The 52,502-nt window shown below is 67.3% G+C and carries 53 protein-coding genes and 3 pseudogenes; 22 read left to right on the top strand and 34 right to left on the bottom strand.

Annotated elements, in window-relative coordinates:
* Positions 1 to 303: 303 nt before the first annotated feature.
* The 12 genes from Q0Q02_RS15290 to Q0Q02_RS15235 all read right to left on the bottom strand — a co-directional run bounded on the left by Q0Q02_RS15290 (position 304) and on the right by Q0Q02_RS15235 (position 13,990).
* Positions 304 to 1,725: an FAD-dependent oxidoreductase gene (locus tag Q0Q02_RS15290; protein ID WP_293810604.1), complete on the bottom strand. Its 1,422-nt coding sequence runs from the start codon at positions 1,723 to 1,725 to the stop codon at positions 304 to 306.
* A complete protein-coding gene (locus Q0Q02_RS15285; protein WP_293810603.1) occupies positions 1,722 to 2,336 on the bottom strand; it encodes a cysteine hydrolase in 615 nt (204 codons plus the stop codon). Before Q0Q02_RS15285 ends, Q0Q02_RS15290 begins: the two co-directional genes overlap by 4 nt.
* A 2-nt stretch (positions 2,337 to 2,338) precedes the next feature.
* Positions 2,339 to 4,399 (bottom strand): hydantoinase/oxoprolinase family protein, encoded by a 2,061-nt coding sequence (locus tag Q0Q02_RS15280; protein ID WP_293810602.1) that lies wholly within the window; start codon positions 4,397 to 4,399, stop codon positions 2,339 to 2,341.
* A complete protein-coding gene (locus Q0Q02_RS15275; RefSeq protein WP_293810601.1) occupies positions 4,396 to 6,090 on the bottom strand; it encodes a hydantoinase B/oxoprolinase family protein in 1,695 nt (564 codons plus the stop codon). Before Q0Q02_RS15275 ends, Q0Q02_RS15280 begins: the two co-directional genes overlap by 4 nt.
* Entirely contained in the window at positions 6,087 to 6,956 is an 870-nt protein-coding gene (locus tag Q0Q02_RS15270; RefSeq protein ID WP_293810600.1) for an isocitrate lyase/PEP mutase family protein, read from the bottom strand. Before Q0Q02_RS15270 ends, Q0Q02_RS15275 begins: the two co-directional genes overlap by 4 nt.
* Positions 6,957 to 6,959: 3 nt before the next feature.
* The gene (locus Q0Q02_RS15265; protein WP_293810599.1) at positions 6,960 to 8,372 is read right to left on the bottom strand and encodes an MmgE/PrpD family protein; all 1,413 of its coding nucleotides are present in this window, start codon (positions 8,370 to 8,372) and stop codon (positions 6,960 to 6,962) included.
* Between the two features lie 7 nt (positions 8,373 to 8,379).
* Complete coding sequence (locus Q0Q02_RS15260) at positions 8,380 to 9,081, bottom strand: ABC transporter ATP-binding protein (RefSeq protein WP_293810598.1); 702 nt, start codon at positions 9,079 to 9,081, stop codon at positions 8,380 to 8,382.
* Positions 9,074 to 9,826, bottom strand: coding sequence for an ABC transporter ATP-binding protein (locus tag Q0Q02_RS15255; RefSeq protein WP_293810597.1), 753 nt, complete (start codon positions 9,824 to 9,826; stop codon positions 9,074 to 9,076). Before Q0Q02_RS15255 ends, Q0Q02_RS15260 begins: the two co-directional genes overlap by 8 nt.
* Positions 9,826 to 10,788 (bottom strand): branched-chain amino acid ABC transporter permease, encoded by a 963-nt coding sequence (locus tag Q0Q02_RS15250; RefSeq protein ID WP_293810596.1) that lies wholly within the window; start codon positions 10,786 to 10,788, stop codon positions 9,826 to 9,828. The genes Q0Q02_RS15255 and Q0Q02_RS15250 overlap by 1 nt, the downstream gene beginning before the upstream one ends.
* On the bottom strand, positions 10,785 to 11,657 hold the full coding sequence (locus Q0Q02_RS15245; RefSeq protein WP_293810595.1) for a branched-chain amino acid ABC transporter permease: 873 nt from the start codon (positions 11,655 to 11,657) through the stop codon (positions 10,785 to 10,787). Before Q0Q02_RS15245 ends, Q0Q02_RS15250 begins: the two co-directional genes overlap by 4 nt.
* A gap of 145 nt (positions 11,658 to 11,802) precedes the next feature.
* Positions 11,803 to 13,020, bottom strand: a complete 1,218-nt coding sequence (locus Q0Q02_RS15240) for an ABC transporter substrate-binding protein (protein ID WP_293810594.1) — start codon at positions 13,018 to 13,020, stop codon at positions 11,803 to 11,805.
* A gap of 145 nt (positions 13,021 to 13,165) precedes the next feature.
* Positions 13,166 to 13,990: a GntR family transcriptional regulator gene (locus tag Q0Q02_RS15235; RefSeq protein WP_293810593.1), complete on the bottom strand. Its 825-nt coding sequence runs from the start codon at positions 13,988 to 13,990 to the stop codon at positions 13,166 to 13,168.
* A 119-nt stretch (positions 13,991 to 14,109) separates the two neighbouring features.
* Here Q0Q02_RS15235 and leuC point away from each other — a divergent pair, with 119 nt between their 5' ends.
* The 3 genes from leuC to Q0Q02_RS15220 all read left to right on the top strand — a co-directional run bounded on the left by leuC (position 14,110) and on the right by Q0Q02_RS15220 (position 16,579).
* On the top strand, positions 14,110 to 15,546 hold the full coding sequence (gene leuC / locus Q0Q02_RS15230) for a 3-isopropylmalate dehydratase large subunit (RefSeq protein ID WP_293810592.1): 1,437 nt from the start codon (positions 14,110 to 14,112) through the stop codon (positions 15,544 to 15,546).
* Positions 15,543 to 16,163 carry a 3-isopropylmalate dehydratase small subunit gene (gene leuD / locus Q0Q02_RS15225; protein ID WP_293810591.1) on the top strand — a complete coding sequence of 207 codons (621 nt, stop codon included), beginning with the start codon at positions 15,543 to 15,545 and terminating at the stop codon, positions 16,161 to 16,163. The genes leuC and leuD overlap by 4 nt, the downstream gene beginning before the upstream one ends.
* Positions 16,164 to 16,333: 170 nt before the next feature.
* Entirely contained in the window at positions 16,334 to 16,579 is a 246-nt protein-coding gene (locus tag Q0Q02_RS15220) for a hypothetical protein (protein ID WP_293810590.1), read from the top strand.
* A 363-nt stretch (positions 16,580 to 16,942) separates the two neighbouring features.
* Here Q0Q02_RS15220 and Q0Q02_RS15215 read toward each other — a convergent pair whose 3' ends face one another.
* The 4 genes from Q0Q02_RS15215 to Q0Q02_RS15200 all read right to left on the bottom strand — a co-directional run bounded on the left by Q0Q02_RS15215 (position 16,943) and on the right by Q0Q02_RS15200 (position 21,108).
* The gene (locus Q0Q02_RS15215) at positions 16,943 to 17,278 is read right to left on the bottom strand and encodes a hypothetical protein (protein WP_293810589.1); all 336 of its coding nucleotides are present in this window, start codon (positions 17,276 to 17,278) and stop codon (positions 16,943 to 16,945) included.
* A 59-nt stretch (positions 17,279 to 17,337) separates the two neighbouring features.
* On the bottom strand, positions 17,338 to 18,681 hold the full coding sequence (gene hemN / locus Q0Q02_RS15210) for an oxygen-independent coproporphyrinogen III oxidase (protein ID WP_293810588.1): 1,344 nt from the start codon (positions 18,679 to 18,681) through the stop codon (positions 17,338 to 17,340).
* A gap of 301 nt (positions 18,682 to 18,982) precedes the next feature.
* On the bottom strand, positions 18,983 to 19,564 hold the full coding sequence (locus Q0Q02_RS15205; RefSeq protein ID WP_293810587.1) for a UbiX family flavin prenyltransferase: 582 nt from the start codon (positions 19,562 to 19,564) through the stop codon (positions 18,983 to 18,985).
* A complete protein-coding gene (locus Q0Q02_RS15200; RefSeq protein WP_293810586.1) occupies positions 19,561 to 21,108 on the bottom strand; it encodes a UbiD family decarboxylase in 1,548 nt (515 codons plus the stop codon). The genes Q0Q02_RS15205 and Q0Q02_RS15200 overlap by 4 nt, the downstream gene beginning before the upstream one ends.
* 83 nt (positions 21,109 to 21,191) lie before the next feature.
* On the opposite strand from Q0Q02_RS15200, the gene Q0Q02_RS15195 reads away from it, so the two are divergent.
* The 8 genes from Q0Q02_RS15195 to Q0Q02_RS15160 all read left to right on the top strand — a co-directional run bounded on the left by Q0Q02_RS15195 (position 21,192) and on the right by Q0Q02_RS15160 (position 27,163).
* A complete protein-coding gene (locus Q0Q02_RS15195; protein ID WP_293810585.1) occupies positions 21,192 to 21,740 on the top strand; it encodes an SCP2 sterol-binding domain-containing protein in 549 nt (182 codons plus the stop codon).
* On the top strand, positions 21,731 to 22,708 hold the full coding sequence (locus tag Q0Q02_RS15190; RefSeq protein ID WP_293810584.1) for a peptidase U32 family protein: 978 nt from the start codon (positions 21,731 to 21,733) through the stop codon (positions 22,706 to 22,708). Before Q0Q02_RS15195 ends, Q0Q02_RS15190 begins: the two co-directional genes overlap by 10 nt.
* A gap of 26 nt (positions 22,709 to 22,734) precedes the next feature.
* Entirely contained in the window at positions 22,735 to 23,652 is a 918-nt protein-coding gene (locus Q0Q02_RS15185) for a U32 family peptidase (RefSeq protein WP_293810583.1), read from the top strand.
* Positions 23,653 to 23,682: 30 nt separating this feature from the next.
* Positions 23,683 to 24,048, top strand: coding sequence for a hypothetical protein (locus Q0Q02_RS15180; protein WP_293810582.1), 366 nt, complete (start codon positions 23,683 to 23,685; stop codon positions 24,046 to 24,048).
* A gap of 114 nt (positions 24,049 to 24,162) precedes the next feature.
* Positions 24,163 to 24,609: a pseudoazurin gene (locus tag Q0Q02_RS15175; RefSeq protein ID WP_293810581.1), complete on the top strand. Its 447-nt coding sequence runs from the start codon at positions 24,163 to 24,165 to the stop codon at positions 24,607 to 24,609.
* A 61-nt stretch (positions 24,610 to 24,670) separates the two neighbouring features.
* A complete protein-coding gene (locus Q0Q02_RS15170; protein ID WP_293810580.1) occupies positions 24,671 to 25,876 on the top strand; it encodes an NnrS family protein in 1,206 nt (401 codons plus the stop codon).
* Between the two features lie 87 nt (positions 25,877 to 25,963).
* Positions 25,964 to 26,395, top strand: coding sequence for an Rrf2 family transcriptional regulator (locus Q0Q02_RS15165; RefSeq protein ID WP_293810579.1), 432 nt, complete (start codon positions 25,964 to 25,966; stop codon positions 26,393 to 26,395).
* A 129-nt stretch (positions 26,396 to 26,524) separates the two neighbouring features.
* Entirely contained in the window at positions 26,525 to 27,163 is a 639-nt protein-coding gene (locus Q0Q02_RS15160; protein WP_293810578.1) for a hypothetical protein, read from the top strand.
* Between the two features lie 124 nt (positions 27,164 to 27,287).
* On the opposite strand, the gene Q0Q02_RS15155 is transcribed toward Q0Q02_RS15160, so the two are convergent.
* The 14 genes from Q0Q02_RS15155 to Q0Q02_RS15090 form a co-directional block, all read right to left on the bottom strand.
* Positions 27,288 to 27,980 (bottom strand): Crp/Fnr family transcriptional regulator, encoded by a 693-nt coding sequence (locus tag Q0Q02_RS15155; protein WP_293810577.1) that lies wholly within the window; start codon positions 27,978 to 27,980, stop codon positions 27,288 to 27,290.
* 99 nt (positions 27,981 to 28,079) lie between these two features.
* Positions 28,080 to 28,343 carry a cytochrome C oxidase subunit IV family protein gene (locus Q0Q02_RS15150; protein WP_293810576.1) on the bottom strand — a complete coding sequence of 88 codons (264 nt, stop codon included), beginning with the start codon at positions 28,341 to 28,343 and terminating at the stop codon, positions 28,080 to 28,082.
* 7 nt (positions 28,344 to 28,350) lie between these two features.
* Positions 28,351 to 28,902 (bottom strand): cytochrome c oxidase subunit 3 family protein, encoded by a 552-nt coding sequence (locus tag Q0Q02_RS15145; protein WP_293810575.1) that lies wholly within the window; start codon positions 28,900 to 28,902, stop codon positions 28,351 to 28,353.
* Positions 28,899 to 29,786 carry an SUMF1/EgtB/PvdO family nonheme iron enzyme gene (locus Q0Q02_RS15140; RefSeq protein ID WP_293810574.1) on the bottom strand — a complete coding sequence of 296 codons (888 nt, stop codon included), beginning with the start codon at positions 29,784 to 29,786 and terminating at the stop codon, positions 28,899 to 28,901. Before Q0Q02_RS15140 ends, Q0Q02_RS15145 begins: the two co-directional genes overlap by 4 nt.
* A gap of 61 nt (positions 29,787 to 29,847) precedes the next feature.
* Positions 29,848 to 30,975 (bottom strand): copper-containing nitrite reductase, encoded by a 1,128-nt coding sequence (nirK, locus tag Q0Q02_RS15135; protein ID WP_293810605.1) that lies wholly within the window; start codon positions 30,973 to 30,975, stop codon positions 29,848 to 29,850.
* Between the two features lie 131 nt (positions 30,976 to 31,106).
* Entirely contained in the window at positions 31,107 to 31,391 is a 285-nt protein-coding gene (locus tag Q0Q02_RS15130; RefSeq protein WP_293810573.1) for an iron-sulfur cluster assembly protein, read from the bottom strand.
* Positions 31,388 to 31,930 (bottom strand): DUF2249 domain-containing protein, encoded by a 543-nt coding sequence (locus Q0Q02_RS15125; protein WP_293810572.1) that lies wholly within the window; start codon positions 31,928 to 31,930, stop codon positions 31,388 to 31,390. Before Q0Q02_RS15125 ends, Q0Q02_RS15130 begins: the two co-directional genes overlap by 4 nt.
* The gene (locus Q0Q02_RS15120) at positions 31,893 to 33,290 is read right to left on the bottom strand and encodes a hypothetical protein (RefSeq protein ID WP_293810571.1); all 1,398 of its coding nucleotides are present in this window, start codon (positions 33,288 to 33,290) and stop codon (positions 31,893 to 31,895) included. The genes Q0Q02_RS15125 and Q0Q02_RS15120 overlap by 38 nt, the downstream gene beginning before the upstream one ends.
* 27 nt (positions 33,291 to 33,317) lie before the next feature.
* Entirely contained in the window at positions 33,318 to 33,626 is a 309-nt protein-coding gene (locus tag Q0Q02_RS15115) for a DUF2249 domain-containing protein (RefSeq protein ID WP_293810570.1), read from the bottom strand.
* Between the two features lie 102 nt (positions 33,627 to 33,728).
* Positions 33,729 to 33,884: a hypothetical protein gene (locus tag Q0Q02_RS15110; RefSeq protein WP_293810569.1), complete on the bottom strand. Its 156-nt coding sequence runs from the start codon at positions 33,882 to 33,884 to the stop codon at positions 33,729 to 33,731.
* Positions 33,885 to 34,055: 171 nt separating this feature from the next.
* A complete protein-coding gene (locus Q0Q02_RS15105) occupies positions 34,056 to 35,948 on the bottom strand; it encodes a VWA domain-containing protein (protein ID WP_293810568.1) in 1,893 nt (630 codons plus the stop codon).
* Between the two features lie 9 nt (positions 35,949 to 35,957).
* Positions 35,958 to 36,782, bottom strand: a complete 825-nt coding sequence (locus tag Q0Q02_RS15100; RefSeq protein WP_293810567.1) for an AAA family ATPase — start codon at positions 36,780 to 36,782, stop codon at positions 35,958 to 35,960.
* Between the two features lie 62 nt (positions 36,783 to 36,844).
* Positions 36,845 to 38,209 carry a cbb3-type cytochrome c oxidase subunit I gene (locus Q0Q02_RS15095; protein WP_293810566.1) on the bottom strand — a complete coding sequence of 455 codons (1,365 nt, stop codon included), beginning with the start codon at positions 38,207 to 38,209 and terminating at the stop codon, positions 36,845 to 36,847.
* A 22-nt stretch (positions 38,210 to 38,231) separates the two neighbouring features.
* Positions 38,232 to 38,684 carry a cytochrome c gene (locus tag Q0Q02_RS15090; protein WP_293810565.1) on the bottom strand — a complete coding sequence of 151 codons (453 nt, stop codon included), beginning with the start codon at positions 38,682 to 38,684 and terminating at the stop codon, positions 38,232 to 38,234.
* A gap of 397 nt (positions 38,685 to 39,081) precedes the next feature.
* On the opposite strand from Q0Q02_RS15090, the gene ccoN reads away from it, so the two are divergent.
* From ccoN to ccoS, 8 genes are read left to right on the top strand one after another with little or no spacing between them, the layout of a single operon-like run.
* Positions 39,082 to 40,743 carry a cytochrome-c oxidase, cbb3-type subunit I gene (gene ccoN, locus Q0Q02_RS15085; protein ID WP_293810564.1) on the top strand — a complete coding sequence of 554 codons (1,662 nt, stop codon included), beginning with the start codon at positions 39,082 to 39,084 and terminating at the stop codon, positions 40,741 to 40,743.
* A gap of 4 nt (positions 40,744 to 40,747) precedes the next feature.
* A complete protein-coding gene (gene ccoO, locus Q0Q02_RS15080) occupies positions 40,748 to 41,482 on the top strand; it encodes a cytochrome-c oxidase, cbb3-type subunit II (protein WP_293810563.1) in 735 nt (244 codons plus the stop codon).
* A gap of 4 nt (positions 41,483 to 41,486) precedes the next feature.
* Positions 41,487 to 41,657, top strand: coding sequence for a cbb3-type cytochrome c oxidase subunit 3 (locus Q0Q02_RS15075; protein ID WP_293810562.1), 171 nt, complete (start codon positions 41,487 to 41,489; stop codon positions 41,655 to 41,657).
* A 3-nt stretch (positions 41,658 to 41,660) separates the two neighbouring features.
* Entirely contained in the window at positions 41,661 to 42,539 is an 879-nt protein-coding gene (gene ccoP / locus Q0Q02_RS15070; protein WP_293810561.1) for a cytochrome-c oxidase, cbb3-type subunit III, read from the top strand.
* Entirely contained in the window at positions 42,536 to 42,742 is a 207-nt protein-coding gene (locus Q0Q02_RS15065) for a hypothetical protein (protein WP_293810560.1), read from the top strand. The genes ccoP and Q0Q02_RS15065 overlap by 4 nt, the downstream gene beginning before the upstream one ends.
* Positions 42,743 to 42,756: 14 nt before the next feature.
* Positions 42,757 to 43,542, top strand: coding sequence for a DUF2189 domain-containing protein (locus tag Q0Q02_RS15060; protein ID WP_293810559.1), 786 nt, complete (start codon positions 42,757 to 42,759; stop codon positions 43,540 to 43,542).
* Positions 43,539 to 45,794, top strand: coding sequence for a cation-translocating P-type ATPase (locus tag Q0Q02_RS15055; protein ID WP_293810558.1), 2,256 nt, complete (start codon positions 43,539 to 43,541; stop codon positions 45,792 to 45,794). Before Q0Q02_RS15060 ends, Q0Q02_RS15055 begins: the two co-directional genes overlap by 4 nt.
* A complete protein-coding gene (gene ccoS, locus Q0Q02_RS15050) occupies positions 45,791 to 45,946 on the top strand; it encodes a cbb3-type cytochrome oxidase assembly protein CcoS (protein ID WP_293810557.1) in 156 nt (51 codons plus the stop codon). The genes Q0Q02_RS15055 and ccoS overlap by 4 nt, the downstream gene beginning before the upstream one ends.
* Positions 45,947 to 46,201: 255 nt before the next feature.
* Here the strand turns inward: ccoS and Q0Q02_RS15045 are convergent, their stop codons facing one another.
* Together Q0Q02_RS15045 and motA are read right to left on the bottom strand one after the other, a co-directional pair.
* Positions 46,202 to 47,074 (bottom strand): flagellar motor protein MotB, encoded by an 873-nt coding sequence (locus Q0Q02_RS15045; RefSeq protein WP_293810556.1) that lies wholly within the window; start codon positions 47,072 to 47,074, stop codon positions 46,202 to 46,204.
* Positions 47,075 to 47,102: 28 nt separating this feature from the next.
* Positions 47,103 to 47,960 carry a flagellar motor stator protein MotA gene (motA, locus tag Q0Q02_RS15040; RefSeq protein WP_293810555.1) on the bottom strand — a complete coding sequence of 286 codons (858 nt, stop codon included), beginning with the start codon at positions 47,958 to 47,960 and terminating at the stop codon, positions 47,103 to 47,105.
* Positions 47,961 to 48,608: 648 nt separating this feature from the next.
* Here motA and Q0Q02_RS15035 point away from each other — a divergent pair.
* Entirely contained in the window at positions 48,609 to 50,135 is a 1,527-nt protein-coding gene (locus Q0Q02_RS15035) for a globin-coupled sensor protein (RefSeq protein WP_293810554.1), read from the top strand.
* 131 nt (positions 50,136 to 50,266) lie between these two features.
* On the opposite strand, the gene Q0Q02_RS15030 is transcribed toward Q0Q02_RS15035, so the two are convergent.
* Together Q0Q02_RS15030 and Q0Q02_RS23825 are read right to left on the bottom strand one after the other, a co-directional pair.
* Positions 50,267 to 51,718, bottom strand: coding sequence for an NAD-dependent succinate-semialdehyde dehydrogenase (locus Q0Q02_RS15030; RefSeq protein WP_293810553.1), 1,452 nt, complete (start codon positions 51,716 to 51,718; stop codon positions 50,267 to 50,269).
* 26 nt (positions 51,719 to 51,744) lie between these two features.
* Positions 51,745 to 51,890 (bottom strand): annotated as a pseudogene (locus tag Q0Q02_RS23825) (4-aminobutyrate--2-oxoglutarate transaminase); the annotation flags it as partial.
* A gap of 84 nt (positions 51,891 to 51,974) precedes the next feature.
* Here Q0Q02_RS23825 and Q0Q02_RS15020 point away from each other — a divergent pair.
* Positions 51,975 to 52,148 (top strand): annotated as a pseudogene (locus tag Q0Q02_RS15020) (DNA polymerase LigD); the annotation flags it as partial.
* A 92-nt stretch (positions 52,149 to 52,240) separates the two neighbouring features.
* Positions 52,241 to 52,502 (top strand): annotated as a pseudogene (locus Q0Q02_RS15015) (hypothetical protein); the annotation flags it as partial.

Here is a 52,502-nt window from a genome sequence, read left to right as displayed (position 1 = left end):
GCCCTCAGCCCGGTCCGACCCCGCTCGCATGGGCCGGCATCCGAAACCCTTCACAACTGCAGACATCAGGGCATCGCCCGCAAGCGGACTCTCATCGGCTCAGGCGCCGTCAGGTGCAAGTGTCATTGCCTTTCCAAGCAGAAGCGAGGCCGACAAATCTTGTCGGCGGACAAATCCGGCATCCAACGTGCGATGTCCGGCTCTTCCAACCCGTGAATGTCAGCCCCAGATTGGTGGCGCGACAGCGCCGCCAATTGATCTTCGAACTGCATCATTTCGTTGCCTTCACCAGCCGGGCAGATCCTACGCTTGGTCTTGCGGTTGATCGGGCGAGGCCAGACGCGCCGCTTTTCGCCCTGCGATTTCGCCGAGGCCGATGGCGGTGAGCAGGCCGTTGCCCGAGAGATAGCCCGAGGCATGTTGGCCAGAGACACCGGCCGCCGCGCCGCCGCAGGCGAAGAGATTCGAAAGTGCCGAGCCGTCCGGCCGCAGCACGCGCGCTCGCGGGTCGATGCGCAGGCCGCCCTGGGTGTGAAAGAGCGCGCCGGTGACACGCACCGCGGAAAAAGGAGGGGCCAGCGGCGCGGCGCCGCGAAAGTCCCTGCCGAAGCGGTCGCTGCCCTCTCCGCGCTTCAGCGCCTCGACCTCGACGGAAGTGGCCGCGAGCGCCGCCGGCGGCAAGCCGAGCGCTTCCGCAAGCCCGGAGATATCCTGCGACTGCAGGATCGCGCCCTGCGCCTCGGCGTTGCGGAAGTCCTCGAACTGGCGAGCAATGGTAGCGATGCGGTCATCGAAGATTGTCCAGGCCTTGCCCTCGGGCTGGGCGAGCACGGTTGCGGCCTGTTCGGAATAGCCGTGGCTCTCGTCGGAAAAGCGCTCGCCCCGCGAATTGACCTGGAAGCCGCCCTCCATGATCGTCGCCCAGCTGATCAGGATGCCATGCGGCTGCGCGACCGAGCCATGCCCTTGATGGCCCGACATGTGGACGAGCTCGGCCCCCAGCGCCTCGCCCCAGAGAACGGCGTCGCCCTCGTTGCCGGAATGGCCGAACCAGAGCGCATTCGTCATCTGCGGAATGTGCTTCGCGACGAGATCGCGGTTGCCGCCATAGCCGTTGCAGGCCAGAACCAGCGCCTTGCAGCCGATCCGCTCCTCGCCGCCGCCGGGCCGCGCACCGGCAATGCCCGTGATGCGCCCGGTTTCCTCGGCGAAAAGCGTCGTGGTGCGGAATTCCGTCAGGATCGGGATGTCGCGCGCTTCGACGGCCTCGCGCAGCCGGTCGATCAGCTCGGAACCGGTACGCTTGGGCAGGCCATGCATGCGGCGCGCGGAATGGCCGGGATAGGAGAAATTCGTCACCACGTCGAAAGGCAGGCCGTGGCTGTCGGCGAGCCATTCGAGCACCGGGCCGATATGCTCGGTAAGTTGAACGACGACCGCCGGATCGGGCTCGCCCTCGGCCTTGGCCATGATGTCGGCCGCGAAGAGCTCCGCGCTGTCCTCGATGCCCGCCTCGCGCTGGAAGCGGGTCGCGGCAGCGGGGATCAGCCCCGCCGACAATGCGGTCGAGCCGCTGGGAACGGCGTCGCGCTCCACGACCACGACCTGCGCGCCTGCCTCGCTGGCGGCGAGAGCGGCGACGAGCCCGGCGGCGCCGGCGCCGATGATCAGGACGTCGGCCTCGGCCTCGAAGGTGACACCGGCGGCCGGAAGGACGGCGTTCATGGCGTGCCGACCTCCGCCAGCACCTCGGCGATCGTGGCGACGCGGGCGACGGGCTTCAGCGCCGCGATCGCCTCGGCATGCATCGTCGGCGTGGGAGCGGCGCAGCCATCCTCCAGCACGGTCACGTCGAGGTCGCGGACATGGGCGTCGCGCACCGTCGAGGCGACGCCGCCATTGGTGACGATGCCGGCGACGACGAGATGCGCGATGCCGAGCTTGCGCAGCACCCACTCCAGCCGCGTCTGGTAGAAGGCGGAGTAAGCGATCTTCTCGACGCTGACATCGATCGGCTGGAGCGTGTCGACGACGCGGTGGCCCCAGCCGCCAGGCAGGAAGTCGCCGCGCTTCAGGAACGGACGCATCTGCCTGAGATGCGGTGAGATCAGCGGCTCGCCGCCGCGGCCGGGCACCAGCGTGAACTGCGTCGCCGCAACAAGCCCGCCCCGCGCACGGAAACGCTCGACGAGCGGCAACAGCCGGCCGGGAAGCGCCTGTGCCTCCGGCGAGGCGGCGCCGCCCCGGGCATAGGCGCCGTCGGGGTGGATGAAGTCGTTCTGGAGATCGACGATCAGCAGGGCGGTCGTGGCAATGTCGGTGATCGGGCCGGCCATGATCAGCCTCTCAGGATGACGAGGTTGCCGAGAGCATCGACCTCGGCCGTCAGGTCGGGGTCGAGCAGGATGGTGGCGTCGGGTTGCTCGAAGATGGCCGGGCCTTCGACGCATGTGCCGACGGGCAGATCGAGCCGCGACCAGATCGCCGTCTCGCGCCAGGCCCCGTCGAGATAGACTTGGCGGGTGCCGCGGCGCGCGGTCTCGATATCGGCATGGGCCGGCGGAGCGAGCGCCGTCAGGTCGAAGGCCGGACGGCGGCCGATGGCGGCGGTGCGCAAGGTGACGATGCGGACCGGGATGCCGGGCAGAAGGCGGCTGAAGGCCGCGCCATAGGCGGCATCGAAGGCTTGCCGGATGATCGCGGCGCTGACCCCCGTGGTGCCTTCGCCCAGCGTGACCGGCAGCGGCACCGAGACCGTGTGCGTCTGCCCGAGATAGTGCATGTCGAGCTCGTAGAGCACATCGATGCGCTCGACCGAGAGGCCGGCATCGGCCACCACCGCGTGGGCCTCGCGCCCGGCTTCGACCATGCGGGCATCGAGCGCTGCGGCATCCAGCCCGTCGAGCATCAGGTTCACCGTCTGCACGCCGTCATGGCGGATATCGGCGATGACGCAACCCAGCGCCGAGGTGACGCCGGGGAAGCGCGGCACGAGCGCGCCCTTGAGGCCGACCTCGTGAATCAGCGCGCCGGCATGCAGCGCGCCGCCGCCGCCGAAAGGCATGGCCATGAACCTGGCCGGATCATGCCCGCGCTCGATCGAGACCAGGCGAATCGCGCCGGCCATGCGGGCATTGGCGATCTTCACGATGGCCTCGGCTGCTTCCATAACGTCGAGGCCGAGCGGCTCGGCGATCTCCTTGCGGATGGCGGCCTTGGCGGCGTCGAGGTCGAGCCGTTGCAGCGTCCCGAGCGGCTTCGAGCCGTCGATGCGTCCGAGCACGAGATTGGCGTCGGTGAGGGTTGGGCGCGTGTTGCCCTGGCCGTAGCAGACCGGGCCGGGACGGGAGCCCGCGCTTTCCGGGCCGACTTCGAGCAGGCCGCCGGCATCGACGCGGGCGATCGAGCCGCCGCCGGCACCGATCGTGGTGATCTCGATCATCGGCGTGCGGATCACCATGCCGAAATCGATCGTCGTCTGGGCGGCAAGCGCCGCCTCTCCGCCCGCGATCAGCGAGACGTCGAAGGAGGTGCCGCCGAGATCGCCGGTGATGATGTCGGGATAGCCGGCGGCGCGGGCGACCGCCGCTGCGGCGATCACCCCCGCAGCCGGACCGGAGAGCGCCGTGCGCACGGGCAGGCGCCGGGCGGTGGCGGTCGACATCACGCCGCCATTGCTCTGCACGATGTGGAAGCGGCCGGCGAAGCCGTCTGCCTCCAGCGCATCCTCGAGGCGGCCGAGATAGGAGCCGACCACAGGCTGGAGCGTGGCGTTGAGCGCGGTGGTCGAGGCGCGCTCGAATTCGCGGATCTCGGGCAGGATCGCCGAGGAACAGGCGATGTTGTCGTTCGGCCAGACGGCGCGCGCGGCGTCCAGCGCGTCGCGCTCATTCTGCGGGTTGGCATAGGCGTTGATGAAGATGATCGCCAGTGCCTCGCAGCCCTTGTCGCGCAACACGCGAGCGGCCTCGGCCATCGCCCCTCGGTCGACCGGAGTACGGATCGTGCCGTCGGCGAGCGTGCGCTCCGGTACTTCGAGCCGGCAGTCGCGGGACGCGGCCGGCTCGAAATCGCCCCACAGCCCCCAGGTCTGGCGCCGGTCGCGGCGGCGCATCTCCAGCACGTCGCGGAAGCCCGGGGTGGTGATGACGCCGATCTTCGCGCCCTTGCGCTCGAGCAGCGCGTTGGTGCCGACCGTCGTGCCGTGGACGATCGAAGCGAGCTCCGAGACTGGACCGAAGGTGGTCAGCCCCGCGATGAAGCCCTTCGCCTCGTCGCCGCGCTGGGAGGGGACCTTGGCGGTGCGGAAGCGCTTGGCCGCTTCGTCGAACCAGAACAGGTCGGTGAAGGTGCCGCCGACATCGACACCGACGACGGCCTTGGGAGAAGAAGTCGTCATCGGCCGATCTCGATGTCCAGCCCGTAGGTTTCGCGTGCCGCCTCGGGGCTGACATAGCCGTTGGCCACGTCGCGGCGCACCGCCGCGCGATCGCGCTTTTTAGGGTCGCCATAGCCACCGCCGCCGGGGCTTTCGAGGCGCACGCGCTGGCCCCTGGCGATGTGGATGTCGGCGATCTTGGTGACGAGCGGCGGCGAGGCCGGGCCATCCTGCGTGTCGTAGGTGAAGCGGTTCGTCGCGGCGGGCCCCCCACCGGCAACGCCGAAGGGCGGAAACTTGCCGCGCTCGCCGAGCAGGAAGACGTCGGCGCCGCTCTCGGCCAGAGCCTCGATCTCGTAGATCGCGCCGCAGCCGCCGCGATGGCGTCCCGCGCCGCCGGAGTCAGGCCGCAGCGCCCATTGTGTGAACATTACGGGATAGGCGGCTTCCAGGATCTCGGCCGGCGGGATCGTCGCGGTGGAGATCGGGTTGTTGCCGTGATTGAGGCCGTCGCCTTCCGGGTTGCCGCCGAGGCCACCGCCGAAGAAGGAAAACATCACGAAGCGCGAGCCATCGTCGCGATGGCCGGCAAGCGAGAGCGCGTTGATCGTCGCATAGGGTGAGCCGTTGGCGCGCTCGGGGGCGATCTGGGCGAAAACCCCGAAAACCGTGTCGATGACGCGCAGGATCGTCTCGGTATAGCCGCCAACGGGCTTGGGCGGCTTGACGCCGAGCAGCGTCGTTTCGGGGATTACGAAGGTGATCGGCTTCAGCACGCCGGCATTGGCCGGCACATGCGGGAAGATGTGCTTCAACGCGACATAGCAGCAGGCCACCGCGGTCGAATAGGCAATATTGAGTGGGCCGCGACAGGGCGGAGCGGAGCGCGAGAAATCCAGCGTCATCGCATCGCCCTCGACCGTGAGGTCGAGCGCGATCCGCAAAGGCTCGTCGCTGATCCCATCATTGTCGAGGAAGTCGTCGAAGCTGTAGCGCCCGTCCGGCAGGGCCGCGATCTCGGCCCGCATCAGCGCCTCGGCGCGGGCGGAGAAGGCATCGAGCGCGGCTTCGACCGTCTCGCTGCCATAGTCATCGAGCAAGGCGGAGAGCCGCTGTTCGCCGAGATCGAGTGCGTTGAGCTGGCCGTTAAGGTCGCCCCAATTCGATTGCGGCAGGCGCGAATTGGCGTTCAGGATCTCGACGATGTCGGCCTGGAACTCGCCCTTGCGAACGAGCTTGACTGGCGGGATGCGGAAGCCCTCCTGGAAGCTCTCGGTGGCCCTGGCGTTGAAATTGCCCGGCACGTTGCCGCCGACATCGAGCCAGTGGCCGACCGAGGCGAGCCAGCAGAACAGCCTGCCTTCGCGAAAGATCGGCCGCACGAGGCGCATGTCATTGAGGTGCGTGCCGCCCTCATAGGGGTCGTTGAAGAGCCAGGTGTCGCCCGGCTCGTTGGCTGCGCCCGCCTCGACGCGCGCGATCACCGCGCGCACGGCGAAGGCCATCGCGCCGACGAAGATCGGCAGGCCCGACGTGCCCTGCACCAGCGTGTCACCGGTCGTGGCATGGTAGAGGCCGTGGCAGGCGTCATGCGCCTCGGCGATGATCGGATTGAAGGCGGAGCGATAGAGCGTCGCATCCATCTCGTTGGCGATCTGCTCCAGCCGGCCCTTCAGGACGGCGAGCGTGACGGGGTCGAGCGGCGCGGTCACGGCTTGCCCTCATAGGCCTTGCCGACGGCGATCATCTCCGGCGTGCCGATCACGGCGTTGAGCTGATCGAAATCGAACATGCGTTCGCGGAAAGGGTCGGTGGTGCCGTTGGCCTTGAGACTGGCGTAGAAATCCTGCGCGGCGCGGGCGAGGGCGCGGACGATGCCGCCAGGAAAGATCACCAGCGAGAAGCCGAGCTCTTCCAAAGCTGTCGTGGACTTGATCGGCGTGCGGCCGCCCTCGACCATGTTGGCCATCAGCGGCAGCGTGCCCTTCAGCCCGGCGATGACGCGGGACAGTTCCTCGGCCGAGCCGGGGGCCTCGACGAAAAGCATGTCGGCCCCGGCCTCCGCATAGGCGTGTGCGCGCTCCAGGGCCCTGTCGAAACCCTCGACGGCGATGGCGTCGGTGCGGGCGATCACGAGCGTCTCTTCGGAGGCGCGGGCGTCGGTTGCCGCCTTGATCTTGCCGACCATCTCGGCGGCGGGGATCACGCCCTTGTCGGCGAGATGCCCGCAGCGCTTCGGGAAGCTCTGGTCCTCGATCTGCAGGGCGTTGGCGCCGGCGCGCTCGAAGAGCCGCATGGTGCGCTGCATGTTGAGCGCGTTGCCGTAGCCGGTGTCGGCGTCGACGATCAGCGGCGTCGCGACGCGGTCGCGGATCATGGTGATGGTCTCGGCGACTTCCGCCATCGAGACCAGCCCGATATCCGGCCGGCCGAGGCGCGTATAGGCGATCGAGGCGCCGGAAACGTAGAGCGCCTCGAAACCGGCGTCGCTGGCAAGCGAAGCCGTCAGCGCGTCGTAGACGCCGGGTGCGAGCACGATCTGGGGCCGGCGAAAGCGGGCCTTGAGTGAAGCTGTCATCGGTCAGGTCCTGGTGACGGGCGCAGAGGCCAGCAAGGCATCGAGCGCCGCGATATCGGCCGCGCCCGGCAGGGCATCGATGGCCGCGATAATCGCCTCGGCCCGGGGCTGGCCCCAGACCGGCACGGCGAGATCGAAGAATTTCTGGCGCACTTCCGCGGGCGTGTAGGGATCCTCCGTATCGCCGCGATTGGTCAGTGCCTGCGCTTCGAGCACACGGCCGTTCTTCAGCGTGACCGTTACGCGCGCCGGGCGCAGCGCGGGCAGCTTCGCCGTCGCCTCGGCATCCTCGCGGACGAAGACGCGCCTTGCCAGGCTGCGGATCGTCTCGTCGGTGCGGGCAACCTCCCGGAAGGCGGGCACGGTCGCCGCGCCATGGACGATCGTGGTGGCGATCGAGAAGGGCAGCGAGAACTTCGCCGCCAGCATGTTGTGCGGCTCCTGTCCGGCCAGCTGCGCCGCCCAGATATAGGTCGCGATATCGACGCGCTCGATCGCCGCGGGATCGATCCGGCCTCCTTCCTGCACGACGATCTCGGCCAGCGCGTCGAGCGCGCCGTGATTGTAGCGGCAGCAGGCATGGCGCTTGAAGTAGTTGCGCGCGATCTCCCAGCGCTCGCCGAGCTCCGCGACCATGTCTTCCGGGCGCCAGTCGTCGGCGATGACGGTGCCGTATACGGTGCCGAGCCCGTCCGCCTCGCCGGTGAAGCCGGCGGCGACGAGATCGGAAACCATCAGGCCGATCTGGTTGGAGAAACCGGCGAAGCTGTTCCGCACCGTGCCGCCCTCCAGCATGGTGCGGCGGCTGGTCGAGAGGCCGAGCGAAGAGGCGACATTGATCGTCTCGGCCATGCCGCTGGCGTCGCGCCGTTCCAGCCAGGCGATGGCGACTGCCGCACCGACCGTGCCCCAGGTGCCATGCGGGTGCATGGTGACGCGCAGCTTCGAGGCGATGCCGATCCGTGCGCCGATCTCGTAGCCGAGCGCGACCGCCGTCACCACGTCGCGCCCGCTCGCCCCGGTTCGCGCAGCGGCTGCGAGCACCGCCGGCACGACATGGATGCCGGGATGGCCGCGGCAGAACTGGTTGCCCTCGTCGAGTTCCAGCATGGTGCCGGCCGTACCGTTCAGGAATGCGGCGAGGCTTGGGGTCGTGCGGCGTCCGGCGCCGATGACGGCGGCGCCGGCTTCATCGGCGGTCGCGGTCATACGCCGGGCGAGCGCGATCGTCTCGGGCTCCTGCGCGCCGGCAGCGATCGCCGCGATGCAGTCGCCGATCACCTGAAGGGTACGGGCGACGACGGGCTCGGGCAGGTCCTCATAGCGCAGCCCGGCGCAGAACCGCGCGAGATCGTTCAGCCAGTCCGGGGTCTCGGGCCGGCGCATCACGGGAGCGGCTTCGACATGGACGGTCATCGGGACCTCACAATCCGAGATAGGCATGCTTGAGGGCCGGGTCGGCGGCGATTTCGGCGGCGGGGCCCGCGGCGACGATGCGGCCGTTCTCGAGGACATAGGCGCGGCTCGCCAGTTCGAGCGACTGCACCACGTTCTGTTCGACCAGCATGACGGCGAGCCCGTCGGCCGCGATGCGGGCGATCAACGTGAACATCTCCTCGACCAGCAGCGGCGACAGGCCGAGCGAAGGCTCGTCGAGGATGATCAGCCTGGGCTCGCCCATCAGGCCGCGGCCGATGGCGAGCATCTGCTGCTCGCCGCCCGAGAGCGTGCCGGCAGCCTGCGCCGAGCGCTCGCGCAGGCGCGGGAACAGGGCGAAGATGCGTTCCAGGTTGTTCTGGCGGGCGGGCTTGCCGCGCCGGTAGCTGCCGAGCACGAGATTGTCGCGCACGCTCATGTTCGGGAAGATGCGGCGGCCCTCGGGGACATGGATCAGCCCCGCGGAGACGATCGCGGCGGGTTTCCTCCCGCCGATCGCTTCGCCAAGGAAGCGGATGGTGCCGGCGCGTGGCGCAATCAGGCCCGACAGAGCGCGGTTGAGCGTGGTCTTGCCGACGCCGTTGGCGCCGAGCACGGCGACGATCTCGCCGGGCGCCACGTCGAGATCGATGCCACGCAGCACGTCCGTGCCGCCATAGCCGGCGATGAGCCCGCGAACCTCAAGCATGGGCGCCTCCGCTTGGGGCAGCCTGCAGGCGCTTGGCCGCGCCCTGGCCGAGATAGGCCTCGATGACGGCGGGGTGGGAGGCGATCTCGGCCGGCTTGCCCTGCGCGATCATCTTGCCTTGCGCCAGGACGTGAATGTGCTCGCACAGGCTCATGACCGCCTGCATGACATGCTCGACCATCAGGATGGCGACGCCGCGGTCCCGGATCTGGCGGATCACCGGCAGCATATCGCGGATCTCGGAGGGGTTGAGGCCGGCCAGCACCTCGTCGAGCAGCAGGAGCGTCGGCTCGGTCGCCAGCGCGCGGGCGAGCTCGAGGCGCTTGCGCCCGGCGACAGTCAAGGCGGCGGCCGACTGGTCCAGCATGCCATTCAAGCCAAGGAAATCCGCGACGGAGCGCGCTTTCGCCTGCGCATCCGCCCGGCGCGGATGGCGCAGATAGGCGCCGACCGCGATGTTCTCGACGACCGAGAGACCGGCGAAAGGCTGAACGATCTGGAAGGTGCGGGCAATGCCGCGCTCGGCGCGTCGATGGGCGGGCAGGGCGGTGATGTCCGTGCCGTCGAAGACGATCGTGCCGCTGCTCGGCTGCTCGAAGCCTGCGATCAGCGTGAACAGCGTGGTCTTGCCGGCTCCGTTGGGGCCGATCAGACCGGTGATCGAGCCCGGCGCGACAGCGAGGCTTGCGGAGTCGACCGCGACGAGGCCGCCGAAGCGCTTTGTGACGGAGGCGACGGAGAGCATCAGCGGGCCTCCTTCGTCTTGCGGCGGCCAAGCCGCATGAGCAGGCCCATCAGGCCGTCGGGCGCGAAGGCGATCGTGGCGACGAGCAGCAGGCCGTAGAGCACGAGGTCGATGCCCGGGACGCCGCCGGCGACAAGCTTGGCGGCCTCGCCGAAGACGTGAAGCGCAACGGCGCCGAGGACCGGTCCGAATGCGGTGCCTATGCCGCCGATGATCGGCGCGATGAGCGCCTCGATCGAGATCCAGGGGCCGTAGGCGATGCCCGCATCGAGATAGAGAAAATATTGCACATAAAGTGCTCCGGCAGCGCCGGTGATCGCCGCCGAGAGCGTGATCGCCTTGAGCTTGACCGCGAGCGTGTCGACGCCGAGGGCCCTCGCCGCATCCTCGTTCTCCCGCACGGCCGTCAGCCAGGCGCCGAAGCGCGCGCGCATGATCGCAATGGTCATGAGCAGCACCGCGCCCACGAGCGCGACCGCGATCCAGACGAAGGCGGCGCGGCTGACGAACTGGAAGTTCTCGGGCCGGACGTCGAGCTTTACCAGCGTCCCGGCCGCCCCTCCTGTAAAGGCGGAGGCGTTTGCGAGGATACGCAGCACCTCGGCGAAGGCCAGCGTCACCAGAGCGAAATAGGAGCCGCGCAAGCCCGAACGGAAGCTGAGGAAGCCGATCACCCAACCGATCGCCGCCGCGAGCACGATGCCGAGAGCGAAGGCGACCCATGCATTGACGCCGTAGCGGGTCTGGAGCAGCGCGGCGGCATAGGCGCCGGTGCCGAAAAAGGCGGCGTGGCCGAAGGAGAACTGGCCGGCAAGGCCGCCGAGCAGGTTCCAGCCCTGTGCGGCGAGCGCGATGATCAGCGCGAAGACGATGAAGTTGAGCACCGTGTTCGCCGAGACGGCGAAAGGCACGAGCGCGGCGAGCCCGATCAGGGCGAGTGCTGGGCCGTAGGCGCGGATCATGCCCGTGCCCCGAACAGGCCCGTCGGCTTCACCAGCAGGACGAGGATGAAGATCAGGAAGATGCCGATCTGGCCGAGGCTCTCGCCGAAGAACAGGCCGCACAGGCTCTCGACCACGCCGATGAAGAGGGCGCCGAGCAGCGCGCCGGGGATCGAGCCCATGCCGCCCAGCACGACGATGGTGAAGGCGACGAGCACGAAGGCGTTGCCGGCGCGCGGGGTGACGTAAAAGGTCGGCATCAGCAGGCAGGCGGCGATGGCGACGCAGGCCGCGCCGAGCCCGAAGGTGACGGCGTAGATATGCGCGACGTCGATGCCGGCCAGTGCAGCGCCGGTCTTCTCCTTGGCGACGGCGCGGATCGCCCGTCCGGTATCGGTCGTGGTCAGAAGCAGGCCGAGCAGCAGCGCGACGAGCAGGGCGACACCGAAGGCGGCGACACGCGGCAGGGCGAGGAAGGTGAATCCGAGATCGATCGATTCGAAGGCATAGGGCACATCGATCGAGCGCGTATCGGAGCGGAAGATCGAGAGCATGGCGTTCTCGATGACGATCGAGAGACCGAGCGTGACCAGCAGGATGTTGCGATCCTCGCCATGACTCGCCGGGCCGATGACGAAGCGCTGCACGCCGTAGCCGAGCACGAAGAAGAGCAGCGTGATCGGCACGAGCGCGACGTAAGGATCGATGGCCAGCATCGTCTGCGCGACATAGACGGCGAACATCGCTGCCGTCAGCGTCGCACCATGGGCGAAGTTGATGATGTGCAGGACGCCGTAGACGAGGGTCAGCCCGAGCGCGATCAGCGCATAGACCGAGCCGGTCATCAGGCCGTTCAGCACGGCGGCGAGGATGATGTCGGGTGCGAACATCACAGTCTTTTTGCTAGGTGATGCGGCCTTCGGCCCCGGCCTCATGCGCGGCGCCGTGCTGGGCATCCACGTCTCCGCTGCCGTTATTGTCGGCGAAGACGTGGATGGGCGGAGCAGGACCAACCACAACGGTTGGCGACAGGGCTCACGCCGGGCGCGGGAATACCGGCTTGGCGTCGGCGAAATCGGCGGGGAAGATCACCTTGATGTCGTTGCCCTGGACCTGGGTGTTGACCGGCGAGCCGCCCTGGTTCTGGCCATCGACGAATTTGGTCGCGCCGTAAGGCATGATGTGGCCGGCATAGGTGGAGTTCGCCAGCGCCTCGGTGACCTTGGCCTTGTCGGTGGAGCCCGCCCGCTCGATCGCATCCGCCAGCAGGCCGACGCAGGAGTAGTTGAGCGGGATGTTGTAGGTCCAGAACTTGCCGGAGGCCTCGACCTGCTTGCGCAGTGCTTCAGCGACGGGCTTGCGTGGGTCGTGCCAGTGGTTGCAGTCCATCACGAACTGCGCCGCCTCGTTGAACTCCTTGACGAAGCGGTAGTTCGAGGCGGCGCCGTTCAGCACGGCGTAGATGCCCTTCGGCCGGATGCGCTGCTGCTGCATGGTGCGTGCCAGCAGGGCGAACTCGCCATAATAGCTCGAGGGGATGACGAGGTCGGGATTCTTCGAGCGGATCTGCAGCGCGACGTTCGACATGTCGCGCGCCGGCGTGGGATGGGCGATCGTGTCGAGGATCTCGAAGCCGAGCTTGGGGAGCTCCGCCTGCATCAGCTTGGCCAGGCCGGAGCCGAAGAGCCCGTCCTCATGCACCAGCACGACGGTCTTGGCCGGCTTCCCGGCCCCCTCGTTCAGCTTGGCCAGATTGGCGAGCGCCGTCTTGGTGACCATGCCGAAGCCGGGGCCGAAACGGAATGTGTTCTTCAAGCCGCGGGTGACGATGGAATCGGCGACGCCGACATCGACGATATAAGGCAGGTCATAGCGCGCGGCGGCCTGGCTGGCGGCAAGGCAGATCGGCGAGGCGAAACCGCCGACGATACCGGCCACCCCCTCGGCCTGCATGCGCTCGACCTCCGCCGTGCCGCCCTCCGGCGTCGAGCGGGCATCGCCGAACACCATCTCGAGCTTGGCGCCGCCCATCGACTTGATGCCGCCGGCATCGTTGATCGCCTTGATGGCGGCCTCCGCACCGATTTGCCCCTGCTGGCCGTCATAGGCCAGAGCGCCGGTGATCGGCTGCAGGATGCCGATCTTTACCGGCGCACCCTGGGCGCGCAGCACGCCGGGCATGGCGAGCGCAGTCGTTCCGGCAGCGGCGCCCGCCAGCACGGTACGGCGGGAAATCTTGGTCTTCGCAGTCATGTCGTTCTCCTCTGTGATGGGCCCGGTCTTGCGCCGGGCTGGTCGTTTGGTCCGTCGGCCTTGGGTCACGCTTGCGGATCAGGCTGCCCCATCTCTCGCGCTCGGCATGGATGAAGTCGTCGCGTTGGCGGTCCCGTCACGGCGCTCAGCCTTCCGCCACGGTCGAAGGCGCCCAGGGGCAGGCCTCGCCGTCCCTCCCGGCGCCGCGGCTCGGCACCGGCGACCAGCGCCTGTCTCCATCGGCACCGGCGCGGTGCAATTCCATCTGGAAGGAGTAGCGATCCGGCCGGTACAGCGCATGGAGATGCTCGACGCCGCGCCCGTCCGGTCCGAAGACGACGCGTGTCAGCGAGAGCAGGGGCGAGCCGATCTCGAGCGCCAGCGCCTCTGCGACGTCCGGGCTGGCCAGGGTCGCGCTGATCGTCTGGCTGGCGCGGTCCACAGCCGCGCCGGAGCGCTCCAGCAAGGCGAGCAGCGGCACGCTGGCGAGGTCGCTCTCGGAATAGGTCAGGCCGATGCGCTCGGGCACATGCGTGGTGAGATAGGAGAAGGGCTGGCCGTCGATGAGACGCACGCGCACCGAGCGCTGCGTGCGCTCGCCGGCGGCGAGCCCGAGCGCCTGCGCCACCGCCTCCGGAGGCTGCGCATAGGCGAAGGAGATCAGCCGCACCCCGGTGCGGCGGCCCATCTCGACGAGATGGGTCAGCATATTGGCGAAATCGGCGACGATGGGCTTGGGCGCGTCGGCTTCGCGCACGAAGGTGCCGGCGCCGACACGGCGATCGATGAGCCCGTCCGCGGCCAGGCTGTCGAGCGCGCGGCGCACGGTGACGCGCGAGACACCGTGCTCCAGCGCCAGGGCGGGCTCGCTCGCCAGGCGCGAGCCCGGAGCGATTTCGCCGCTGGCGATGCGTTCGCGCAGCAGCAGCGCCAGCCGTCTCGCCTTCAATGGCTCTAGCGAAGCGTCCACTCGCAACCCTTGCAGTTCGCTTTCTGACTGACTCATCGGACAGCTAGTTGTCTAGCGTATAGAACAACTGGCTTGCGTCAAGCCGGCGGAACGCTATGTTTCGCTGAGTGGAGATTGCGATGACGGCATCAGCGGGCACGGCACAGGCAACACGGGCGCCGCGCGCCCTGTTCGACAAGCTCTGGGACGACCATGTCGTGGTGGAGCGGCCATCGGGCGACGCGCTGCTCTGGATCGACCGGCATTTCGTGCATGAGGGATCCTTCCACGCCTTCAGCCAGCTCGAGGCCCGCGGTGGTAACGTGGCGGAGCCGGGGCTGACCTTCGGCGTCGCCGACCATTACGTTCCGACGCGAGACCGCGACCATGTCGCCAATCCCGAGATCGCCCGGATGATCGACGATCTCGGCACCAACACGGCCCGGCACGGCATCGAGCTCTTCGGCATGCACGACCCGCGCCAGGGCATCGTGCATGTGGTCGGGCCCGAGCAGGGGCTGACCCTGCCGGGGCTGACGATGGTCTGTGGCGACAGCCACACCTCGACGCATGGCGCCTTCGGCGCCTATGCCTTCGGTATCGGGGCTTCGGAAGTCGCGCACGTTCTGATGACGCAGACGCTTTGGCAGAAGAAGCCGAAGCGCATGCGCATCACCATCGACGGCACGCCGATCGCCGGTGTCGGCGCCAAGGACTTCATCCTGTCCATCATCGCGACGATTGGTGCGGACGGAGCGCGCGGTCATGCGGTGGAATATGCCGGCGCCGCCGTGCGGGCGCTGCCGATGGCCGGGCGGATGACCATATGCAACATGTCGATCGAGGCCGGGGCGCGCTGCGGGCTGATCGCGCCGGACGAGACGACCTTCCGCTGGATCGAAGGACGGCCTTTCGCACCAAGAGGCGCCCTGTTCCAGCAGGCGGTCGAGAGCTGGTGGCGCCTGCCGAGCGAGGCCAATGCCGAATTCGATCGCGAGATCTCCCTGGATGCGAGCCGCATCGCTCCGGTCGTGACCTGGGGGACGAGCCCGGAAGACGCCCTGCCGATCGATGCCGCAGTGCCGGATCCGGCGCGCGAGGCCGATGAGGGGCGTGCTACGACGATGCGCGACGCGCTCGACTATATGGGCCTGCGGGCCGGGCAGAAGCTTGCCGAGATCCCGATCGACCGCGTCTTCATCGGATCCTGCACCAACGCACGTATCGAAGATCTGCGCGCGGCGGCAAGCGTCCTGGCCGGCCGCAAGGCCAAGGTGCCGGGGCTGGTCTCGCCAGGCTCGGCGCAAGTCAAGCAGCAGGCGGAGGAGGAGGGGCTCGACCGCATCTTCGTCGAGGCCGGGCTCGACTGGGTCGAATCCGGCTGCTCGATGTGCGTTGGCATGAACGGCGACAGCGTGCCGACCGGCGAGCGCTGCGCCTCCACCACCAACCGCAATTTTCGAGGCCGGCAGGGGCCGGGCGCACGCACCCATCTGATGTCGCCCGCCATGGTCGCGGCCGCTGCCGTGGCAGGCAGACTGGCGGATGTGCGCCCGATGCTGGAGGGCCGGTCGTGAAGCCTTTGACGCAGGTGCTCGGCCATGCCTGCCCACTCGGGCTCGCCAATGTCGATACGGATCAATTGATCCCGGCTCGGTTCATGAAGCGGCCGCGATCGGAAGGCTATGGCGGCTTCCTGCTGCACGATCTGCGCCGCGACGCGGCCGGAGCCGACAAGCCGGACTTCCCGCTCAATCGCGAGCCCGGGCGCAGCGCGCCGATCCTGGTCGCGCGTCGCAATTTCGGCTCCGGCTCCTCGCGCGAGGCCGCGGTCTATGCCCTGGCCGATCATGGAATCCGGATCATTCTGGCACCGACCTACGGCGACATCTTCGCCTCCAACGCCGTGAAGAACGGGCTGCTGCCGGCGGTGCTGGACGAGGCAGATGTCGAAGACCTTCTCGCGGCCCTGGCTGCGACGTCCGATCTGGCGGTCGGGGTCGATCTTGAGGCGCAGCGGGTGGCATGGGGCAACCGCTATGTCGCGTTCACGATCGATCCCGTCTGGCGCGAGCAGTTGCTCAATGGCTGGGACGATATTGACGTCACGCGCTCATTCTCGATCGAGATCGCTCGGTTCAGGGCGACAACCGAGTTGCGGCGCCCCTGGATGAAGCCCACCGCCTTCCGGTAGCAGGCCACAGTCATTCAGCCCAGAGCCAAGCTCATTGTCGTGAGTCGCGCCTGGCCTGCGCCAGAAGCGGAGCCTCGGTTAATTCCCGCAAGCTGACATGAGCGTATCGGACTGAATGTCGTATTCAGTCCGATACGCTAGCTCTTTGATTCTGCATCGGCTTCGGGGCGATGGCGGGAGCGCAGGGTGCCTTCCTCGCGAACCTGTTCCCGACGCGCTATCGCTTCTCGGGACTGGCCATGTCGCGGGAGCTGAACGGCGTGCTCATCGCCGGCCCCACTCCGCTCATCGCAGCCTCGCTGGTTGCCGCAGCGGACGGCAAGCCGACCTTTGTCGCGGCCTATCTCATGGCCTGTTGCGCCCTGACGATCCTCGCGATCCTGCTGATCAGGCATCGCTCGGTCCATGACGGGTGAGACTGGCCGGTCTCGCGGTTCTGCAATCCGCATCGAAAGCTCGGCGCCCTCGGTTCATTCGGCGGTCAGGGTTTGCCTCGCGGGCATTTGCAGAGCCGCGATCCCTCGCGATGAGGCGTTCGAGGATAGGCACAATCGAGCTCGATACAGCTTCCGCCACCGTCGAGCGGACGACCGGAAGCCTGCGAGCGCGCGTCGACAGAGCGCGGATGTTGGTCCTGGGTGGCTGGTGGAACGCATTGCCCGCATGCGGATCTTCCGAAGGTCGGGAGAGGGCCGGCTGTGGAAACTCTGAATCTGGCTGGGCTTGATCCGCGCGGCGTCGTCCGGCCAACCATGAAAGGTGGTTGGAGCGCGGCTAGCTCATCGGTCAGCGGGAAGGGGGAATGGGGCGCCACCCTTGTCAACGCCGAACGTCACGCCAGATGATGGCTTCGCAATATCCCAGTGAGGGGCAGCGGCAAGCCGCCACGCATGCTTCTGCTTCTCAGCAACCCAGCAAGCACGTTTGCGGCGTTTGCGCATCGCGGATATCGATGCGTTGATCATTTCCCGCGTCGGTGCTTCCGGGACGAGCTGCCAATGAGCGGCATCAACCCGGCTCAAAAGTGGGAAAGCTCTATCCCCGTTTTCTTCCCCGGATGAAGGATCGTCGACCTTTTCGACGCCTTCCAGGCTGCCCCGATCAATGAAGGTCATGCCGGCGCCGACGCGCGATCCTATTGCACTTTCTTACGGCATTCCGCGCCAAGCGACGCTCAGACGGCACGGCTGTACTGCCGCGGCGCCTGATCAAGATGAGCGTCGAAGGTCGAGGCGACCTTGCGGACGAACAGACGTGCGTCCTCCGGCAGCAGCACGCGGCTGCCGTCGAAATCCACCACACCCTCCTGCGCGAGACGTTCCAGCGCGCAGCGCGACGGCGCGAGCACGCCGGAATCGACGGTATGCCGGGCACAAACGGCATCGATGTCGACTGTGAGGTCGCACATCACGCGCTCGATCAGCTCCGCGCGCAGCCTGTCCTCCGGGGTCAGGCGATAGCCTCTCGCGGTCGGCAGCTTGCTGTCTGCGACCCGCTCGGCATAGCGGCCGATCACCACCTCGTTCTGCACATAGCCCTGGGGCAGGCGCCCGATCGCCGACGCGCCGAAGCCGATCAACGCCTCGCACGGATCGGTGGTGTAGCCCTGGAAATTGCGATGCAGCCGGCCCTGCGACAGCGCCCTGGCCATAGGGTCCTCCGGCCGCGCGAAGTGATCGAGCCCGATGCTGACATAGCCTGCGGCAACGAGACTGCGTGCCATTGCTTCCGCCTGCTCATGCCGCGCCTCGCCACCCGGCAGGTCCTCCGTCGCGATCCGGCGCTGGTGCTTCTTGAACTCCGGGACATGGGCGTAACCGAAGATCGAGAACCGGTCCGGCCGCATCGCCAGGCATTGCTCGACGGTGTCGACGCAGGATTGCACGGTCTGCTTCGGCAGGCCGTAGATCAGGTCGAAGCTCACAGAACCGATGCCCGCGCCGCGCAGCCCTGCAACCACGGCGGCGGTCTGCTCGACGCTCTGAATGCGGTTGATCGCCTTCTGCACGTCGGGATCGAAGCTCTGCACCCCGAGGCTCGCCCGGTTGACGCCGGCCGCCGCCAGCGCTGCCGTCATGGCGGGCGCGAGGCGGCGCGGGTCGATCTCGACCGCGATCTCGGCTTCGGGGTGAATCCCGAAATGCTGGCGCAGCAGCCCGACGAGCGCGACGAAATCCGCCGGTTCGAGGATCGTCGGCGTGCCCCCGCCGAAATGGATGTGCCGCACGTCGACAGGCGCCGACAGATGCTCCGCGACAAGCGCGATTTCGCCACGGAGCGCCGCGAGATAGTCGATGATCGGGCCGTTGCGCAGCGCCACCGTGGTGTGACAGCCGCAATACCAGCACATCGAACGGCAGAACGGCACATGCAGGTAGAGCGATGTCGTGGTCCCTGCTGCCAGCGCCTTCAGCCAGTTCGCATAGGATGGGCCGTCGACATCTGGCTGAAAGTGGGGGGCCGTCGGATAGCTCGTGTAGCGCGGAAGCCGTTCGTCTCGATATGGCGTGGCCCGCATGGCGCAGCTCCGGTCGATTGTTCAGGAGGCCCTTGCCTACTCCATCGGCCGATTGCCTTCTTTGACATGCTGCAAAGATGCGCCGCACAGCTCGATCGCAGAACGCGGAAAACAGGGGACCATGCTTCGTGGCCATGAACCAGCCGGCATCCCATGCCGACATGCGACATGCCGGGTTTCCGGGGCCTGCGCCATCACGCGACCGCCTGGCGTGAACAGCGTGGCCAGTGAGATTCCAAAATCGAGGCCGATGCGTGACATCCTGCTCATGCAGGCGGAGATGCCCGCTCTCCCACCCCGCTCAAACACCTTGCCATTCGCTGGGAGCTGCCGACCCGAGGTCCGGGTTCATCAGCCCAATGGCGCGCAAGGCAATCTGGTCGACGATCTCCGCGATATCGCACGGCTTCAGATAGAACGCCGGAACGGGCGGCGCGATGATCGCACCGTACTCCGTGACCTGCGCCATGGCGCGCAGGTGGCCGAGGTGCAGCGGGCTTTCCCGCACTACCAGCACCAGCCGGCGCCGCTCCTTGAGCTGGACATCGGCGGCGCGGGTCAGGAGGTCGCCGAGCTGGCCATAAGCGATCGCGCAGAGACTGCGCATCGAGCAGGGCGCGACGATCATCCCGGCCGTCCGGAACGAGCCGCTGGCGATGCTGGCACCGATATCGCGATGATCGTGGCACTGCGCCGCCAGCGCGCGTGCCCGTGCCGGAGCGTCCGGATCGATCTCGGTCGCGAGCGTCCGTTCCGCCGCGGGCGAGATCACCAGATGCGTCTCGATCGTGCCGGCCTCGGCCAGCCTTTCCAGCACCCTGAGCCCGATCGCGGCGCCCGAGGCGCCGCTGATCCCGACGATGACACGCTGCGGCCGGATCATCGCTTCACCTCCGATCCCGGCGCCAGTCCAAGCGAGGCCCAGAGCGCATCGATCCGGGCGCAGACGGCCGGGTCCATCGCCATCGGCCGGCCCCATTCCCGCTCTGTCTCGGGCGGCAGCTTGTTGGTGGCGTCGATGCCGAGCTTGCCGCCCAGTCCCGGCTTCGGCGAGGCGAAGTCGAGATAGTCGATCGGCGTGTCCGTGAGCGTGACGAGATCGCGGCCGGCATCGGCGCGGGTCGCGACCGCCCACATCACCTGCGCCCAGTCGCGCGGGTCGATATCGGCGTCCACGATGATGATGAGCTTGGTGTAGCTGAATTGCGGCAGCAGCGACCACAGGCCGAGCATCAACCGCCGCGCCTGGCCGGGGTAGCGCTTTGCGATGGCGACGACGGCGATCCGGTAGGAGCAGGCTTCCGGCGGCAGCCAGACATCCACGACCTCCGGGAACTGCCGCTGCAGCAATGGCAAGAACAGGACATTGAGCGCCTCGCCGATGCGCGAGGGCTCGTCCGGCGCCCGGCCGGTGAAGGTCGAGAGATAGAGCGGCGCCCGCCGCATCGTCACCGCGGTCACCCGCATCACCGGGAACGGCTCGACGGAGTTGTAATAGCCGGTGTGGTCGCCATAGGGGCCTTCCGGCGCGGTCTCGTCCGGTGAAACGAAGCCTTCGATCACGATCTCGGCCTCGGCCGGCACCAGCAGCGGAACGCTGACGCAAGGGACAAGTGCCGGCCGTTCGCCGCGCAGCAGGCCTGAGAAGCGTAGTTCCGGCAACGTCTCCGGCAAGGGCAGCACGGCGGAGAGGATCGTCGCCGGATCGGCGCCGATCACCACCGCGACCGGCATCTCGCGGCCAAGCCTACGCCATTGCGCGTGGTGGCGCGCTCCGCCGCGATGGGCGAGCCAGCGCAGGATGGCGCGGTCGCGCCCGAGCACCTGCATCCGGTAGACGCCGAGATTGCTCTCGTCTCCCGGCGCGGGCTCGGGCGGCACGGTCAGCACCAGCGGCCAGGTTATCAGCGGCGCGGGCTCGCCGGGCCAGCAGAGCTGCACCGGCAGCGCCGTCAGGTCGATTCCCTCGCCCCGGAAGACGAGGTCCTGCACCGGCGCCCGCCGGCATTCGCGCGGACGCATCGCGAGCGCCGCGCGGGCCAGCGGAAGCGCCTGCCAGGCTTCATTCAATCCGCGTGGCGGCCTCGGCTCGCGCAGTTCGGCGAGCTTGCCGCCGAGCGCCGGCAGGTTTCCCATCTCGACGCCGAGACCCCAGGCGACGCGCTCGACCGTGCCGAACAGGTTGGTGACGAGCGGCACGGAAGAAGCCGTTCCGTCCGGCAGCAGAGGCCGCTCGAACAGCAGCGCAGGGCCGTTATCGGCAATGACGCGGCGATGGATCTCGGTGATTTCGTGCACGACGCTGACCGGCTCGGCGATGCGTCGGACCTGCCCGTGGGCGTCGAGATGGGCGAGGAAGGCATTGAGGTGGCGGAAGCGGGGCAGGTCGCGGATCGGCAAGGGCAGGGGCTCCGGTTGCCGGACCATCGCCTGCCGCGATCGCTGCCGTCTTTGCGCGGGCGCAACGAGCGGTGCGGCTGCCGGCCTAATCTTGGGGCTGGAGGTAAGCGATGCCGGAACCGGAGACGACAGGATCGCGGGTGACACCGCCGCGATTGCCGCAATGGCTGTCGCGAGCGATGGAGCCGCTGCCGCTCGCGCCCCTGCAGCCGGTTCTGGCGTTGATGCTCGCCCGCATCGGCCGCGCCCATCCCGATCTCTACGACCGCCTCGGCGAACACGCCGAGAAGCGCTTCGGCCTCGATCCGACCGATCTGCCCTTCTCCTTCGTGCTGGAGCCGCGCCCCGGCCGGCCGCTGGTGCGCGCGGTCCGCGTGTTGCCGGGGGGGCTCGATGCCAGTATCCGCGGCCCGTTGGCCGGGTTGATCGGCATGGCCGAGGGCACACTCGATGGCGATGCCCTGTTTTTCTCGCGCGTGCTCTGGGTGGAAGGCGATGTCGCGGCGTCGCTCGCGCTGCGCAATGCCATCGACGACGCCCGCATCGATTTCGGCAAGGTTCTCCTTGGCGGCCTCGGGCCGGTCGGCGCTCGCCTGGCCGAGGTCGCGCGCGCGCGGATGCGAACCTTGCCAGGCGTCGGAGGCCAACCGTGGAATTGATCTGTCCAGCGGGGACGCCTGCAAGCCTCGAAGCAGCCGTCGAGGCGGGGGCCGATGCGGTCTATTGCGGCTTCCGCGACGAGACCAACGCGCGCAACTTTCCCGGCCTGAATTTCTCGCGCGAGGAGCTGCGGAAGAGCATCGCCTTTGCCCATCGCCGTGGCGTCAAGGTGCTGGTCGCGATCAACACCTTCGCGCGGGCCGGCTCCTTCGGGCTCTGGCAGGCGGCGATCGACGATGCCGTCGCGGCTGGTGCCGATGCCTTGATCCTGGCCGATCTCGCGACGCTCGACTATGCCGCGCGCCACCATCCGGCGCAGCGGCTGCATGTCTCGGTCCAGGCAGGGGCCGCCAATCCCGATGCGATCCGCTTCTATGTCGAGAGCTTCGGTGCCCGCCGCGTGGTGCTGCCGCGTGTGCTCAACGTCGCGGAGATTGCCTCGATCGTGCGTGAAAGCGCCTGCGAGACCGAGGTCTTCGTCTTCGGCGGTCTCTGCGTGATGGAGGAGGGGCGCTGTTCGCTCTCCTCCTATGCCACCGGCAAGTCGCCGAACATGAACGGTGTCTGCTCGCCGGCGAGCCATGTCGCCTATGCCGAGCGTGAGGGGCAGATCGTCTCGACCCTGGGCGGCTTCACCATCAACAGCTTCGGCAAGGACGAATCGGCGGGCTACCCGACCCTGTGCAAGGGCCGTTTCGTCACGCCGAAGAGCTCGGGCTACATATTCGAGGAACCGGTCAGCCTCGACGCGGCCGTGATGTTGCCGGCGCTGCGCGATGCCGGCGTTACCGCCTTCAAGATCGAAGGCCGCCAGCGCGGGCGGGCCTATATTGCCGAGGTCGTGCGTTCCTTCCGCAGGATTCTCGCGGAGATCGACCAGGGCCGCAGCGCTCCGCCCGCCGGTCTCGCGGCCATGGCCGAGGGACAGGCGAGCACGGTCGGAGCCTATCGCAAGAGCTGGCGCTAGCCGGCGCCCCGCAGAGGAACAAGGCGATGCAGCTTACCCTCGGGCCTGTGCTCTACCATTGGTCACCGGAGCGCTGGCGGGATTTCTATTACCGGATGGCGGACGAGGCGCAGATCGACGTCGTGGTGGTCGGCGAAACCGTCTGCTCCAAACGCGCGCCCTTCAAGCAGGACTACCTCCCCGCCGTGATCGAGCGGCTGGAGGGCGCAGGCAAGCGGGTGCTGCATGCGAGCCTGATCCTGGTCTCGCTGCCGCGCGAGCGCCGCCAGACCCGCGAGCTGATGCAGGTCGCCGAGGCGGAGGTCGAGATCAACGATCTGACCTGCCTGGCCTCGCTGGGCGAAAGGCCATTCGCCGTCGGCCCTTTCGTCAATGTCTATAACGAGGCCGCGGCGGGGTTTCTGGCCGCGCGCGGCGCCACGCGCATCTGCCTGCCGCCGGAGTTGCCGCTGCCTGCGGTTGCGGCCATCGCTGCCGCGGTGCCGCAGCTCGCGATCGAGGTCTTCGCCTTCGGCAAGGTGCCTCTGGCGATCTCGGCGCGCTGTTACCACGCGCGTGCACACAGACTGACCAAGGACAATTGTCGCTTCGTCTGCGAGAACGATCCCGATGGCATGTCCGTCAAGACGCTTGATGGCGCCGGATTTCTTTCGGTGAACGGAGTGCAGACCCTGTCGGATAGCTGCGCCAGCCTGCTGTGCGACCTGCCTGCGCTCGGCCGAGCCGGAGTGGCTTCGCTGCGCCTCTCCCCGCAATGCTGCGACATGGTGGCGGTCGCGCGGTTGTTCCGCGACGTCGTCGACGAGCGGATCGATCCTCGGGAGGCTGAAGGACGGCTTGGCGAGATCTATCCGGAGGTGCCGTTCTCGAACGGTTTCCTGCACGGTGCGCCGGGCCACAATCGGATCGACGCGGGCGGCGGCCGCCCGGGCGAGCTGCGCTGAGATTGCGCCGATAGCGGAAAGGAACCTGCCATGACAGCCTGGCACGATGGAGATCAAGGGTTCCAGACGGACGCCGCGACGAGTTCGGCGAGCCAGTTGATCGGGCGGCTGCAGCGGATTCTGGGGCCCGAAGCTCTGGATTGCGCTTGCCGGGAGACGCTGAATGGAGCACTTGCCCGCTTCGACGAGCAGGAACGCCGACGCGACATGCGTCGGCGGCTTGCCGCCGCGCGCGAGCACAAGGAGCGCATAGCCGCGATCCTGCATTTTCTGTCGGAGTTGGACGCGCTCACCGAAGCCGAAGCCGATCGAACCGTTTTCGAGGAGTTCGCGCTGCTGTTCGTCGAAATCACGCGCAGCGCGGATGCCGCCGTGTCGGCACTGCGCGGCCTGTAGATCCGTTCAAACCTCCCGCTATTTGCGTTAGCGCAACATGCCGCCAGCTCGCTCCTCCTAGTGTTGCGGTGCAGCGAGAAACCGATGAGTTCGCTGCGCTGATGGAGAAGTGAGATGTTCAGGACCGTTCTGACCGGCGCGCTGATGGCGCTGGCGATCACAGGCGCGAATGCCGCCGAAGTCGAGGTGAAGATGCTCAACAAGGGCGCCGCCGGCGCCATGGTGTTCGAGCCCGCGCTGGTAAAGATCGCGCCCGGCGATACCGTGAAATTCGTCCCCACCGACAAGAGCCATAACGCCGAGAGCATTCCCGAGATGATGCCGGCCGGTTCCGAGCCCTTCCTGGGCAAGATGAACGAGCAGGTCGACGTCACCTTCAAGGAGGCCGGCGTCTATGGCGTGAAGTGCAAGCCGCACTACGGCATGGGTATGGTCGCGCTGATCGTGGTCGGCGAGCCGACCAACCTGGAAGCCGCCGCGGCCGCCAAGCATCCCGGCAAGGCCAAGCAGGTTTTCGCCGATCTGGTCGCCAAGGCCAATCAGGTCGCCAAGGCGCAGTAGCTGGACACCCGGCAATCGGGCGCGGCCGGATTCTTGTCCGGCCGTCGGAAGGACGGAGCCCATGGCACCGATACCGCGACTGCGGGCCTATGACGGGCCTGCGCTTCTGTCCTACGGCTTTCGGCCGTTCTTTCTTCTGGCGGCTCTGCAGGCCGGCCTGACGCTCCTGGTCTGGCTGCCTTTCGTCACCGGCCATCTCGCTGTTCCGACAGCGTTTGCGCCGGTGGACTGGCATGTTCACGAGATGCTCTTCGGCTACCAGGCGGCCGCCATCGGCGGCTTCTTGCTCACGGCGATTCCGAACTGGACCGGTCGGCTGCCCGTGCAGGGCAAGCCGCTTCTGGTCCTCGTCCTCGCATGGCTTGCCGGGCGCCTCGCCGTCTCGGCTTCGGCCCTGATCGGCTGGCGGCTGGCCATGGGAATCGACGCGCTGTTCCTCCTGCTGCTGGCAGGGGCGGCCGCGCGCGAGATCGTGGCGGGTCGCAACTGGCGCAATCTCAAGGTCGTGGTCCTGATCGGGCTCCTGCTTGCGGCAAACCTTGCCTTTCATCTCGAAGCGGCGCTGACCGGCAGCGCCGATTTCGCCCGCCGTTTCGCGATCGCCGTCGTCCTGATGCTGGTCATGCTGATCGCCGGACGCATCGTGCCGAGCTTCACGCGCAATTGGCTGGCGCAACGTGGCAAGGGACGCATGCCGGTTCCGTTCGGCCTCTATGACAAGGCTGTCCTCGCCGGTAGCGCCTTGGCGCTCGCCTGCTGGGTTGCCGTGCCGGACGCCATGGCGATCGGTGCCGTACTGATGCTTGCCGCCGGCCTTCACCTCGTCAGATTGGGACGTTGGGCCGGCCACCGGACCTTCCGCAACCCCCTGCTCGTCATCCTGCATGTCGGCTATCTCTTCGTGCCGGCGGGCTTCGCGCTGACGGGCTTGGCCGGCTTGGGATACGTCGCGCCGGGCGCCGGCCTGCACGCCTGGACTGCCGGCGCCTTCGCCACCCTGACGCTGGCCGTGATGTCGCGGGCCAGCCTCGGCCATACCGGCCGTCCCCTTGTCGCGACGGGCGCAACCCAGCTTTGCTACGGACTCGTTGTGATAGGCGCCGTGGCGCGCGTCTGCTCGGCGACCGGCCATGGTCCCGCCGCGCTGCTGCATGCCGCCGGCCTGTGCTGGTCTCTGGCGTTCCTCGTCTTCGCGACGGCCTATTGGCGCGTGCTGATCGGGAGCCGCGTGGCTCCGAAGACGGCATCGGCCGCTCAACAGGCCTGACCAGGCTGCAACGGCTCCGGTCGCGCCGCATCTCCGACAAATTGATGGAAGAATACCGGGGCGTGATGGAAACGACGGACGTCCGGAATGCGGTTGACCCAATTCAGTGAATACGCGCTCCGGCTCCTGATCTTCGCCGCCGCTCATCCCGACCGCCTGGTCACCGTCGAGGAAGCCGCGGCCTCATACGACATTTCGCGGACGCATCTGATGAAGGTGGCCAACCTGCTGGTCCGCCACGACTTCCTCGAGGGCGTGCGCGGTCGCTCGGGCGGGCTGGGGCTCGCGCTGCATCCGGAGGAGATCTCGCTGGGCGCGGTCATCCGCGCGACGGAGCCGGCCTTCTCCATCGTGGAATGTTTTGGCGAGGCGGAGGGGCGCTCACTGCTGAGCCTCGATCGCTGGCGCGGCATCCTGTTCGGAGCGATGGAGGCATTCCTGGCCGAGCTCGACAGGTATTCGCTGCGCGATCTCGCCGCAGATCCGGAGCGTTTCGGCGTCAGCCGCCCGGCTGCCTGAATGGTCGCCCTGATCGTGCGGTGATCGGCGAGAGGCTTGCGGCAGCGCAACGAGCACCCCCATGGAACTCACTAGATCGAAGTTGTCTTCCGGGTTGCTCCGCGTGGTAGGACAGGTCGAGGTCGCGTCATGACGTTTCCGTCCTTTTTCGCGCAGGCTCCCCGCCTGAAGGTCAGGGACCCCCTGGCAGCCTTTCTCGGTGCCAGCGAAGACGGCATATTGGACTACGGCTATGAGGATGTGGTGCGGCTCGCCGGCCATTCCTGCCCGGCCGTCGCCGGCGCCTATCTGATGGTCGTCAACGGCTTTTCCTACCTCTATGACGAGGAGTTGCCGGAGCGCGGCGGCGTCGAGGTGCTGATGCGGGACGAGCGGGATCAGGGCACGACCGGCGTCCTCGCTTCGGTCGTGACGCTGCTCACCGGCGCAACCGCGGAAACCGGCTTTCACGGCATCGGCCCGGCGCAACGCTTTGCCCGGCGCGACCTGCTTCGCTTCGGCGCCGATATCGAGGGCGTCATGGCGCTGCGGCGCCGGGATACGGGGCTGGGGGTCGTCGTCGATATCGACACGAGCGCGGTGCCGCATGCGGCGGAGATGGCGGCGGTCATGCCGCGGGCCGTCGCGGGGGAGGCTGACGAGGCCGGCCTCTCCACCTTCGCCACGCTCTGGCAGGATCGCGTCCGTCGCATGCTGATCGAGCATGCGGACGATCCCAAGCTCATCCACCTCTATGACCTGGAGCCGAACGGCGTCGCCATGGCCTGAGAGGCCCGTCGCCTATCGGCGTTCGCGGAGTTTCCAGGCGACAGCGGGGGCGGTCGAGCCTTTCGGTTCGGCGCGCGGCTGCATGGCGATCCGCAGATCGCGGCGAGCGCGCTCGGGCTGGCCGCTACTTGATGGTCTCGGCCAGCCGCTTCAGCCCGGGGGCATCGCAAACCACCAGCTTCTGCCGGCCGCCTTCCACCAACCCTTGCGCCTCCCAGGCGCTGAGGATGCGCGAGACCGTGTGCAGAGTCGTCCCCGTCATCTCGGCGATGTCGCGGCGGGAGATCGGAAAATCGACGCGGGTGCCGGTTTCGTCAGGCTTCCCGGCCTGGTCGATCAGTCTCAGTACGGCATGGGCGACGCGGCGCTCGACCTCCTCGGTCGACATCTCGCGGATGCGGGTATGAGCTTCGTCGAGGCGCTGGCCGATGGTCCGTATCGCGTTCATCGCCAGGTGCGGATTGTGTTCGACGAAACTGTCCCAGGATTCGCTCGGCCATGCCGCCACGAGGCTGTCGACGGCCGCCGTCGCGGTTCCCGGATAATCGGAACGGCTGAGGGCGCGCGTGAAGCCGAACAGGTCGCCGGGATGGACGACCCTGACGATGATCTGCTGGCCGTCGCGCGTCACCTGCGTCACCTTCAGCCGGCCATGCAGCAGGAGGTAGAAGGCCTTTGCCGGATCGCCCTGCTCGAAGACCGCTTCGCTTTGGGGAATGCGCCGCGCGCTGGCTTGCGCAGTCATGCGGTCGAGCTGGGCATCGCTCATGGCCGCGAAGAGCGGGATGCTGCGCAGCACGCTGCGATCCAATGCCACGATGCTGTTTCCTATAGCGCTTTGAAAAGTGCCCGCGCCCGGCTCTTGCGCGGGCGGGATGCACGATAAGACCGCAATCGTCGTGGCGGTTCAAGTGCGTCACGATAGCCCGGCCAGCGCGATCCGGGCGCCTGCCAGCAGGCAGATGACGGCGGCATAGGCGATAAGCGCGCCAGCAAGCACGGGGCTTTCACGCCGCAGCCGCATGAAGCCCAGCACGATGAGCATCGCTTTCGTCAGACTGAGGGCCGCGATCGCGGGACCGCGAATGACGGAGGGCAGGACGGAAACCGCAAGCAGGCTCAGGCCCGTGGCGATGAGCAGGCCGGCTAGGACAGCCGGAAGGGGGAGGGCACGAGGCAAGTGCATGTCAGCCGAGATAGACGACGGGAAGAATCAGCAGCCAGACGAGGTCGATCAGGTGCCAGATCGTCGCGACGCCGGCGACATGGCGCGAAGCCGGCCGCAAGGCGACCAGCAGCAGCAGGCCGGAGACGAACAGGACATGGGCGAAGTGGAAGCCGACGATGAGCATGTAGAGTTCGCCGAGGCGCCCCTCCATCGCCGCTAGCGCCGGCAGCTCATGGGCGAACGCCGCGATCTTGAGGGCGCAGAAGATGAAGCCGCCGAGAGCCGCGGCAACGAGGTTGCCGCGTGGTTGCCGCCCAGAGGCGGCCGTGGCCGCGAAGAAGCCGCTGGAAACGAGGACGACCGTCGCTATGCCTGCGAGAGGAAGATCGAGCGTCTGGCGCAGTGCGGCCAGCGCCGCCGGATCGAGCCATTCGAGCAGCAGGAAGGCGCCGAGCAGGGCGCCGAAGACGATGAGCTCGCTCCAGACGAGAATCCAGAGCAGGAGCTCCATGCCGGCTTCGGGAACCGGCTTCGCGCCATCAAGGCTGCGGTTCGTGACCGCGACGGTCATGCCGGCAGAAGCCGGTTCAGACCGGCAGGCAGGCGATCGCGCCAGCTCCGCTCGCGAACCAGCCGGAAGCCGAGATTGTCGGGCGGCGTCGCCACCGAACAGCCGCCGGCCTTTGGGTTGCGGATGAAGAAGGTCATCGGCGCGCGGTGCTGGCCCTCGACAACATAGATGCCGCAATTGCTGGTCTCGCCGATCGTGCGGCCGGCGGCGTCGAGCGAGACGCGGCGCAGGCAGGTCTGCGTCCATTCCCAGACATTGCCGGCGATGTCGTGGACGCCGTGCTCGTTGGCGCCGAAGCTGCCGACAGGCCGCGGGGCGGGATCGCTCGCCGCCTTGCGGTTGGCCTCACGCTCGTAATCGGCGAGCCAGCGCCGGGCCGGATTATAGGCATCGGCGTCGAGGCCGCGGGCGTCGTCGATGAAGCGCGAACCGGCGGCTTGCGCCCATTCGATATCGGTCGGCAGGCGCCAGACGGCTCCGGTCTCGCGCGACAGCCAATTGGCATAGTCGCTGGCATCGGCATGGCTGACACCGGTCACCGGCAGGTCGCCGCGCGGTGCCGGGCTATCGAGGCGCTTGCAGGCGCCGGCTGCGATGCAGCGCGCGTAATCGGCGGCGCTCACCTGATAGCGCATGATTTCGAGCGGCTGCGTGATCCTGACCGTGACACGCGGCGCATCGACCGGGCGGCCGGCGCGGCTGTATTCGCCGTCGAGCCGGTGCAGCAGGGTCGCGGGCGGCACGAGCGCCGTCTGCGGGAGGGGGAGATTGGGAGCAGGCCGGCGCATCGGCGCGGCCAGCAGGAGGGCGGCGGCTCCAGCGAGGAGCATGAGGCCGAGCGAGGTCGTCAGCCCCGGCAGCGTCGGGCGCAGCGTGGTGGCCATGATCAGAATCCCTGTCGGGAAGAAGGGCCTCCCCGCCGGGCGGCGGGGAGGCGGGGACAAGTCAGATGCCGGCCGGGGCCAGGATCTGCTTCATCAGGTCGTCGTTCCACTCGCCCTCGACCTTGAAATGGCCGGCGGCGCCGAGCTCGAAGGCCTCGATCAGGTTGTGGTTGACATAGGCGTAGATGCCCGGCTGCAGGAAGGTGTAGAGCGCCGCGCCCGCGCAGCCGCCGGGGATGAACCAGGTCTCGAGGTCGCGCTCCGGCGGGTTGCGGAACTTGCCGGTGGCCCAGACATAGTCGCCATGGCCGCCGATCAGGTGGGGCCGCGTGTCGCGGTTGGCCTGCGAATGCACGATCAGCACGGTCTCGCCGACCTTGGCGGTAAGCGCGTTCTTGCCGGTCAGCGCGCCGACCTTGCCGTTGAAGACGACATGGCTCGGGGTCAGCGTCCGCATCGCCTTGACGACATCCTCATGCGACTCGCCGACACTGGCATAGCGCTTGAACTTGCCGTTCTCGTCGCGCGGCACATAGAAGTCCTGCTCGCCGACATAATAGACCTTGTCGTATTTCAGGGCCTTGCCCTGGCCGTCCTTCAGCCCGTCGCGCGGCAGCACCATGATGGCGCCGTTCATGCCCGCCGTGACGTGCCAGGGCACCATTCCGGGAGGGGCGCAGTGGTAGACGAACACGCCCTGCCGGGTGGCCTTCCAGCGCAGCACGACCCGCTCGCCGGGGTTGACCTCCGTCAGCGCCCCGCCGCCGAGCGCACCGGTCGACGAATGGAAGTCGATATTGTGCATCAGCTCGTTGGTTTCGGCGTTGATCAGCGTCAGCTCGACATAGTCGCCCTCGTGCACGACCATCAGCGGGCCGGGCACCGTGCCGTTGAAGGTGAAGGCGAAGGTCTCGGTGCCGGCCTCGTCGAGGACGATCTTCTTCTCACGGATCGTCATCTCGAACTCGACGACCTTCGGCCCGCCGGTCGCGATCTGCTCATGCGCATGCACAAAGGGGGGATCGACCAGCTTCGGCTTGACGCGCGGCAGCTTGGCGATATCGGCGGCGGTAGCCTTGGTCATCACGGCCTGCGCCTGAGCCGGCGCGGAAGCGGCCTGGACGATCGCCCCCGTGGCTGCCGCTCCCGCCAGAATGCTGCGGCGGGTCAGTTTGAGTTCTTCGCCCAGTTTGAGCCCTTGGCCCATGGCTTGTCTCCTTGCCAGAAGACCGGAGTTCGACCGGTCATGAGCACTTTAGGAGCCTGGCGAAATCGGTCTTTGTTGCAGCACAACATCTTTGACGATCCTGGCCGGGATAGTCACTCGGCGGCGATCATCGCCGGCTCCCAGGCCGGCTCCCAGGTCAGCGTCACCGCGACGGCCGTGACGCCTTCGACGCCGCCGGCAGCCATGGCCACGGCTTCCTTCAGAAAGCCGGTCAGCGGGCAGCCACGGGTGGTCGTCGTCATGGTGATCGCGACGCTGCCGTCCGGCGTTGCCGCGATCGCATAGATCAGGCCGAGATCGACGACGCTGCGGCCGATCTCGGGGTCGAGCACGTCGCGCAGCGCGATCTCGACCAGGCGCTCCAGATGAACGCTCATCCGTGTGCCCTTCCGCCGCCATGACGCACGAGCAGGCGATAGGTCGAGCCCGAGGTGTCGAAATTGCCGGCCCATTCGTGCTGGCGCTTGGCCAGTTCCGGGAAGAGGAAGATTGGCTCGCGGGCGAGCAGAGCGAACAGCACGTCTCCGGGCTTCAGGTCTTCCAGCGCTTCCAGGATGCGGACCATCGGCTCGGGCGGCTCGAGATCGACGAGGTCGAGCTCCTCGATGGGATCGCCCCAGGACAGGGCGGAGGGGCTGCTGCCGGTGGCGAGCCCGGCTTCGGCCTGCACGCCGGCTACGGGCGAGAACAGGACCTCCCAATCGCCGCCGTCGAGCGGGCGGTCGCTGGCAGCGAAGCCGCGATTGGCCATCACCGAGAACAGCGGCACCGGCCGGAACGGCGCGATGAGGCGCAGGGACTCACCTGGCGCAAGCGCCCCGACGGCGTCCATGATCGCCTGGAACGGCTCCTCGCCGGCCCGCAGCATCGGGCGGACGTCAAGCTCGCGGATGGGCGATGCTTCCGGTTTCGACATGGACAGGTCTCCTTTCCTCAGCCCGCGCGGCCAGTAGCCGGGGGCGTTCATGCGCCGGCGGCCGCTCGGCGGCCTTGATCTGCGACAAGCGGCGGATGCCGACGAGTTCGGTGACGATACCGGCGGTGCCGGCGAGGCAAAGTGCCATGGCCAGGCGGAAGCCGGTCGGCGCGGCGATGGCGAGCGCGGCTACCCCCAGCACGACCCCGCCATAATAGAGCAGGAACCACCAGCCGGTGCGCGGCATGGCGACGAGATCGCCGACGCGCGGCGCCGGGCCGCGCCCGAGCCGGGGCGCATAGGTTTCGAGCCAGGTCACGAAGGAGACGATCTTCACGAGCTGCGCCAGCGTCAAGCCACCGAGCCAGCCGAAGGCGATGAGGAGGACGAGCGCCGCGATCAAGCCGTCGCCGGCATGGGCGACGATGGCGATCGGTAGCAGCGCGAGCCCGAGGCCGAGCGCGCCGAAGGCCGGTATGCTGGCGAGCATGTTGATCTCCAGCGCCTTGCGCCGGCGGGCGCGATAGAGGGCGAGGATGTCCCGACCGTAGAAGGCGCCGGCCAGGATCAGCACGGCGAGTGCTGCCGCGATCCACACGGTGCCCGGTTCGATGCCGGCAAATGGGGCGGCGAGGCCGGCGAAGGCGAGACCGAGCCCCAGGCTCGCGAACAGCAGCACCGGGCGTACCCGCCGTGCAGGCGGCTCCGGCGCCATCATGAACATGATGAAGAGACGGTAGCTGACGCCGACGGCGATGAGCCCGAGCCAGCCGCCGAAGCCGAGCAGGGCGTGGAAGGGCAAGCCGTCGGGAAGCAGGGCGACGGTGCCGAGCCAGTCGCCGTGCCCTGACAGGATCGTTGCGAAGGCCGCGCCGCTTAGTGCCGTGATCGCGAGGCAGGCGAGCCCGGTGAGGACGAAGCGGGCGAACAGGGCGATGGGCCGCGCGCTCAGCAGCGTCACGACCAGCATCAGGCCGAGCAGGGAGAAGCCGCAGAGCAGGAATGCGGCGCCCAGCGGCTGCAGGTCAAGCGAGGCCTCGATCCAGCCAGCGAGCGTTGCGAAGCCGGCACAGAGCAGGATGAGGCCCAGGATGAGCGCGAACAGCGCGGGCAGGGCGAGACGCGGGAAGGCGAGCGGCCGGGAGACCAGCACCGGCACGAATTGCAGGAGCGCGCCGGCCATGGCGAGGCTGAGCCAGCCGATCGCGACGAGATGAACGAAGACGAGCGTTGCAGGCTCGGCGAGACCGGCAGCGGGGTAGCCGAGGCCGGCGACAGCGAGAGCCTCGGCCGCGAGCAGGAAGGCGAGCGCGGCCGCGAAATAGCTTATCGTCCAGCGGGACAGCGATGCCATCGGCATGGCTGCGATCTCCCGAATGCGGCGCGGTCAGTGGCCGCAGGTGCAGGAATGGCCTTCGTCATGGCCGCCGCAATCGGCAGCATGGTCATCGTCGCCCGCTTCGTTGCGGCCGATCTCGACCTGCCAGATCTCCGGACCCTGAAGGATGTATTCCCAGGAATAGGCGCCGGGATAGCGCGCCTCGATCTGGCGGCGCAGCGGCGCGGGATCGTGGTCGTTGACGATCCTGAAGGCGTCGCCCGGGGAGAGCCGCTCCATGATGCCGAAGATCGTGGCATGGCGCACGACCGGCGGGATGGTGCGCACGTCGAGCGGTTCGAGGGGCAGGGTCGTCATGGTTGAGCTCCGGTTGCGGCCCCGATGCGGGCTGCTCTCCAGCCTAGCGAAAGCGTACCCACGGCAATTTGCCGAAGCGCAAACAGCGCGGCTGTGCCGGTCTCACTGTTCGAGGAAGAGCAGGACAGCGATGGCGAGCGACATCATGATGGCGGCGGTGACGCCGCCCTTCTGCAGCACGCCCATCCGGTAGAGCAGCAGGGCCATCACGATGATCGCGGGCGTGGCGACGACGAGACCCATCTGGGCGTCGGTCATGGCGGATGTCCTCATTGTCTTAAAATATCAGCCCTCATCCTGAGGAGTGGCCGAAGGCTGCGTCTCGAAGGATGCTCCAGGTGGTTCCGGAGCCTCCTGGAACATCCTTCGAGACGCCATTTCTGCCGAAATGGCTCCTCAGGATGAGGGCTTTCTTTTGGCTTCGGGCACTCACGCGGCGAGCGCGCGGTAGATCGCCGGCAAGGCCGCCGGCAGGCGGTCGAGCCGGGAGACCACGGCGTGACCGTTGCGGCCGAAGAGATGCGGAATATAGGCGCGCGACTCGCGGTCGACCGTGACGGCGAAGACGCAGATGCCGGCGCGGCGCGCCTCGATCACCGCCATGCGGGTGTCTTCCATGGCGAAACGGCCCTCATAGTGGTCGATGTCGTTGGGCTTGCCGTCGGTCAGGACGAGCAGGAGCTTGCGCCGATCGGGCCTGGCCTTGAGCCCCGCCGCGGCATGGCGGATCGCGGTGCCGATGCGGGTATAGTAGCCGGGCTTCAGCGCGGCGATGCGCGCCTCGACCGCCGGCCCCATCGCCTCGTCGAAGCGCTTCACCGTCTCGATCCGGACCCAGTCGCGGCGGCGCGAGGTGAAGGTCAGAATCTCATGATGGTCGCCACAGGCGGCGAGCCCATGGGCGAAGACGGTGAGAGCCTGCTTCTCGACATCCAGTACGCGCAGATCGTCGAACCAGGAATCGGTCGAGAGCGAGACATCCATCAGCGTCGTCACTGCGAGGTCATGCGCCTGCGGGCGGCTCGCCAGATGGATGCGGTCGCTGCCGGAGCCGCCGGCCGCGAGATCGGCCTGGCGGCGCACCACCGCGTCGAGATCGAGATCGGGGCCGTCGATCTGGCCGCGCTGCGGCTCGCGCAGCGGGCGCAAAGCCTCGAACTGGCGGCGGACCTGCCGCACCAGCGCGCGCGTCGCGGCATCCTGCAGCGGGGGGAGCAGCTCCTGCTGTGCTATTCCAGCGAGCACGCGGCAATGATCGTCCCGATAGCTGGCGCTGCGGAAATCCCATTCCGGATAGGTCAGGGCGCCGGCCAAGGCCGTCTCGTCCATCGCTTCCGGCGGCAGGTCGAGGTCGAAGCGGAAGCGTGAGGCCGGGCGGCCCTTGCGCTCGCTCAGCACCATATCGTCGAGCTCGTCGGCGGCTTCGGGATCGTGCTCCTCGCTGTCGTCTGAGGGGCGGTCGACCGCGACCATCTCCGACATCGCCAGGATCTTCTCGAAGCGGTTGAGGACGAAGGGACTGCGCTCGCGCCATTCCTCGGCCGTCTCGTCGCGGCTGGCGGCATAGGCCTTCATCTGCTCCTCGGCCTTGGCCGAGGCCGGTGGCGGCTGGTCCTCGTCGCGGCGGCGCGAGCGGGCAGGGGCTGCCGCGCTGGCCAAGGGCCAGAGTGGCACGCCGAGCGCAGGCAGATAGCCGGCCGGAGCCTTGGCGAGCCGGTCCTCGGCTGCGATGTCCACGTTATCGCCAGCCAGCAGCGCGCGGATCAGTGCTTCAACTCTGGCTTCGGTTGCGGGCAGCCCTTCGCGACGACGGCTCGTGAGCAGGGCGTCGGCCAATCGGCGGTAGACCGGGTCGAGCCCGGGAAAGGTGACGAGGACTCTCGCGACGAGCCGCTGTGCGGCGGCGATTTGAGCGAGATCGCGCTGGAGCGGATCAGTTTCGGTGACGGGGCGCGGCGGCATCGCGGCCATGCAGGCGGCGAGCCAGACATAAAGGTCGCGGTTGAGCTGAGGCTGCGGGAAGAGCGCGATCTCAGCCGGCAGTTGCAGGCTGTCCGGCGTACGCAGCGCCTGGGCCAGCCTTTCCTCGCCGAGGCCGACGCGCTGGCGCAGGTTGAGCCGGTGGCCGGCAGCACGCTCGCGGGCCGGGACGATCCTGACGCCGGGCTCGCCGCCGAAGCCGCGAAAGCAGACGGCGAGCGTCGGCGCCATGCTGGCCAGCGTCACGGCCGCCTGCGGGTGATGCGGCAGGCTCGCGGTATCGCCGACCAGCCGGTGCCAGAAGCGGCCGACCGTCTCTTCCAGCTCGAGGAAGTCCAGCATCGCAGCCTCCTAGACGAGAACCGCGCGGGCGATCTCGACCAGCCCGGTCCGAACCTCCGGCTCATCGGTCAGGGGCTCGATGACCGCGGCCATCACCGCCTCCTGTCGGGGCAGGCCGGCGGCGATCAGGCTCGCGGCATAGACGACGAGGCGGGTCGAGACGCCTTCCTCGATGTCCTGCCCCTTCAGCGTCCGCAGGCGCCGGGCGAGATCGACCAGCGGCGTGACCGCGGCCTCGTCGAGCCCGCTTTCCCGCGCGACGACGGCGATCTCCTGCTCGCGCGGCAGGAAGTCGAAGCTGATCGAGACGAAGCGCTGGCGCGTCGAGGGCTTCAGGTTCTTCAGCAGATTCTGATAGCCGGGGTTGTAGGAGACCGCGATCATGAAGGAGGGCGGGGCTGAGAGCAGTTCACCGGTGCGCTCCAGCGGCAGGATGCGGCGGTCGTCGGTCAGCGGATGCAGCACCACCGCCACGTCCTTGCGGGCCTCGACGATCTCGTCGAGATAGCAGAGGCCGCCCTCGCGCACCGCCCGCGTCAGCGGCCCGTCGACCCAGACGGTCTCGCCGCCCTTGAGCAGGTGACGGCCGGTGAGATCGGCAGCCGAGAGATCGTCATGGCAGGCGATCGTGAAGAGCGGGAGCCCGAGCTTTGCGGCCATATGGGCGACGAAGCGGGTCTTGCCCGAGCCGGTCGGGCCCTTGAGCAGCAGCGGCAGGCGTCGCTCCCAGGCCTTCTCGAACAGGAAGCGCTCGTTGCCGGAGGCGGTATAGGCGGGGATGTCGAGCGCATCCTTGGCAGGAGCCGGGATCGGCGGGCGCGAGATCATGTTCATCGTGGAAATCCTTGGGCAAGGAAACGGAAGCCCGCCGGCCCGATGGCCGGCGGGCTGGGGTGTCATTCCGCCGGCTGGGCCAGCGCGATCGGATCGGCGCTGTGTTCGCGGCCGGGCACCAGCACGGCCCAGACGAACATCAGCGCGGAGATCACCACGACCACGCCGGAACCGAGCCGGACCCAGTAGAACAGGGCGATCTGGTCCTGCACGTCCATGAAGGTCTGGCCGAGGACGCGCTGGAGATGGACCTGGACGACGCCGGCGAAGGTCAACGCGAAGGTCATCACCGACATGGCCGTGCACATCATCCAGAAGCTGGCGATCGAGAGCCACTGGTTGTAGGGCGCGCGGCCCTTCAGTTCGGGGATGGCATAGGCCATCATCGCGAGGTTCAGCATCACATAGGCGCCGAAGAAGGCGAGGTGGCCGTGCGCCGCGGTAACCTGCGTGCCGTGGGTGTAGTAGTTCACCGAGGAGAGCGTGTGCAGGAAGCCCCAGACGCCGGCGCCGAAGAAGGCCATCACCGAGCAGCCGATCGACCAGAGCAGCGCGGCCTTGTTGGGGTGGTTGCGGCCGGCCTTCCAGGTCATCTGCACGGTGAAGATCACCATGGTGAAGAAGGGCGCGACCTCCAGCGTCGAGAACAGCGAGCCGATCCACTGCCAGTATCCGGGCGCGCCGATCCAGTAATAGTGGTGGCCGGTGCCGAGGATGCCCGAGAACAGGGCGAGCCCGACGATGACATAGAGCCATTTCTCGACGACCTCGCGGTCGACGCCGTTGAGCTTGATCATCAGGAAGGCCAGCACGGAAGCCATGATCAGCTCCCAGACGCCCTCGACCCAGAGATGGATGACGTACCACCAGTACATCTTGTCGAGCGCGAGATTGGCCGGGTTGTAGAAGGCGAAGAGGAAGAACAGCGCCAGACCCCAGAGGCCGAAGAGCAGGATGTTGGTGACCGTGGTCTTGCGGCCCTTCAGCGAGGTCATGGTGATGTTGAACAGGAACATCAACACGACGACGACGATGCCGACCTTGATTGCGAAGGGCTGCTCCAGGAACTCCCGCCCCTCATGGATGCGGAAGAAGTAGCCGACCACCGTGACGGCGGCGGCGATGAAGAAGATCCAGAACTGCGCTATGGCCAGTTTCGGGCTATAGAGTTCGGTCTGCGCCTCCTCGGGCAAGAGGTAGTAGGTCGAGCCCATGAAGCCGAGCAGCAGCCAGACCACCAGGGCGTTGGTGTGGATCATGCGCACGATGTTGAAGGGCAGGATGACCGACAGCGTATTGGGCAGGACATAGATCAGTCCCGCCACGGCCCCGAAGGCGACCTGCGCGATGAACAGCGCGAGCGCGCCATAGAAATAGAGCATCGCGACGCTCTGGGTCTGGTATCTCGTGGTGTTGTAGCCTGGCATGGCTCTCTCCTGTCGCGATGTCTCAGCCGGCATCGTTGGGCGGCCAATTCTGGGTCTTGATCCGGCTCGTCCATTCCAGGAAATCGGCGAGATCGTTGAGTTCCTGCTCGGTCAGGTTGAACTGCGGCATCTGGCGCCGGCCTTCGATCCCGCTTGGCTGGGCCGCCATCCAGGCCTTCAGGCTCTCGCGCGCGCCGGCCGAGTCCTTGTCGCCGCCGTAGCGCTTCCAGACATTGCCGAGTTCGGGCGCGAAATAGGCGCCCTCGCCGAGCAGCGTATGGCAGTTGATGCAGGAGTTGCGCTCCCAGACATGCTTGCCGCGGGCGACGGCGGGGGAGAGCGTCGCTTCGTCGGTCGACGTCGTCCGCATGAACCAGTGGCTATGGGCCGTGAGCCCGACGAAGATGGCGAAGAAAAAGATCGATCCGCCGTAGAAGACATTTCGGGCTCCCGCCTTTGTCAGACGTTCGGCCATGCGTTCACCCTTCCGTTGCGCCTTCGGGAGGCGGCGCCGGCACCGCCGGCTCTTGACCCGCCGCTGGGGGCTGGGAAGACGGGTCTTATCGGGCGAGGCGGGGCGCCTCTTTGCGCTTCGGCAAACAAGCCGGCGACGTGTCCGGGCTGATCGATCCGGGTTCTGCGGCATCGAGCAACGCCGCTGCCAAGCAGCGGCGTTGCGTCAGCGATTCAGAAGGCCACCAAGCGGGCAGAGCGAAACAGGCGATAGAGGGATTGGCCGGCTCTTGATCGGCTACGGCATTTTGTCCGACCTGCTCGTCGGCAAATTGGGTATCTGATATGGCTCTTTCGTGCGATACCGATCGCGAAAGCCTGAGTCTGTCGGCCCGCGCCGGCTACGGGGAGGGGGAGCGATGATTGCGGCACTCACTGTAGCGGAGCGGCAGCGCGCCATTGCCATCTCGGCGGCCCTGGCGCTGTGCGGACTCGCCATGGCGATCGCTGGCCGCGACGATCTGTTCGGGGTCCACGGCGTCATCGTCCTGCTGTTCGGGCTCGGCCTCATCGGCCTCGTGATGTCGCAGTATTTCGCGCCGGAGCCCTCCGAGGAGCGCCTGACGCGCTATTACGACGACCCGACCCGGGTCGGCATCGTGCTCTCGCTTGGCTGGGCCGTGGTCGGCATGTTCTTCGGCGTCTGGGTCGCGGCGCTGCTGGCCTGGCCGGACCTCACCTTCGATGCCGCTTGGGCGAGCTTCGGCCGCATCCGGCCGGTCCATACCTCCGGCGTGATCTTCGGCTTCGGCGGCAACGCGCTGATCGCGACCTCGTTCCACGTCCTGCAACGGACGACGCGGGCGCGCCTGCCCGACCAGTTCAGCCCCTGGTTCGTGCTGATCGGCTACAATCTGTTCTGCGTGCTGGCCGCCAGCGGCTACTTCATGGGCATCACCCAGTCGAAGGAATATGCCGAGCCTGAGTGGTATGCCGATCTCTGGCTCGTCATCGTCTGGGTGACCTATTTCCTGCTCTATATCCGCACGCTGCAGCGGCGGAAGGAGCCGCATATCTACGTCGCCAACTGGTACTACATGGCCTTCATCCTGGTCGTGGCGGTGCTGCACATCGTCAACAACCTGGCGGTGCCGGTCTCCTTCGGCGAGGCCAAGAGCTATTCGCTGTTCTCCGGCGTGCAGGATGCGATGACGCAGTGGTGGTACGGCCACAACGCGGTCGCCTTCTTCCTGACCTCCGGCTTCCTCGGGATGATGTACTACTACCTGCCGAAGCGGGCGGGGCGGCCGATCTTCTCCTACAGGCTGTCGATCATCAGCTTCTGGGGCATCACCTTCATGTATATGTGGGCGGGCTCGCACCATCTGCACTACACGGCGCTGCCGCAATGGGTGCAGACGCTGGGCATGACCTTCTCGGTCGTGCTGCTGGTGCCGTCCTGGGCCTCGGCCGGCAACGCACTGGCGACGCTGAACGGCGCCTGGGGCAAGGTGCGCGACGACGCGACGCTGCGCTTCATGATGGTCGCCGCCGTGTTCTACGGGCTCTCGACCTTCGAAGGCTCGTTCATGGCGATCCGGGCGGTGAATTCGCTCTCGCACTACACCGATTGGACCATCGGTCACGTTCATGCCGGTGCGCTCGGCTGGGTAGCGATGATCACCTTCGGCTCGCTCTATGCGCTGGTGCCGTGGATGTGGAAGGTCGAGCGGATGTACTCGCCCAAGCTGATCGAGGTGCATTTCTGGCTCGCCCTGTCGGGAACCATCATCTACGTCTTCGCGATGTGGAATTCGGGCATCATCCAGGGCCTGATGTGGCGCACCTACAATGACAGCGGCACGCTGGCCTATTCCTTCATCGACAGCGTCGTGGCGATGCATCCCTATTACATCGCGCGCACCGTAGGCGGGCTCTTGTTCCTGCTCGGCGCGATCGTCGCCTCCTACAATGTCTGGATGACGATCCGGATGTCGCGCTCGCAGGCCGCCGCGGGCGCCGGCGATATCGATCTGCCGGTGCTGCGGGGCGCAGGCGCAACCCTCCAGGCGGGGGAGTAAGCCGATGCGCGAGTTCTTTCACCGCAAGCTCGAACGCAACGCGATCGGCTTCGTGCTCGCCATCATCGGCGTTTCCGCGATCGGCGGCTTCGTCGAGATCGCGCCGCTGTTCACCATTGGCGAGACGGTCGAGAAGGCGCCGGACATGCGCGTCTACACGCCGCTCGAGCTGGCCGGGCGCAACATCTATATCCGCGAGGGCTGCTACGCCTGTCACAGCCAGATGATCCGGACGCTGCGCGACGAGGTTGAGCGCTACGGGCCGTATTCCCTGGCGGTCGAGTCGAAATACGATCATCCGATGCTCTGGGGTTCGAAACGCACGGGGCCGGATCTCGCGCGGCTCGGAGGCAAGTATTCCGATGCCTGGCATGTCGCGCATCTCTACAATCCGCGCGATGTCGTCCCGCAATCGGTGATGCCGAAATATGGCTGGCTGCTGCGCAATGAATTGAAGACCGAGGATCTCGGCCGTCATCTCGCCGCGCAGAGGACGGTCGGCGTGCCCTATACCGACGCCCAGGTCGCCAATGCCAGCGCCGACGCCTATGGCCAGGCGAGCCCTGACAGCCCCTATGCCGGCGGCGTCACAGAACGCTATGGCGAGGCGACGAACGTGCGCGCCTTCGATGGCGAGCCGGGCCGGTTGACCGAGATGGATGCCGTTGTCGCCTATCTCCAGGTGCTTGGCCGCCTGACGGACGCCGCGCAGAAACAGGCGGCTGCGGCGGAGAAGTGAGACGATGGACGTCGATCATCATTCGCTGGTCGGTTTCGCCAAGAGCTGGGGGCTGTTCTACCTCGTGGCCATGGCGATCGGCGTGCTGATCTACGCCCTGTGGCCTTCGAATCGGAAACGCTTCGACCGGGCCAAGACAAGTATCTTCGACAAGGACGACAGGCCGGGGGACTGAGCGATGGCAGATGCAACGCGCGATCCGGTCACGGGGACGATGACGACCGGCCATGAATGGAACGGCATCGAGGAGCTCGATACGCCGATTCCGCGCGTGGTGCTGTTCTTCCTGGGCGCTGCGACCCTGTTCGCGATCGGCTATTGGCTTCTGATGCCGGCCTGGCCGCTGGGCGTGACCTATACCAAGGGGCTGCTGGGCATCGACCAGCGCAAGGTCGTGGCCGAGCAGGTGCGCGATGCCGCGGCCGAGCGGGCGAGCTGGACCGCAAAGCTCGACAAGGCCTCCTTTGCCGAGATCGCCGCCGATCCGGCTGTGATGCGCCATGTCCGCGATACCGGCCGCACGCTCTTCGAGGATAACTGCGCCGTCTGCCATGGCGTGCAAGGGAAGGGCGGGCCGGGCTTCCCCAATCTCGCCGCCGGCTCCTGGCTCTGGGGTGGCAGCCCGGAGGCCATCGCGCAGACGATCCGCGTCGGCATCAACGGCACGGCCAAGGATACGCGCACCGCGCAGATGATGGCCTTCGGCCGCGACGGCATTCTCCAGCGTGAGCAGGTGCTCGCCGTCGCTGCTTACGTTCGCTCGCTCTCGGGTCAGAAGCTGGGCGAGGCGGAGCAGGCGCGCGTGCCGGCCGGCAAGGAAGTCTACGCGGCGAATTGCGTCGCTTGCCATGGCGAAAACGCCAAGGGCCAGCAGGATCTCGGTGCCCCGGACCTGACCGATGCCAACTGGATCTATGGCGGGGACCTGCAATCGGTCGTCAACAGCATCCATGGTGGACGGCAGGGCCATATGCCGAGCTGGGAAGGGCGCCTCTCGCCGACCGACATCAAGCTGCTGGCGCTCTATGTCGGCACGCTCGGCGAGGCGAAGCGATGAGCGTTCCGGCCGACGGCGAAGCACGGCGGCGCAGCGGGCGGAAGGCCTTCTGGCTGACGTTCGCCGGCGTGTTGGCGGGCGGGCTCATCCTCGCCAACGCCCATCTGGTCTATGTCGCGGTCGGCTCGCAGCCGGCCTGTGTGCCGCATGCGAAATCGGCGGGCGAGGCGGGCGGATTCCGCGCCGCCCGTCCGTCCTGCTGAAGGAGGAGGAGCACATGGGTGCGATCGGGAACGGCCAGGAGATGCCGCTGCCTCTCTCCGCCCAGCGGCGGCGCAACCTGCCGGCGGGCGCGGCCTTGTCCTGGCTCGGGGCGGGCTGGCGCGACCTCTGGCGCCAGCCGGCGCCAAGCCTGCTCTACGGGCTCGCGGTCTTCGCGGTTTCCGCCATCATCGTCTGGGGGCTGTTCCGGCTCGGGCTCGACTACATCCTGTTCCCGGCGCTGGCCGGGTTCATGGTGATGGGGCCGCTCCTGGCGATCGGGCTCTACCAGAAAAGCCGCGCGATCGAGCAAGGTGAGCCGATCAGCCTCTCCCGGATGATCTTCGTCAAGGCGGCTTCCGGCGGGCAGGTCTGGTATACCGGCGCGATCCTGTCGCTGCTGATGCTGGTCTGGATGCGCGCGGCCGTCATCATCTACGCGCTGTTCTTCGGTCTGCGGCCGTTCCCGGGCCTCCATGACGTCGCCGCGATGCTGTTCGGGACGCCGATCGGCTGGGCGATGCTGCTGGTCGGCACCGTGGTCGGCGGATTGTTCGCGGCCTTCTCCTTCGCCATCAGCGCCTTCGCGATCCCGATGCTGCTCGACGAGCGTGTCGATGCGTTCACCGCGATGGGCACCAGCATCTCGATGGTCTGGAACAACCTGCCGGTGATGCTCGCCTGGGGTGCGATCGTGCTCGCCCTGTTCCTCGTCGCTGTCGCGACCGGGCTTATCGGGCTGATCGTGGTCTTCCCGCTGCTCGGCCACGCGACCTGGCACAGCTACCGGTCGCTCAGGTGAGCTGCTGCGCGCCGCTGCCGGCTCCGGACGGCGCGCCCGACCCGTCCGCCGCGCGGCAGGAAATCCGCCTCGCCAGCCGCGATCTCGGCAATGACCTGCGGCAGAGCGACCTGTCCGTGCCCGGCCTGCATTGCGCCGCCTGCATCCGGGCGGTCGAGACCGGGCTTGCCCGGCTGCCGGGCGTCGCGCAGGTACGCGTCAATCTCTCGACCCGCCGCGTCGCCGTGCAATGGCGGGGCGAGGAGGCGCCGGAGCTGCTGACGGCGCTTGCCGGACTCGGCTATCCCGGTCATCTCTTCGAGAGCGAGGCGGACGGCAACGATCCCGATCGCGACCGGCTGATCCGGGCGCTGGCGGTCGCCGGCTTCTGCGCCATGAACATCATGCTGCTCTCGGTCTCGGTCTGGTCGGGGGCGGAGCCCGAGACGCGGCAGGCCTTCCACTGGATCTCGGGCGCGCTGGCCTTGCCCTGCCTGATCTATTCGGGCCGCATTTTCTTCGCCTCGGCCTGGGCGGTGCTGCGGCACGGGCGCACCAATATGGACGTGCCGATCTCGATCGGCATCTGCCTCGCCTTCGCTCTCAGTCTCTACGATACGATCCATGACGGGCCGCATGCCTATTTCGACGCGGCAACCTCGCTGATCTTCTTCCTGCTGATCGGCCGAACCCTCGACCACCTCATGCATGAGAAGGCGCGCGCCGCCGTGCGTGGCCTGATGCGGCTGGCGCCGCGCGGCGCGACCGTGCTCGATGCAGATGGCGGGCGGACCTATCTGCCGCTGGCGGAGATCGCACCGGGCATGTGGATCGCGCTGACCGCCGGCGAGCGCGTGCCCGTCGACGGCGTCGTGGAGGAGGGGGCCTCCGAGCTCGACTGCGCCATCGCCACCGGCGAGAGTGCACCGCGATCCGTATCGCCGGGCATGCCGGTCCAAGCGGGGACGCTCAATCTCTCCGGCCCACTGACGATCCGCGCCACGGCCAAGGCCGAAAGCTCCTTCCTTGCCGAGATGGTTCGGCTGATGGAGGCGGCGGAAGGCGGCCGTGCCCGCTATCGGCGCATCGCCGACCGGGCAGCGGCGCTCTATTCGCCGGTCGTCCATGCAACCGCGCTTATCGCCTTCCTCGGCTGGATGGCCGCGACCGGTGACTGGCATCGCGCGATCACCATCGCCATCGCCGTGCTGATCATCACTTGCCCCTGCGCACTGGGCTTGGCCGTGCCGATCGTGCAGGTGGTGGCGTCGCGGCGCCTGTTCGAGGCCGGAATCATGGTCAAGGACGGCTCGGCCATCGAGCGGATCGCGGAGATCGATACGGTCGCCTTCGACAAGACGGGCACGCTGACCTACGGCCAGCCGCGCCTGGTCGACCCCGCAGCGATTCCGGCCCGAGAGCTGGCCATCGCGGCGGCGGTCGCGCGGCGTTCGAGCCATCCGCTCTCGCGCGCCATCGCGGCAGCAGCGCCGGAGGGAGCTTTGGCTCTCAGGGAGGTCCGGGAGCAGCCCGGCTTCGGCATCGAGGCTGAACTGGACGGCCATCTCTATCGTCTCGGGCGGGCCGAATGGGCCCTCCCGGCAGAGCAGCCTGATGCGGAGAGCGGTACAGTGCTGAGCCGCGACGGGGGCCTCGTGGCCCGCTTCGCCTTCACCGAGACGCTCCGTCCGCAGGCTCGCGCTGCTGTCGATGCCCTGCGCGGGAATGCCCTCGCGATCATGCTGCTCTCCGGCGATCGCTCGGAGGCCGTGCAACCGATCGCCGGCAGGCTCGGCATCGACGACGTCTCAGCCGGGCTGCTGCCGGCTGGGAAGGTCGAGCGCCTTGCTGCGCTGGCGGCTGAGGGGCGCAAGGTCTTGATGGTCGGTGATGGCCTCAACGATGCCCCGGCGCTGACGGCTGCGCATGCCTCGATGGCGCCGGCCTCGGCTGCCGATATCGGCCGCAACGCCGCGGATTTCGTCTTCCTGCATGATGGGCTCGATGCTGTGCCGACGGCGGTCGCCGTGGCGCGGGCCGCCGGCCGGCTGGTGCGGCAGAATTTCGTGCTCGCGATCCTCTACAACGCGCTGGCCCTGCCGGTCGCGATCGCCGGCTATGTCACGCCGCTGATCGCGGCGCTCGCCATGTCGCTGTCTTCGATTCTCGTCGTCGCGAACGCCCTGCGCCTTGACGCGGGGAGGGCACTGGTGCCTGCTAACGCCAGCTCGCAACCGACTGGAAGGTTCGCGGCCCAGGAACCGGCTGAATGAGCAGTCTCGTTTTCCTGATCCCGTTGGCGCTGCTACTGGGCGGAGCGGCTCTTGCCGCCTTCTTGTGGTCGCTTCGCAGTGGCCAGTATGATGACCTTAGCGGAGCGGCTGAGCGCATCTTGATCGACGATGAACGAGATTCGTCATCGTAATCTTGGCGTTCGATCGTTCAACGACGTCGTTCCACGAGAGCTGAGACCGCTCCCAGAGAAGCCATTATACGTTAAAATTATAACGCAATGTCGATCACATACGTGTTCGCGGATATGTCTGGCCCGGTCCGTGATTTCGCGCGGCACATCGACGCCTCCGAGGCCATGATCCACGCCGCAATGGTCAGCTTCTTGCGTCGTCAACCGCTGAGCTCAATCTCGAACGGTCTCCGAGGCGGCCGAGGCGCCGTGTCGTCAGGGAATGACGCCCGGGGGCAGCGGCGGCTCCGCATTGAGCAGCGTGATCGTCACCCGCCGGTTCGGCGGGATGTAGGGATTGTCGACGAAGAGCGGCTCGGTGTCGGCGCGTCCCACCACGGAAACGAAGCGGCTGCTGGGGAGCCCGGCACCCGACAGGATCTCGCGCACGGCGAGCGCTCGCCCGGCGGTGAGGCTCCAGGAATCGACGGCCTGCACCGAGCCAGGGCCCGCGGCAGCCGTGTGGCCGGCAACCGACAGTTGGTTGGGCAGCCGGCGCAGGGTGGGCGCGAGCGCCTCCAGCACGAGACGAGTGCGCTCGTAGGGCTGGACCGAGCCTTCGGGGAACATGGAACGGCCGTTCTCGTCCACGAGGGAAACGTTCAAGCCCTCCTTGGTCGGCTCGATCACGATGTTGCGCGACAGCTCGGCAATTTCGGGCATGCTCTGGATCGCCTGCCGAAGGCTGGCTATGGCGGCGTAGTTGGCCTGCACGCCGGCGGCCGGACGGCTGACCTCGCGGTCGCTGGCGCGGCCCGAGTTGGTTGGGCGCGCCTTGTCATCCTGCCCGGTGGTGCCTCTCGCCGCGTCGCGGGGCGTCGACGACCTGTTGCCCGACTTGTCTAGGGCACTGCCCATCAGGACGCCGCCAGCGCCACTGTTTGAAAGACTCGGAGCTGCCGGTGCGAAATATTCCGCCAATCCGACCTTCTGCTCCTGCGTCGTCATGCTGATCAGCCACATCAGCAGAAAGAACGCCATCATGGCAGTCACGAAGTCCGCATAGGCGATCTTCCAGGCCCCGCCATGGTGCGCATGAGCGGCCTTCTTGACCTTCTTGATGATGATCGGCTGGGTGGGCTTGGTCATCGTGTCCCTACTGGAGATCGGGTCAGATTTAGGCGGCCAGATTGGCGGTCGCCGCTTCCACTTCGCTGAAGGTCGGGCGGACGTCGCTCATCAGGGCCTTGCGGGCAAATTCCACCGCCATCACCGGCGGTTGGCCGCTGATATGAGCGAGGAGCCCCGCCTTGAGTGAAAGGAAGTATTTGGATTCCGCCTCGAAGGTGCCCTTGAGCGACTGCGCCATGGGCCCGAAGAAGCCGTAAGCGACGAAGACGCCGAAGAAGGTGCCGACGAGCGCGCCGCCGATCAGATGTCCCAGCACCTCCGGCGGCTCGGTGATCGCCCCCATCGTCTTGATCACGCCGAGCACGGCGGCGACGATGCCGAGCGCCGGTGTTCCGTCGGCGAGCGACTGCATGGCCGCAACGATACGCTCCTGCTCCTGGTGGTGCGTCTCCAGCTCCTCGCCCATGAGAGCGTCTATCTCGTGGACGTTGTTGGCGCCCATCGTCAGCATGCGCATGTAGTCGCAGACGAACTCGACCGCATGATGGTTCGCTGCAAAAGTCGGGAAGGCGTTGAACAGCGTCGACGCGCTCGGGTTTTCAATGTGCTCCTCGACCGCGAGCATGCCCTTCTGCTTCACAAATTTGTACAATGAATACTGCATCCCCAGCAGTTCGACATAGCTGTCCTGCTTGTACTTGGGACCTTTCATGAGCGTGCCGAGCATGGCGGGCACGGCCTTGAGCACCGGCGCGGGGTTGCCGATGACGAAGGCGCCGATCGCTGCACCGAGGATGATAACGAACTCGAACGGCTGCCAAAGGACCTCGAGATGGCCACCCATCGCCGCGTAGCTGCCGAAGACGCAGACGAAGACGATGATTGTGCCGACGATCAGCCGCATGGTTTGTCACCCTCGCGCCGCAGCAGGGACAGCCCGCGCGAAGCCATTAACGAGTTCAACGAAATGACCGATCGAGGTTAAGGGCGGGTTTATGGCCATTGCCCGCAGGCTTGTAGGCGTCGTCCTCGGGCCACGGCTTTGAGGCTTGGGGCGGCAGGGCGGGCCTCTGCATTCGATCGCGGAGCGGGGCTATGCTTTCGCCCCCGGCGCCGGAAATCCTCTACGACCTGGGTTTGTGATTGGCGTCGTCGCGCGGCGCCGCGCTCCAGAGCAGGGCCGCTCCTAGTCCAGCGGCTCCGATTGAGGCGGCAAAGACGGCGATCTGGCGCCGGGCTCGCCGCTGAGGCCATCCACGAAGCTGCGATCGATCTTCAGCTATTGGCTCTGGAGGTCGGGTCGCTTCTGGAAGCACAGGTTAGAACAAGCAACATCAGCCAACTCAGTGGAAAGCCACGCTAGCCGGACTACGGAGCCAGTGCGATATTGTTCGGCTCGTGCCGATAGTTGGTCGGGCTCTGCATGGGCCAAAGGGTGAAGGGCGGGGTCACCACAGATCGTTATCCCTAATTATACAAACTTTAAATGTGTATCCCTAGAGTTCGTTGACGTTATCCCGCTCAACGAGTGGGTGCATTGGGGAGACATTTGATGACGGCCTCCGATGATCTCGCGCGACGACTTGATTTCATGGAACTCGGAGCGGATGCGCAGCAGCGAATCCGCGACGTGGAGAAGACGATCGTCGAGGCGCTGCCCGGCGCGCTCGATGCCTTCTACGCACAGGTAAAGGCCTATCCCGAGACCCGAGCCTTCTTCGGCAGTCAAAGCCAGATCGACGGCGCCAAGAGCCGGCAGATCTCGCACTGGGACCGGATCGCCAAGGGAGAGTTCGACCAGGATTACGTCGCGGCGGTCACGCGCGTCGGCCAGGTCCACGCCAGGATCGGGCTGGAGCCGCGCTGGTATATCGGCGGCTACGCGCTGCTGCTCTCGCAGGTGATTGCCAAGGTGCTGGAGGCGCGTTGGCCAAAGGGGACGTTCGGTTCCAAACTGCCGGGCGCGGCAGAGCGGTCGGCGGAGATTGGCGCGATCGTCAAGGCTGCGCTGCTTGATATGGACTATGCCATCTCCGTCTACCTGGAAGCGTCGGAGTCGGCCCGCCTGAAGGTGGAGGCAGAGGCGCGCGCCGTTGAGCAGGCGAAGGCGGTCGAGCGCGAGAAGGCTGTGGCCTTGGTCAGCGAAGGCATGGCCGCGCTGGCGAATGGCGACCTCACCTTCCGCATCGCACAGGACATCCCCTCCGAATACGTCCAGATCCGCGATCACTTCAACGACGCGATGGAACGGCTCGGCAACATGGTCGCGACCATCAAGGCGACCTCGACCACGATCGCCAGCTCCTCGCAGGAGATCAATGACGGCGCGGCCAATCTCTCGGCGCGTACCGAGGAGCAGGCCTCGGCTCTCGAGGAAACCGCGGCGACGACCGAAGAGCTGGCAGCTTCGGTGAAGACTTCGGCCCAGTCCTCGCGCGAATCCTCGGCCCTCGCGGACGAGGCAACGGCGGTGGCGCGCACCGGCGGCGATATTGTCCGGGATGCAATCGAGGCGATGGCCCGTATCGAAGGCGCCTCTGAGAAGATTTCCGAGATCACCAGCGTGATCGACGGCATCGCCTTCCAGACCAACCTCCTGGCGCTCAACGCGGCGGTGGAAGCGGCTCGCGCCGGCGATGCCGGGCGTGGCTTCGCCGTCGTTGCGGCTGAAGTTCGCGCACTCGCGCAGCGTTCTGCGGCCGCGGCCAAGGACATCACAGGCCTGATCGGCTCCTCCGATGCGGAGGTGACGGAAGGCGTTCGGCTGGTCAGGCTCGCCGGCGAGACGCTGGAGAAGATCGTCGATGCCTCGCTGCGCGTCTCCGGCACTGTCAACGAGATTGCGGCAGCCGCCAGCGAGCAGGCCAATGGTATCGACGAGATGAGCCAAACGGTCAGCCATATGGACGAGATCACTCAGCGCAATGCGGCTCTCGCCGAGCAGAGCGCTGTCTCAGCCCGTTCGCTGCTGACGCAGATCGAGCGCTTGAGCCACCTCGTCTCTGCCTTCCGGACACAGGACGGGAATCGCATGCCCGCTTCCGCCAGCATACCGCCGCAGCGCAGTCGCGCGGCTTGATCGGCACCACGGTTGCGCGACTCTGCCGTAACTGGCAGGTCGCGCTTCCTGTGACCGAGCAGCACCTGCCTGGACCACCCTGGTATCGCTCTTCCGCTCCAGCAGGCGCGTGGCGAAGCTGTGCCGATCGATCAGCCTCCCAGCCCGCCCATCAGCATGTATTTGATCTCGACGAACTCATCCATGCCGTGCAGAGAGCCCTCGCGGCCGAGGCCGGATTCCTTGACGCCGCCGAAGGGCGCGACCTCGGTTCCGAGGATCGCCGAGTTGATGCCGACCATGCCGTATTCGAGCTCCTCGGCGACGCGGAACGCGCGGCCGAGATCCTTCGAGTAGAAATAGGCGGCGAGGCCGAAAGGCGTGTCGTTCGCCATGGCGACGACCTCCTCCTCGGTCTTGAAGCGGTAGACCGGCGCGATCGGGCCGAAGGTCTCCTCGTTCGTCACCAGCATCCTGGTGGTGACGCCGGACAGGACCGTCGGCTCGTAGAAGGTGCGGCCGAGCGCATGGCGCTTGCCGCCGACCACGACCTTCGCGCCGTGGCTGAGCGCATCTGCGACATGGCGTTCGACCTTCTCGACCGCGCGCTCGTTGATCAGCGGGCCCTGTACGACGCCGACCTCGACGCCGTTGCCGACCTTCATCTTCGCGACTTCGCCGGCGAACTTGGCGACGAACTCGTCATGGACGCCGTCCTGCACGAAGAGACGGTTGGTGCAGACGCAGGTCTGGCCCATGTTGCGGAACTTGGCCGCGAGCGCGCCCTGCACGGCGGCGTCGACATCGGCGTCGTCGAAGACGATGAAGGGCGCGTTGCCGCCCAGCTCGAGCCCGACCTTTTTCACGGTCGAGGCCGCCTGTTGCATCAGGAGCTTGCCAACCGGCGTCGAACCGGTGAAGCCGATGAAGCGCACGGCTGGATGGGCGGTCATGACCTTGCCGATCGCGACTGCGTCCCCCGTGACCATGTTGAGGACGCCCTTCGGGAAACCGGCCCGGATGGCGAGTTCCATCAGCGCGAGCGCCGTCAGCGGGGTGTCCGGCGCCGGCTTGACCACGAAGGTGCAGCCGGCGGCAAGCCCGGGCGCGCATTTGCGGGTGATCATCGCGGCCGGGAAGTTCCAGGGCGTGATCGCGGCGCAGACGCCGACCGGCTGTTTCTGGACGATGATGCGCGAATTCGGGAAGGGCGAGGGGATGGTCTCGCCATAGATGCGCTTGGCCTCTTCGGCGTAGAACTCGACGAAGGAGGCGGCATAGGCGACCTCGCCGCGCGATTCTGTGAGCGGCTTGCCCTGCTCGGCGGTCATGATCTGGGCGAGGTCTTCCTGGTTCGCCATGATCAGGTCGAACCACTTCCGCAGGATGACCGACCGCTCCTTGGCGCTCTTGCGGGCCCAGGGCTTGAAGGCGCGCGAAGCGGCCTCGACGGCGGCCGTGGTCTCGGCCTCCCCGAAGCGCGGCACCTTGGCCAGGACCGCGCCGGTTGCAGGGTTGTCGACGGCATCGACGCCCTCGCCGATCCAGGCGCCGTCGACATGGCATTGCGACTTCAGGAGGGACGGATCGTTCAGCTTCAGCATAGGGGTTTCCAAGTCCGGGGCGGCATTCACGCGGCCAGCACTGTTTCGAGAACGGCAAGTCCTTCATCGACGATCGCGTCGGACGCCGTCAACGGTACCAGGATGCGGATCGTGTCGCCGCGGTGCCGCAGGAGAGCAGGATCGGGCCATTCTGAGGCGCGCGTTCGGTGACCAGCCATGTCTCGGGCGCGACGACCGCGGTGACCGGCGGCCGGCCGATCATCTGAGGCAACCCCCGAAGGACGAGGGCGTATCCTTGGCCGGCAAGCGGCAAGCCTGTCGCGCCAGGCGCGGTTTCAGGAAGACGAAGCAGCCGAGCGACGCGATTGCCGTGGCCCCGTCCAACCGCCGGCGCCTCGTCATTCAGGAGCATGACGCGACGCGGCTACACTATGATCTGCGGCTGGAGCTGGATGGCGTCTTCAAGTCCGGGCGGTGTGCCGTGGTCGGCTACGGACGTGTCCTGACCAGAAACCGATCGATGATGCGTCCTCCGAAGCGCCGGGTTCAGATGGACTTCACATGGCACATGGCGTGAGCATGACTTCTCGGCGCGGCACCACCGGCCTGCGCCAATTCCTCGATTCCGAGCAGCAGCGCGCCTGGATCGAGGGCGAGGCTGGCTTGCCCGACGCCGACGAGCGCTCCGAGTCCCTGGAACTGCGGTTCAAGTACATCGCCCGGTTTGAAAAGCTGCTTCGCCGCCCGCAGGCACAGGACGTCCTGGCGATTCTCGGGCTCTATGGCCGGAACTGCATCCCGATCCCGCGCCGGAGCGAACGTC

The organism is uncultured Allobosea sp. (genome assembly GCF_945956895.1).
In the GTDB taxonomy this organism is placed as follows: Bacteria; Pseudomonadota; Alphaproteobacteria; order Rhizobiales; family Beijerinckiaceae; genus Allobosea.
The sequence above is the reverse complement of the archived record's forward strand: the minus strand, read 5'-3'. Positions and strand labels throughout refer to the sequence as shown.

Excerpts from the sequence above, each read along its gene's own strand:
- Q0Q02_RS15290 (WP_293810604.1), bottom strand. The coding sequence starts at position 1,725 with ATGAACGCCGTCCTTCCGGCCGCCGGTGTCACCTTCGAGGCCGAGGCC.
- Q0Q02_RS15285 (WP_293810603.1), bottom strand. The coding sequence starts at position 2,336 with ATGGCCGGCCCGATCACCGACATTGCCACGACCGCCCTGCTGATCGTC.
- Q0Q02_RS15280 (WP_293810602.1), bottom strand. The coding sequence starts at position 4,399 with ATGACGACTTCTTCTCCCAAGGCCGTCGTCGGTGTCGATGTCGGCGGC.
- Q0Q02_RS15270 (WP_293810600.1), bottom strand. The coding sequence starts at position 6,956 with ATGACAGCTTCACTCAAGGCCCGCTTTCGCCGGCCCCAGATCGTGCTC.
- Q0Q02_RS15265 (WP_293810599.1), bottom strand. The coding sequence starts at position 8,372 with ATGACCGTCCATGTCGAAGCCGCTCCCGTGATGCGCCGGCCCGAGACC.
- Q0Q02_RS15260 (WP_293810598.1), bottom strand. The coding sequence starts at position 9,081 with ATGCTTGAGGTTCGCGGGCTCATCGCCGGCTATGGCGGCACGGACGTG.
- Q0Q02_RS15255 (WP_293810597.1), bottom strand. The coding sequence starts at position 9,826 with ATGCTCTCCGTCGCCTCCGTCACAAAGCGCTTCGGCGGCCTCGTCGCG.
- Q0Q02_RS15250 (WP_293810596.1), bottom strand. The coding sequence starts at position 10,788 with ATGATCCGCGCCTACGGCCCAGCACTCGCCCTGATCGGGCTCGCCGCG.
- Q0Q02_RS15245 (WP_293810595.1), bottom strand. The coding sequence starts at position 11,657 with ATGTTCGCACCCGACATCATCCTCGCCGCCGTGCTGAACGGCCTGATG.
- Q0Q02_RS15240 (WP_293810594.1), bottom strand. The coding sequence starts at position 13,020 with ATGACTGCGAAGACCAAGATTTCCCGCCGTACCGTGCTGGCGGGCGCC.
- leuC (WP_293810592.1), top strand. The coding sequence starts at position 14,110 with ATGACGGCATCAGCGGGCACGGCACAGGCAACACGGGCGCCGCGCGCC.
- Q0Q02_RS15220 (WP_293810590.1), top strand. The coding sequence starts at position 16,334 with ATGGCGGGAGCGCAGGGTGCCTTCCTCGCGAACCTGTTCCCGACGCGC.
- Q0Q02_RS15215 (WP_293810589.1), bottom strand. The coding sequence starts at position 17,278 with ATGACCTTCATTGATCGGGGCAGCCTGGAAGGCGTCGAAAAGGTCGAC.
- hemN (WP_293810588.1), bottom strand. The coding sequence starts at position 18,681 with ATGCGGGCCACGCCATATCGAGACGAACGGCTTCCGCGCTACACGAGC.
- Q0Q02_RS15205 (WP_293810587.1), bottom strand. The coding sequence starts at position 19,564 with ATGATCCGGCCGCAGCGTGTCATCGTCGGGATCAGCGGCGCCTCGGGC.
- Q0Q02_RS15200 (WP_293810586.1), bottom strand. The coding sequence starts at position 21,108 with ATGGTCCGGCAACCGGAGCCCCTGCCCTTGCCGATCCGCGACCTGCCC.
- Q0Q02_RS15195 (WP_293810585.1), top strand. The coding sequence starts at position 21,192 with ATGCCGGAACCGGAGACGACAGGATCGCGGGTGACACCGCCGCGATTG.
- Q0Q02_RS15185 (WP_293810583.1), top strand. The coding sequence starts at position 22,735 with ATGCAGCTTACCCTCGGGCCTGTGCTCTACCATTGGTCACCGGAGCGC.
- Q0Q02_RS15180 (WP_293810582.1), top strand. The coding sequence starts at position 23,683 with ATGACAGCCTGGCACGATGGAGATCAAGGGTTCCAGACGGACGCCGCG.
- Q0Q02_RS15175 (WP_293810581.1), top strand. The coding sequence starts at position 24,163 with ATGTTCAGGACCGTTCTGACCGGCGCGCTGATGGCGCTGGCGATCACA.
- Q0Q02_RS15170 (WP_293810580.1), top strand. The coding sequence starts at position 24,671 with ATGGCACCGATACCGCGACTGCGGGCCTATGACGGGCCTGCGCTTCTG.
- Q0Q02_RS15165 (WP_293810579.1), top strand. The coding sequence starts at position 25,964 with ATGCGGTTGACCCAATTCAGTGAATACGCGCTCCGGCTCCTGATCTTC.
- Q0Q02_RS15160 (WP_293810578.1), top strand. The coding sequence starts at position 26,525 with ATGACGTTTCCGTCCTTTTTCGCGCAGGCTCCCCGCCTGAAGGTCAGG.
- Q0Q02_RS15145 (WP_293810575.1), bottom strand. The coding sequence starts at position 28,902 with ATGACCGTCGCGGTCACGAACCGCAGCCTTGATGGCGCGAAGCCGGTT.
- Q0Q02_RS15140 (WP_293810574.1), bottom strand. The coding sequence starts at position 29,786 with ATGGCCACCACGCTGCGCCCGACGCTGCCGGGGCTGACGACCTCGCTC.
- Q0Q02_RS15130 (WP_293810573.1), bottom strand. The coding sequence starts at position 31,391 with ATGAGCGTTCATCTGGAGCGCCTGGTCGAGATCGCGCTGCGCGACGTG.
- Q0Q02_RS15125 (WP_293810572.1), bottom strand. The coding sequence starts at position 31,930 with ATGTCGAAACCGGAAGCATCGCCCATCCGCGAGCTTGACGTCCGCCCG.
- Q0Q02_RS15120 (WP_293810571.1), bottom strand. The coding sequence starts at position 33,290 with ATGCCGATGGCATCGCTGTCCCGCTGGACGATAAGCTATTTCGCGGCC.
- Q0Q02_RS15115 (WP_293810570.1), bottom strand. The coding sequence starts at position 33,626 with ATGACGACCCTGCCCCTCGAACCGCTCGACGTGCGCACCATCCCGCCG.
- Q0Q02_RS15110 (WP_293810569.1), bottom strand. The coding sequence starts at position 33,884 with ATGACCGACGCCCAGATGGGTCTCGTCGTCGCCACGCCCGCGATCATC.
- Q0Q02_RS15105 (WP_293810568.1), bottom strand. The coding sequence starts at position 35,948 with ATGCTGGACTTCCTCGAGCTGGAAGAGACGGTCGGCCGCTTCTGGCAC.
- Q0Q02_RS15100 (WP_293810567.1), bottom strand. The coding sequence starts at position 36,782 with ATGAACATGATCTCGCGCCCGCCGATCCCGGCTCCTGCCAAGGATGCG.
- Q0Q02_RS15095 (WP_293810566.1), bottom strand. The coding sequence starts at position 38,209 with ATGCCAGGCTACAACACCACGAGATACCAGACCCAGAGCGTCGCGATG.
- Q0Q02_RS15090 (WP_293810565.1), bottom strand. The coding sequence starts at position 38,684 with ATGGCCGAACGTCTGACAAAGGCGGGAGCCCGAAATGTCTTCTACGGC.
- ccoN (WP_293810564.1), top strand. The coding sequence starts at position 39,082 with ATGATTGCGGCACTCACTGTAGCGGAGCGGCAGCGCGCCATTGCCATC.
- ccoO (WP_293810563.1), top strand. The coding sequence starts at position 40,748 with ATGCGCGAGTTCTTTCACCGCAAGCTCGAACGCAACGCGATCGGCTTC.
- Q0Q02_RS15075 (WP_293810562.1), top strand. The coding sequence starts at position 41,487 with ATGGACGTCGATCATCATTCGCTGGTCGGTTTCGCCAAGAGCTGGGGG.
- ccoP (WP_293810561.1), top strand. The coding sequence starts at position 41,661 with ATGGCAGATGCAACGCGCGATCCGGTCACGGGGACGATGACGACCGGC.
- Q0Q02_RS15065 (WP_293810560.1), top strand. The coding sequence starts at position 42,536 with ATGAGCGTTCCGGCCGACGGCGAAGCACGGCGGCGCAGCGGGCGGAAG.
- Q0Q02_RS15060 (WP_293810559.1), top strand. The coding sequence starts at position 42,757 with ATGGGTGCGATCGGGAACGGCCAGGAGATGCCGCTGCCTCTCTCCGCC.
- ccoS (WP_293810557.1), top strand. The coding sequence starts at position 45,791 with ATGAGCAGTCTCGTTTTCCTGATCCCGTTGGCGCTGCTACTGGGCGGA.
- Q0Q02_RS15045 (WP_293810556.1), bottom strand. The coding sequence starts at position 47,074 with ATGACCAAGCCCACCCAGCCGATCATCATCAAGAAGGTCAAGAAGGCC.
- motA (WP_293810555.1), bottom strand. The coding sequence starts at position 47,960 with ATGCGGCTGATCGTCGGCACAATCATCGTCTTCGTCTGCGTCTTCGGC.
- Q0Q02_RS15035 (WP_293810554.1), top strand. The coding sequence starts at position 48,609 with ATGACGGCCTCCGATGATCTCGCGCGACGACTTGATTTCATGGAACTC.
- Q0Q02_RS15030 (WP_293810553.1), bottom strand. The coding sequence starts at position 51,718 with ATGCTGAAGCTGAACGATCCGTCCCTCCTGAAGTCGCAATGCCATGTC.